Genomic DNA, 57,671 nt, shown 5'->3' on the forward strand with positions numbered 1-57,671 from the left:
CGCCGGGCAGCGCCGCCAGCCGCGCGGTCACCGTCTCGTAGCCGGGCAGGACGGATATCCCGGGCAACAGGGTGGTGGAGCGGACCAGCCCGGTCGGAACCAGGTCCGGCGCCTCCTCGACACTGACCCGGTCCGGCTTCCAGAGCGCGCTCAGGATGCCGGGTATCCGGGCCGTCCACACGGCCTGCGGGGCCCGCTTCCCCCGGGGGCCGGGCGACGAGCACGCTGCCGCCGATGCCCGGGAGGAACACCAGAAGGTGCCGACGTGCCACGGTGCCTCACAGTGTCGGTGACGGGTGGGTGCGGCAGGGGCAGGGGCAGGGGTACGGGCCGGGCCGGGCCGGCGCGGTGCTGCTGTGATCACGACGTCGGCACCGGCCTCCCCCGACCCGGCGGGGCTGGTCCCCAGTCAGTCCTCCACCTCCGCCTGCGGCTCCGACGGGTCCGCCGACATGACCAGCTGGGTGATGGTGAAGCCGTCCGGGGTGCGGACGTCGATGCGGTACAGGCCCGGGGCCGGTGTGGTCGCCGTGGCCGTGGCGGTGCCGTCCTCCCAGGCCGGGGTGAGGGGGGTCGGGCGGGACGGGTGCTCGAGGTCCGTGAGGTGGCAGGTCAGGCCCGCGAGGGCGGCCACGTCCGTGAGGCGGAGCTTCCAGGGGCGGCCCGCCTCCACCAGGTCCGGGGCGGACAGGCCGCAGCCCGCTTCGCCCTGGGGCGGGCCGGGGTTGACGTCGTCGCGGACGATCTCGGTGACGGCTTCCAGGGCGGTCCTCGCCCTCGCCACGTCCCCGTGTTGCAGGGGCAGGTGGGTGACGATGTCGGTGAGGACCGCCGACTCCTTGTAGACGGTGCCGTCCCCGTGGACCTGGAAGTACCGGACGCGGTCCTGCCGGTCGCGGACGAAGGTGCCGTCGGAGTTCTGGCGGGCGCCGTCGAGGTGCGGCTCGACCTGGCCGCCGCTGATGGTCAGGTTCTGCCAGGTGGGCTGGTTGACGCCGACGACCGAGCGGTGCCCTGGCAGGGCGATGGTCTTCTGCCGGTGGTGGAAACGGGCCGCGTCGCGGGCCAGTTCGGCGCTGCCGCCGATGCCGGCGACGTCGCTCGGCGTGAGGTGGCGTACGTCGTCCCCCGCGCGCACGCCGCGATACTGCGGCAGCAGGTCGTGCAGGCCCGGCATGGTGGCGCACATGGCACGGAGCTTGCGGTGCGGGAGCCGTACGGGCGTACCGCGGCCGGTGGCGAGGATGACGGCGGCCTTCACCGAGCCCTGGAAGGGCGTGCCGAGGGTGATGACGCCGCGGGTGTCGCCCTGGAGGTCGCCGTCGTGGCCGGGGTCGAGGGCCGCGCGGGTGACGAGCCCGCCCATGGAGTGCGCGACGAAGACCAGCCGCCCCTCCCGCTGGTCGACGCGGTGCCGGCGCGCCTCGGCGTGGGCGGGGTGGCGGCGCCACTCGGTCAGGTGGATGCGCGCCGCGTCGGCCAGGAGACGGCCGTTGACGGCGATCGGGAGCCGCCAGTCGTAGGCGAACTCCAGGATCGCGGCGTCGTCGGCGACGCTGGTGCGGATCGTGTCGACCAGGTCCGTGTACGGCTCGCTCCCGGCGAGGTACGGGGTCCAGGCGGAGTGCCTGAGGAGGCCGGTCGCCTTGATGCGGCCGGTCTTGCCCGCCAGTTCGTCCTCGGTCATGGTCAGGGACTTCAGGCCCGAGGGCAGGGTCCATGCCTTGAGCAGCCAGGAGATGCCGCCGATGCCCCAGACGTCCTTGCCCGTCGTCGTGTCGTGCAGGGTGCTGCCCATGATGCCGGGTACGACGACCACCGCGTCCTGGGTGACGTGGTCGGGTAAACCGTCGTCCGGGCCGCCGTACCTGTGCCGGTGCTGCTGCTGGTGCCGGTGCTGCTGCTGGTGCTGCCGCTCGTCCATGGCAGTGAAGAATAGGGACCGTGGACGGGCAGCGGGGCGAGATCGGCTTGGCCGATGCCGTGGAGGAGGCGGTGGGGGCGGCGGAGGCGGCGGAAGGGCCGTCCGCCGGGACCCTGTACGTGCTGCCCATGGAGGACGGGACCGAGGCGCTGCGGCAGGCCATCGGGGCGCAGCTGGAGGCGGTGTCCCTGTGGTGGGAGCGGCGGCCGCCGGAGGGGCCCGGCTTCCTGCGGGTGGCGCCCGGCGGGCCGGTGACGAGCCGTCATGACGTGGAGCGCTTCCTGGAGGCGACCGGCATCCGGGAGGTGGAGCCGGACGTCCCCGTGGTGCTGTACGTGACGGGCCACGGCCTGACCGGCGGCGCGGGCAGGCACTTCGCGGTCCTGAGCGGCACCGACCCCGGCCGGCTCCTGGCCACGGGGCTGCGTACGACGGAGATCGTGACCGCCGCGCTCGACTCGCACGCCCGGGACGTCCTGGTCATCGTGAACATGTGCGAGTCCGCCGCCATCGCCGGGGAACTGCTGGAGCTCGTGGAGAGCCTGCACAGCGAGCGCACCGCGCACGCCACGCTGAACGTCCTGACCACCGCGGCGCCCAAGGCGCGGGTGATGGGAGGGGAGTTCGCGCTCGTCCTGCGGCGGGCCCACGAGTGGCTGCGCACGGCCGGCGGGATCACCCGCCCGTACCTGACGATGGACGAGTTCAGCCGCGCCCTGTACCAGGCGGCGCGGGCGATCGGCAGGGAACGGGGCCGGAGGCTGTCCCTGGACTGCCGCACGCTCATGGGCGGCAAGCTGCACGTCCCCACGGCCGCCCTGCCGAACCCGGGCCACCGGCCGGAGGAGGCCGCGGTGGAGGAGAGCCGGCAGGAGGTGGCGGCGAGCCTGGAGGACCTGGGCTACTGGCTGGAGAAGGCCAGCGGCCGCACCGGCGCCGACGACCCCGGCTGGTACTTCTCCGGCCGCAGGGAGCTGAACACCGCGGTGGTGTCCTTCCTGACGGGCGCGCCCGGGGTCCTCGTCGTCACCGGCATCACCGCGAGCGGGAAGTCCGCCATCCTCGGCCGTGCGGTGACCTTGAGCGACGCGCGGTTCAGGGCCTCGGGCATGTACGCGGCGGCGGCCGGGCACTGCCCGCCGTACACCGTTCCGGACGAAGGTGCGGTGACCATCGCGGTCACCGCGCACAACCGGGAGCCGCTGGGGCTGTTGAAGGTCATCGCGCAGCGGCTGGGCGCCGCCCCGGACCCCTCGGGCAGGGACCACCTGAGCCGCTGGCAGCAGGGGCTGCGGGGGTTCCTCGACGCGCCCGGCCCGATGGTGACGGTCGTCGTCGACGCCCTGGACGAGGCGACCGACCCGGAGGCGCTGGTCCACCAGGTGCTGGTGCCGCTGGCCGGGCACCTCTCGCACCCGGCCCCCGCCGGACCGGCGCTGCCCGTGCGGCGTGGGGTGCGGCTGGTCGTCGCCGTACGCAGCAGCGACGGTGGCGGGGAGGGCGGCGGTGAGGGCGAGGGTGAGGACCAGGACCTGCTGGGGCGGCTGCGGGAGGCCTTCCCCGAGGCGGCCGTGCTGCGTACCGACGGCGAGGACATGGGCGCGGACGTCGCGGGGTACGTACGGGCCCTCCTGGACGGGGAGGGCGGCTGGGCGGGGCACGACCTGGCCGAGGTGTCGCGGACGGTGGCCGGGGCGGCCGGGCGGTCCTTCCTCGACGCGCGCGTGGCGGCGCACCAGCTGCGCGCCGAGGGGCCGCGGCTGCTGGCGGACGCCGACTGGCTGGAGCGGCTGGGCGAGGGCACGGCGGGGCTGCTGAAGGACGATCTGCTGCGGGCGGCGGAGGACGGACTGGGGGCGGACGAGGCGCTGGCACTGCTGCGCGCGACGGCCTTCGCACAGGGGCGGGGCCTCGCCTGGGGCGAGGTGTGGCCGGCCGTGGCGTCCGCCGTCGCGGGCCGTGCCGTCGAGGACGCCGACGCGAAGATCCGGGTGCTGCTGGAAGGGCGTCTGGCTGGGTATCTCACCCGTGACGTCGAAGAGGACCAGCGGGTGTACCGGCCGGCGCACGACCGGCTGGCCGCGGTCCTGCGCGCCTGGCCGGTGGGAGGCCGGGCGCCTGTGGGGGGGATGGGAATGACGGACGCTCAGGACGAACCTGCCGATAAGACCGGTGAGGCCGGTGAGGCTGAACGGGCTGGCGTGGCTGAACGGGCTGGCGTGGCTACGGGGACCGGGGCGGCGGCGGGGGGCGCGTGCGCCGACGGCGATGCCGTCGTGCACGCCCGCATCGCGGAGGCGCTCGCCGATCTGGCCGCGCCGCACACCACCGCCGCCGGCGCCGACGACGCCGGTACCGCCGCCACCGCCCCGCACCCGTACGTACGGCGCCACCTCGCGCGCCACGCCCGCCTCGGCGGGGTCCTGGACGACGCGCACGTGCCGGCCGAGGTGCTGCCCTGGCTGACCGGCAGCCCGATCCGCGGGCTGCTGGGGCCGGGCCGGGGGCGGGAGGGCCGGCTGTGGCTGGAGGCGTGGGCGGCGGTGGAGCCGTACCTGCACCGGGCGGACCGCCCCTCGCGGCTGGCCAGCCTGCACCTGGCGTACACGGCGCTGCGCCACCCCGGGCTCCCGCGCCCGCGTACGCCGGGGGACGCGGCACCGCTGGCGGTGCTGTGGTCCCGGTGGGCGCCGCCGGTGAACGTCCTGGCCGCCCTCCCCACCACCGTGCGCTCCCTGGCGGCGGTGCCGGCACCCGACGGGCGCCCCGCCCTCGCGGCCGGCGACGACGAGGGCCGCATCGAACTGATCGACGCCGTCGAGGGCACGGCCGTCCGCGAGCCGATCGGCGCGCACGAGGGATCCGTACGCCACCTGCTCCTCGCCCCGCGCCCGGCGCAGTCCCCGCTGCTGGTGTCCGGCAGTACGGACGGCACCCTGCGCCTGTGGGACCCGGCGACCGGCCGCCGCCTGGACCGGGTCCACGAGCCCGGCGGGATCTGGATCGCCGACGTGTGCGCGTACCGCGACGGCGGGCACGAGCTCGCGGTGGTCTGCGTCAACGGGAACGGGGAGGTGGTCTGGTGGAACGAGCGGATGGGCGCGCTGGACCTGTTCGCCCTGCCCGGGGACACACCGCGTACGACGACCACCGCGCTGGCGGCGGTGGAGGACCCGCCCGGGCGGCCGCTGCTGGCGATCGCCGACGACGCACACCTCGTGTTCCGGGATCCGGCGGCCGGGACGGAGGTGGCCCGGTTCGAGTTCCCGGCCGACGTACGGGTACTCGCCCGGACCACGCGGCCCGGGACGGTCGCGGCCGGCCACGCGGACGGGAGCGTCACCGTCTGGGGCACCGGCGGGCCGCTCGCCACCCTCACCGGCGCCGGCGGGCCGGTGACCGGCCTGGCCGCGCTCACCCTGGGGGGCCGGGGTCACCTCGGGGACCAGGGGGAACGCCATCTCCTCGTGGCCGGGACCGGCAACCGCATCGCCGTCTGGGACATATCGCGGTGGGACACCGCGGCGAAGGAGCCGCCGGGGCTGCTGAGCGGCCACACCGCCGACGTGACGGCCCTCGCCCCGGTCGCGGTCCCGGACGGGGACACGGTCCCGGACTCGGGCTCGGACTCGGACGGGGACGGGGACGCGGAGCTGCTCGCCTCCGCCTCCGCCGACGGCACGCTCCGCCTGTGGACCCGGGAGGTCCTGGAGCGCGCGCTCACCACCGCCCGGACACCGTCCGGGCCGGCACCGACGGGCGGGGCGCTGCTCCTGCCGGAGGGGCCGGGGGACCTGCGCGGCCCGTCGTGGTTCGCGCTCAGCGGCGGCCACCCGTACATCGACGTCCGGGACATCGGCACGGGGGACGCGGTCGCGCGGATCGACACCGGCCGGCCGGCGTCCGCGCTGGCCTGGGCCCTGCGGCGGGAGGGGCGCGTCCTGGTGTCGGCCGGGGACGGAGACCACGGCATCCGGCTCTGGGACGCGGGGACCCGGCAGGCCCTGCCGGACGTCCTCGAAGGGCACTTCCTCCCCGTCCGCGCCCTCGCCGCCTGCACCACCACGGGCGGCCGGCACCTGCTGCTGAGCGGCGGGGACGACGAGACGGTGCGGCTGTGGGACCTGGACGACCCGGGCCCGCTCGGCGAGTGGACCGGGCACGGCCTGCGGGTCCGGGCCGTGGCGGCCGCTTCGAGCGGGGAGAGCGGGGACTGGTTCGCCTCGGCCGGCTCCGACGGCACCGTACGGCTGTGGGACGCGGAACACGGCCCGCTGGGCGCGCCGCTGCGCTGCGACCAGGGCCTGCTGCACTCCGTCGCCGTCAACCCCTGCCCGGACGGCGGGCTTCCGCCGCTGCTGGCCAGCGGTGGCGACACGGGCACGGTCCGGCTGTGGGACCTGCGCGAGCACCGCCCGCTGGGCGAGCCGCTGACCGGCCATACCGCTGCCGTCCTCACCCTGGCCGTGTGGAACGCGGGCGGCGGCCTCGGCAGCTTCGTCGCCTCGGGCTCGGCCGACGGGACCGTCCGCGTCTGGGACGCCGCAACGGGGCGGTGCCGGCTGCTGCTGGCCGTGGGGAGCCCCGTACGCGGTATCTCCGCGCACCCGGCGGCGGGCGGCGGGCGCGTGGTGCTCTCCTTCACGGGGGACGCCGGGGCCGTCGTGGTGGAGGTCGATCTCGCCCGGTGCCGGGCGGGTGGGGCCTGATCACCCACGCATGCGCCCCCCGTGTTCCTTCGTGCGCCCCCGTCGGCCACCACAACCCGGTCGCTTCGGTCGTACCCGCGCATCAAAATGATCGTTCGGCACGTGTCACGGACCAGTGCGCCGCACGGCGGACACGATCCGCACATGACCGGCTCATCACATGAGCACACCCGCGCGTGAGGAAAACCCGCTCCCGAGCACCCCTCACGAGCACCACCCCGTCAAGAGACCGGCTCCCGGCGGCCGGCAAGCCCCGCGTCCCGCGGGCCCGGCCGCCGGAGAACCATGAGCATCACCGGCCCGCGACCCATGGAGGGCGGCCGGAGCAAGGAGAGCGGCCGTATGAGCCCGGACACCGCACAGCTGGACGTCGCCCTCGTCCCCGCACCGGAGCACGGCATCTGGCGCCTGGGAAAGCACAAGGAGCCGGTCAAGTTCGAAACAATCAGCCAGGAGGACCACGCACAGACGGGCGGAAACCGCTGGAGCCTGGTCAGTTACGGCACCCTCTACTGCGCCTCCGAGCACGACGGCTGCTTCGCCGAGGCCTTAGCCCCCTTCCGCGTGCACCCCGCCATGCGGGAGGTCATCGCGGACGACTGGCAGGAGCCGGCCTTCATGACCCCCGGGAAGATCCCCCGGGACTGGACCACCAGCCACATCCTGGTCCGCCTGAGGCCTCCGCGGGAGGCCCGTTTCCTCGACGTGGACGACGAGCGGACCCTTGCGACGCTCTCGCGCGAACTCAGGGCCAAGCTGGCGGAACAGGGGGTGGACAAGCTCACCGCGGAGCACGTCCAGGGCTTCAACCGCCGGATCACCCGTCAGATCTCGGCATGGGCCATCACCCAGCGCACCGGGCCCGGGGAGCAGGAGCGCCTCATCCACGGCATCGCCTACCGCTCCCGCTTCGGCATGCGCCAGTGCTGGGCCGTGTTCAACGACGTGGAGCTGACGCAGGAGGAGTCCACCTTCATCTTCCCCCAGTCGGACGCCCTGCTGCGGGTGGCCGACGAGTACGGGCTGACGATGCTGTAACGCCCCGCACCGGCCCACAGGCCGGACCCACCGGGCGGACCCACCGCACCCCCGCCGAAACCCCACCGCTAAACCAACCTTGAAACCACCCTGAAAACAACCACATCCGCATCGTCCGAAAGGACGAAATCAACCCGGTCATCCCCTCCCCCGCCCACCGCCCCTCCCCCGGGGCGGTGGGCATCACCACAGGTCAGGGGTGAAGTCCGCACCGAAACCCCCAAGTTGACCGCCCGTCGGCAACACGGCGGATTCTGCCTAAGAGGTGGAGTTGGGAGGTGATAATGGGTAACCTAACCAGTACATCGACCAACTTGGAACATGTGGGGGATCTCATGGATGACACCGGTAGCGCCGTCAAGACGCCCTTACGCATCGGGCTCACGCCGCCAAACGCGGCACCACCGCCCGACACGAGCGTCACGCTTCCGGGCCGCCTCCCCAGCTCCAGTCACCCATGTGCCGGATCCCCGTGGACCGGAATACATCGATGGTGAATGCCGACCGCTAGCCGGCCGGCCCACTCCGCCCGCCCTGGTAGACGCTTCCCGGCGGGTCGGGAACACAGCAAGAAGCGTTCGCAGCTCGCCGAGACCGAGCGTCCCCTCCGTCTGCCCTCACGGCAGCACGCGACAGCCAGGTCCAGCGGGCGCACACACCGACACCCGTCGCCTGAGCACGCGACCCGCAGCCGAACGGGCGCGCAGTCAGGGCAACGAGGGAGACCCGATCATGCCTTCTGACACCACCACGTCCCCTGTCGCCGTCGCCGTCGCGAAGAGCGTCGCCAGCGCCGAGCGGGCCCACGCGGCCTCCGTACGCATGGGCATCAGCGAGATCGCCCGCTTCCTGCAGGAGAACCTCGGGCAGCGCCTGACCGCGCGGATCGCCAACATCAACGACCCCAAGCAGGTCGGCAAGTGGGCCTCGGGCGCCACCGTCCCCCGCCCCGAAGCCGAGGAGCGCCTGCGTGCCGCGCTGCAGGTCTTCCAGCTCATCCAGGACGCCGAGAGCCTCCACACGGCTCGCGCGTGGATGATCGGAATGAACCCGCAGCTGGAGGACGAGGCACCGGCCCAGTGCATCGCCGACGGCCGCCGACGCGATGTGATGGTGGCGGCCCGCGCATACGTCGACTGCGGCTGACCGCGCGAGAGCGGTGGCGGGCGGATGTACGCCACGGCGCGGCCGGCGACGTCCCCGGCAGGCTTCGGGCGGAGACGGCGCGGCACGGTCTCACCAGGGAACCGGCCCGTCACCGGCCTCAGCCCCAGCGCGGTCATCGCCGCCTGGCTGGAGACCTCGCGATCCGCAGCCGTCGCCGGCTTCGTCCGAGCCGCCCACGACGTCGCCGCCCACCACCCCGGCCACATGACCGCACCGGCCCACTGACCGGGGGCGCTCCCCCTCGCCGTGACGATCACCGCGGGACCATCGACGCGCAAGCCTCCGCCCACGCCCAGATGCTGTGCACCCAGGCATACCGGACCGCGGGAGCCGGCTCATCCGGACCGGCGCAGAACCGCGCCACGCCTGCCGCCCGTCAGGCGGACCAGGCCCGGGAGACGTCCCACGCGCCGGCGGAGTCAGGCCCGGCTTCCCAGGGTGTCCGAGCTCGGGCCTCAGCCGCATCCAGGCACGGGACGTGTAGATCTCCTCGTCGACCTGGTCCATGAACCAGCACATCACCTCGTACGGGACCTCCGCGTGCCCTCCACGAGGGTTCAAGCGCACGGTCGGCTCCCGTGCGGGATCTTCGTCAGGGACGATCGCGGTCGCCAGGTGCTGTTCCCCGGCGACGCGCTCCAGTTCCAGGTACCAGGCGTCATCGGGCACGGAGTACATCGCAGTGATCGCACAGTCACCGTCGGGGTGCAGGGGCGGCACGGCCGCATGCCGTCACGTTGGCCGAACGGAATCAGGATGTCCGGTTTCGAGTGCCCGCTGGCTGGTTGATGCCTGGTACACGCACATCCCTTGTGCAAATGTTCATGATCCGTACGGACGTGCCACCGCCGGCCGTCCGCTTCGCTCCCCCTGCACAGGGATGGAATGACGTTGAAGCTACTGCTCGCGAACGCTCCCAACCCCACCGACAACCGGAACGCCTCGAACTACGCCTGCTACCCCCACATAGGCATCGTCCAGCTCGCCACGGCGACACGAGAAGCGCTGGGCGACCGCGTCGACATCCGGGTCGTCGACGGCGGCATCAGCAACACCGAGACCGTCCAGCGCGCCGTTCGGGATTTCGCGCCCGATGTCGTCGGCATCAGCGCGTTGACACCGACCTACTCCGAGGCCCTGAAGATCGCCGAAACGGCCAAGGCGTGCGGGGCCCGGGTCGTCCTCGGAGACGACCACGCGATCTTCTTCCCCGAGATGATCCTCCGCAACCGGCCGCAGATCGACTACGTCATAGCCAATGACGGCGGCGAGATCCCCTTCGTGGAGCTGATCCGCACGTTACTCGACGGCGACGGCGACGGCTCGTTATCCGAGGTCTCCTCGCTCGCCTACCGGCGCGACGGCAGGACCCACGTCAATCCGGCCCCGAAGTACGCGCTCTCACTGCGCAACACGATTCCGGACCTGGCCTTCATCGACGACGTACTCGACGTCTACGCCCAGAACTACCGGACACAGTTCGGCCATCTCCACGGCCACGAGGTGCGGCCGGTGACGGTGAACAACGCACGCGGCTGCGAGAACGGCCACAAGCGCTGCACCTACTGCTCCATCGCGGACCTGACCGTCAACACGGGCGATCCCCGCGGTTTCTGGAAGACCATCGACCAGTACAACCGCGAGCACGGCATCAACCTCTTCTTCGAGGTCTACGACAGCTTCACCGCCAGTCCCCGCTACGTGGACGCCCTCATCGACTCCACCCCGCCGCACCTGAAGCGCCGCATCGACGACGGCGAGCTGCAGGTCATGGTCTACGCGCGAGCCCTCGGACTGACCAAGCGCAACAACGTCGACAAGCTGCGGCGGCTCGGCGTCACCCGTGCCAACATCGGGCTGGACGCCGCCGATCCCGAGATGCTCGAAGCCCAGCGGAAGAACAAGACGACCGGCGAGACCAACCTCGAAGCCATCCGCATGCTGAACAAGGCCGGCATCTCGGTCCACGCCTCGTACATCGCCGGTGCTCCGGGAGAGCGGCCCGAGACGCTGGACCGCACCATCGCCGGGATCCGGCAGATGCTGGGCGAGGTCGAACTCTCCTCGGTGGAGTTCTCCCGCTTCATTCCGCTGCCCAACAGTCCGGCATGGGATCTGCTGGTCGACTACGAACGGCCGAACTTCTTCAAGAGCAGCGAAGAGATCGACCACTACCTGACCGCCCTGGGAATCACCGTGACCCGGGAGGACCGGGAGGAGATGTCCGCCAGGTTCGGCGATCAGGACTTGCTCGACATCGACGAGCTGGGCGCTTTCTGGGCGGACAACTTCACGCACATCAGTGAGAAGTACGCCCTCGAGCGGATCAGTGAGGTCGACGAGATGGTGAGCGCGCACAACGTACGCACGGGGAACAACGTCGGATAGCCGCTCCCCCTGGAGCGCGGTCGCCCGCCGGAGGCCGGACGGGCGGGAAGAAGGAGGGTGCCGAAATGCTGGGAGTGCAGAATCTGCTGACCTATGCCGTGGGGGCGCTGCTGATCATTCTGCTGCCTGGGCCGAGTTCTCTGTTCACGTTGTCGATCGCGGCACGGCTGGGCGTCCGGGCCGGGTACCGCGCCGCGGGCGGGATGTTCCTGGGCGAGACCCTGCTGATGGTGGCGACGGCCGCCGGGCTGGCTTCACTGCTCCAGGCCAACGAGCTGGTGTTCGCCGTGGTGAAGTACGCGGGCGCCGGCTACCTGACCTGGATCGCGGTGGGCATGATCCGGGCGGCGTGGGCGATGTGGCGACGCCGTGACGAGAAGACCGCGGAGGATGCCTCGGCGGCGGCCGCCGCCGGACCCGCCGCCGACCCGTCGGCGGGCGGCAGGCTGTTCCGGCGGTCGCTGGTGATCACGGTCCTGAATCCGAAGGCGATCTTGTTCTTCCTGTCGTTCTTCGTCCAGTTCGTCGATCCCGGGTACGCGTACCCGGGGCTGTCCTTCGCGCTGCTGGCCGTCGTCTACCAGGCCATCAGCATCGCGTACGTCACCGTGCTGATCTTCAGCGGTACGTACCTCGCCTCGCAGTTCCGCCGCCGCCGGAAGCTGTCGGCGGGCCTGACGACCGGGGCGGGAGCGGTGTTCCTCGGTTTCGCGGCGAAGCTGGCCACGACGAGCAACTGAGCGTCGTGCGTCCGAGCCGCGCCGGACCCGGGTCCGCCGACCCGGGTCCGGCGCGGCTCGGCATGCGTCCGTTTAGTGAACGTTGATGTCCGCTTTGCATGCTCTACCCGTCCTTGCCGCCCACGCCGCACCCGCGGCGAAACGTGGCGGACGAGGGGGGGACAAGGAGTTGCATCACATGCAGACGATTGCAAGAGGCCGCCGGCAGGGGCTGCCGGCCGTGGCCTCGGCGATGGTGGCGTTCCTGCTCGCCTTCGGGGCCGTACTGGCTCCCACGCCCGCCCAGGCCGCTCCGCCGGACGGCTGGAACAACCGCCATCTCGACGAGATCACTCTGCTGGGCAGCCACAACGGATTCTCCAACAGCGCCGACGGCGTCAACTTCGCGCAGAACCAGAGCTACTCCCTGTATGACCAGCTGAACAGCCTGAACGTACGGGCGACGGAGCTCGACATCTGGGGCACGGGCAACGGGGTGTGGGTCGAGCACGGAGGCCCCGACTTATCCGGGGGCAAGCGGCTGTTCCTGCACATGAAGACCATCGTGGACTTCCTCCGCAACAATCCGCACGAGATCTTCGTCCTCACCTTCGAGGACAACACCGACACCGGTCAGCTCCAGCGGGAGTTCGATCTGGTGCCGGGCCTGCAGGACCTGGCGTTCAACCCCAACACGTGGGACGTCTCTCACAAGGGCTGGCCCAGGGTCGAGGACATGGTGAACACGAACAAGCGCCTGCTGATGCTGTCGGGGAGGTACGACAAGCAGGATCTGAACGTCTTCCCCATGAAGGAGTGGACCGTACAGAACCACTACAACGACGGCGTCGGTGCCTGCACCGACCGCAGGGGCGACGGGATCTCCACCCAGCTGGGAAAGGCGACCTGGGCCAATGGTGACGCCCCCAACAGCCATGCCAACACCAACGCCCGCGCGTTCCAGAAGCTGTTCTTCAACAACAACTTCTCCGCGCGTTCGTACGACGACTTCTACCGCTCGGTGAAGGCGTGCGAGCCGAAGACGCTCGGCCGGATGCCGAACATGATCTCGACGGACTGGATCGGCTACAGCAACCGCGATGCCGAGCGGTTCGTCAACGACACCAACCGGGCGGTCGGCTGGAACGTCGCGAGCACCAACCTGTGCCTCGACGTCGAGGGCGGACGTACCGAGGACCGCACCCCCGTCCAGCTGTACGGGTGCAACTGGTCCAACTCGCAGGCGTGGCGGCGCGTGCCCATCGACGACGCCCTGGACGGGTTCGAGCTCCGCGCCCTGGGCCAGTGCCTCGACGTGGCGGGCGGCATCGCGGCCAAGGGCACCAAGATCCAGACCTACGGCTGCAACGGCACGGTCGCGCAGCGCTGGACCCACGAGGGCACCGGCAACAGGCTGCGCAACATCGGGACGAACATGTGCCTGGACGTCACCGACGGGATCATCGCGTCCGGGACGAAGCTGCAGCTCTGGGACTGCAACGGCAGCCCCTCCCAGTACTTCGACTGGCGCATGGTCTGACCTCGTCGGACCGCCAGTCGGTGCCGCTTGACTCCCGGTTCGCCGCCACCAGCGGGCGGGCCGGGAATTCCCGCGCTTCAGCTCCCGGTCAGAGCCGTTCGATGCCCGAGGACGAAGCGCTCCACGTCGTCCGAGACCGGGATCAGGGCTGCTGGCTACTGGCTACTGGCTACCGGCTACTCAAGGGCCAGGTAGCCAGGTGAGGGATGTGCCAGCTCGGGGTGTTCCACCGTGTACCGGCCGCCGTGGATCGCCAGCATCGCCCAGTGCCAGGACTCGTCGTGGAAGACCAGCCCGCGGTACGGGTCCTCGGCCGGCTCGTACTCGTACCACTCCAAGGCCGCCGCCTCGGCCTGCTCGGGCGTCAGCCCTCCGTGGTGCTGCATCACCCATGCGTAGCCGCGCCGTTCGGCCCGCAGGCAGTCCAGATACTCGGCTTCGTTCCATGTCATGGCTCAACGGTGCCATCCTCTCCGGCCGAGCGGCCACGCGCCGGTGCGGTGGGAGGCACCCCGTGATCACCACGAAAGAGCCGCCCCGGAACGGGAAGTGCGGTCCAGCATGCCGGTCCATCAGTGCCGGATCGTGCGAAGCCTGCCCGGCTCCCCCGCGGGGCACGGTACGTCCCGCACCGCGTTCACCCGGGAGGCCGCCCATAGGATCGGCGGATGAGCCGACGGTCCCCCTCCCCCTCCGTGTGCGTCGACGTACCCGACGGGCACGGCGTCATCGAAGTGACCGGCGACCAGGGTGGCAGCCTGCTCCTGCTCGCGGGCGATCCGGTGTTCCTGGAAGCCAACGACGGCTGCGGCAGCGTGGGGTGGCTGGCGGCCCGGGCGGGCGTGGACGGGCCTGGGCTCGCCGAGGTCAAGTACCTCACGGAGTGGCTGAGCGCCCCCGGCCTCGTCCCCGATCCGCGTACCGGGCGGGCCGAGCCGCCGGATCCGGAGTGCCTGCGGCCGCTGCTGACGCTGCTCGCCCCCGGGCGGTACGTGATGAGGGCTGAGGTCGCTCCGCACCACCTGCGGGTGGTCCACCCCCGCGCCCTCCAGCTCCAGCACTGGTACGCCGACGAGGACCTCGCGCTGGTGACCACCGACGCGTGGCCGCCGCGGGACCACCGGGCGGTGCGCGGTTACCGCGACCGTATCCGCGCCGGGGGCGACCTGCCGGCGCTGGTCGCGCTGTTCCCGACCACCGACAGCTGGGTGGGCTACCTCCTCGACGGGCACCACAAGCTTGCCGCGTACCAGCAGGCGGGTGTCGCTCCGCTGGTCATCAGGCTGACCCCCCAAGTGCCGTGCCCCGTACGCCGTGAGGACCTCGACCGCGCCCGGGCGGCGTTCTCCGACGGGGCGACTCCCCATCAGGGCGAGGCGCTGGGCAGGGTTTTCGCCTACATGCGGACGGAAGCCGTCTGACGCCACCGGCACCCGACTGCCGCCCCGACTTTTGTCCGCGGACAAAAGTCCGCGCCCCACGGCGTACCTCGGCACCCCGGACAAGAGCCCGTCGACTTTTGTCCGCGGACAAAAGTGGGGGGTACTCCCCCGCCCTGTCCCCGATCAGTGGTGTGGCCGGCCGAGGCGGTTCTGGTGCCCCAGCGCCCGGCGTCGGGAGAGGACGAGCCGGCGGTGTTGCCGGTCCACTTCTGTGACGGCGACCCTGACCTCCTCCCCTACCTGGACGACCTCCTCCGGCGTCTCGACCGGCGTCCAGGCGAGCTCCAGCAGGTGCACCAGTCCCTCGATGCCTTCGGCGACCTCCACGACGGCGCCGAAGGGGACCAGTTTGGTGACCCGTCCCGACAGCGTCTGCCCGACCCCGGTGTCGTCGGCGAAGGTCTGGAACGGGTCGGGCTGCGTGGCCCGCAGGGACAGCCGGGCTTCTCCGTTCCAGGTGTCGAACTGGAGGAACTCGCACGTGACGCGCTGCCCCACCTGGACGATCTCCGTGGCCGCGTCGAAGCGTCGCCAGGCCAGTTCGGCGAACGAGATGAACCCGACGCCGGGGTAGACCGGGTGGGCGGGGCCGTCGTCCAGGGCCACGAACACACCGAACGGTTCTATGGAGGCGACGCTGCCCGAGAGTCGTTCGCCAAGTACGAGGGAGCTGAGGAACTCCCAGAGCCCCGGTGTCTCTGCGATGTCCATGGCCCGCCACCCTATGGCCCGTGTGGAGAACCTTCACCGGCGGGGCACTCGCCAGGGCTCGAGCCGGACCGATCCGACTTTTGTCCGCGGACAAAAGTCGGGGGTACGGGGTTCGGTACGAAGAGGCTCAGCCGGTACGTGGTCGGCTGGATCAGGCGCCCGCAGAAGGTGTCCACGCGTACGGCGGTCCAGTCGATCTCCGGGTCCGATGCTCGGAGTCGCCGGACGTGTGCGCGGAACTCCGACTCGTCCTGGGTCTCGAAGAGCACGTCCCATCGGCCCTCGTGGGGCGCGAAGCAGGCGGCGTTCCGCTCCGCCTCCTTCTGCTGCTGTCGCTTCCTCTTCCGCTGTCCTGGCATCGCCCCAGCATCGTCGGCTCCATGCCGACTGAGCAAGATCGCGCGTAGAAGTCGTGGCCGGCAACCACCCGACTTTTGTCCGCGGACAAAAGTCGCCCGCTGACGGTCTGCCGCAGCCGGTGTCGGAGGCCCCGGATACGGTTGCCGGGTGAACGAATCGAATGCACCAGCCGGCGTACCCGCCCACCCCGGCGCGTTGCTGCCTCTCCTGGGTACCGACGAGGAGGTCGTCGCCTTCTTTGCCGGGGTTGCGGACCTCGACGCGACGGACCCGGCCGACCACCTGCTGGAGGACGGGGTCCGGCTCGCCTCCGGGGCTCGGCTGGAGCAGTTCGCGCGGGCGGGCTCAGGGGACGCGTTCTGCTTCGTCGGCGAGGGCGGCGAGGAACGCCCAGTGGTGTACATCAGCCTCGATGGTGAGGCCGGACCTCTCGCTCTCGGACTGCCGGAGTTGGTGCGGCTGTGTCTGGTGGCACCGTGGTGGCGGGATGCTCCCGGACGGACGGTCTCCGAACTCCAGGCAGTCGCCGACGAGTACCGGGAAGACATGCCCGACCTCGACCGGCGACGCGACCGTGCGGCCCGGGCGCTCGGTCTCGATCCGACCGGACTGCCGTCCGAGGCGGTGGCCCTGGCCCGGCTCGTAGAACTCTCCCGGGGACCGGTCGCTGCGACCTGCCTCGTCGTCGGGTACGAGGGCGATCCGCTCGATCCCCTGTTCGGCGCCGCCCCCGGCCGACCCTGACTGCCCGCCATCCGGGCCTGGACCGGCGTCGGGTCGGCCAGTCGTCCGCGGCCCGACCGCAGCCAGCTGGCCAGTGGCGAGCGGTCAAAGTTCATTGAGACGGGTCACCCCGGCAGAAGCCGCCCGCCAGCGCCCGGCCCCTTGAACTCGGCTACGAGGAGGAGGTGGCACTCCGGGCCGGCCGCGAGGAGTGGTTCTGCTCTGGCAGCCGGACGACTCACCGGCGCACCGGTCTCAGGCGGCGCCGGACCTGGCCGAGCTGCCGGCCCGGCAGAACCGGGGCGACGAGGCGATCGAGTTGCTGCGCACCCTCGCGGACTCCCCCGGCGGCGCGGACGACTGGGTCGTCGACAGACTGTGCACCCTGTACGCCGACCAGGGCCGCCCCGCCGACGGCCTGGCCCACCTCGACACCCTGACGGCACGCCGGGTGCCGGGGAGGAGGACGGGGCGTCGTTCAGGGTGCGGCTGCAACTGCGGCTCATGGCCGCCTGCGGGGACGGCTCGACGAAGCGATCGGGCTGGCGCGTGCACGAACCGAGGACGAAGGGCGGTACGCGGCGGCCTGGACCATCTCCGACCTGCTGGGCATCGGCTTCGCCTTCGATCCGGATCTGGGCACGACCTCGTGATGGTCGTGTCCAGATCCGGGCACGGACTCTTCGACGCAGCCAGGGAACGACGACGGCCCGACTTTTGTCCGCGGACAAAAGTCGGGCCGTCGTCGTGAGGGTCAGCGGTTGCCCGTCGTCCTGCCGTTGCTGTCGATCAGGAGCATGGTCAGCTCCGCTCGCTGCCTGGGCGGCATGTTCTGGCGGATCGCCTCGAAGACCGCCTGGGGGTCGCCCCATGCGAACGGGGCGGGCTCAGTCCCCGCCTCCGTCCCCGTCCCCGTCTCCGTCTCCGTGCTCTTCGCCTGGAGCGGGATCGCCATCTCCGGCTCGGGCTCCGGCTCGGGCGTACCGTGCGCCTCCCGCGGCGGGGGAGTGGCGCTCACCGCGAGCGGAGCCGGAGCTTCCACCACGGCTGCCGGCTCCGGATCCGGCTCCGGATCCGGGCCCAGCTCCGGGTCCCGACTTTTGTCCGCGGACAAAAGTCGGGGCTGGGGTTCGGTGTGCTCCGGGGCGGTGACGACCGCGGGGCTCGGCTCGGCGGGCACCGCCGGGACGGGGGGCTGCACCGGCCCCGGCACCGGCACCGGGGCGGACTCACGGGCCTCGCGCAGTAGCTCCCGCTGGGCCGCCTTCGCCTGGGCCTCCTGCGACTTGTTCTCCTGGAGCAGGTCCAGCAGCGCGGCCGCGTCCACGCCCGGCCGGTCCTTCGCCGCCCGCGCCAGGAGGCGTCCGTCCCGCTCGGGCATGTCGCCGGAGCTCAGCATGGCCTGGATCTCCTCGGGGAGTTCCAGCAGCACCAGCTGGTTGGTGATCCACGACGGCGACTTCCCCAGCCGCTCCGCCGCCCGCGACTTCGCCCCGTGCTCCCGGCCCTGCTCCGCGCAGGTGTCGACGAGCTGCTGCACACCTCGGGCGCGCTCGATGACGTCGAAGTCCTCGCGTTCGAGGTTCTCCGCGAGGAGGTGGTCGATGAAGTCGGCGCGGGAGACCGCCAGGTCGTCGCGTACGACGAAGTCCAGCGATTCCAGCCCCACGTGCACGGCACTGCGGAAACGGCGCTCGCCGTTGATGAGGACGTACGCGGCCGCCCCGATCCGGGACGCGTGGTCCGGCCACAGGCCGAGGTAGGCCTCACGGCCGACGACGACACAGGCCGAGAGCTGCGCCTGCCGCAGCTCCTCACCGAAGCGGGTCTTGTCCTCGTCCGTGCCGAAGTTGCGGCGCGGGTTGAGGGGGGTGGGGGAGACCTGGTCGAGGGGGACGCGGATCAGCTCGTACGTCGGTACGTCGCCCTGCGCGATGGCCTTGGCCCGCCCGCGCTCGCTCCGGCCGCCGGCGCGGCGGGCGTTGCTGAAGGCCGCGCCGGTGCCCAGGAGGTCGCTCTTGCTCATACCGCGATCCTCCGGGCGATCTCACGCATGGCCTCGGACTGCTCGCACTCGGGCGCGTAGTGCAGCAGGGGCAGCTTGACGCGGACGGCCTCGCGCTGCTCCTTCAGGTCCGAGATGACGGTGATGACCGGCGGGTCCCCGAACTCCTTCCAGCTGTTGAGGGAGGAGGTGACGACGTAGCCCTTGCGGCTGTCGTAGAGGTTGACGACGAAACCGAGCTGGGCGATGTCGATGTCGAGGTCGTCGATGAGGTCTTCGAGCTGCTCGCTGAGCATGTCGTACGCGTCGGCGGAGGTGTCCTCGGCCTGGACGGGGACGACGATGCCGGAGGTCTTCGGGGCCTCGCCCTCGCGGGTGCGGGCGTAGTAGAGGGCGGTGTCCATGGTGTAGCCGAGGCTGGGAGGGCAGTCGACGACGATGTAGTCGAACTCCTTCTCCAGCTCTTCGAGGGCCTTCTCCAGCGCCGTCTCCTTGGTGCGCACGTGGCGGGTGGTGGCCAGCCTCGCGTCCAGGAGGAAGGCGTCCTTGCAGGACGGCAGGAGGAAGAGGCGGCCGGCGAAGACGCCGTGCTCGATGGGTACGAGGAGGTCGCGGACGCGGCCCTCGATCTCCCCCAGCATGTGCTTGGCGAGGCTGGGCTCCTTGATGCCGAGCATCTCGGCACCGAGGTGGCGGGTGAGGTGTCCCTGGGGGTCGAAGTCGATGACGCAGACCCGCGCGCCCGTCTCGGCGAGGGCCTGGGAGAGGCCGTTGCTGATGGCGCTCTTGCCGACGCCACCCTTCTGGTTGCAGACCACGACCCGGCGGGCGCCCTCGTTGGCCGGCCGGCGGCGGCCCATGGGGGAGGGGTGGGTGTCGAGCCAGAGGCGGATCGACTGTGCGACGCCCTGGTTGTACGGGATCTCCCGCGTGCGGCAGTCGTCCTTGAACTCCCCGTACAGGCCGGTGGGGAGGTAGGTGGAGAAGGAGGAGGAGCCGGAGGTGTCCACGGGTGTGGCGGCCGAAGCGTCGGCGCGCCAGGCGTGGATGCCCTCGGTGACGGCGTCCTGGATGTCCACGCCCAACTGGGCTGCGCGGACCTTGAGTTCCTGCCTCAGGGACGCCGGCAGCTTGGCAACTACCTTTTCCCTGACTTCCGGATCGTATGGGGCGGTCATGCGGGTACCTTACTAACCTTCTGGCGGGAAGGCGAAGAGGCGCACCGAAATATGTTGCCCTGCTATGGGGCGGATTGCAGCCAAAGATCACCGGTTACCTTGGCCTGGGAGCCCGTTGCCGACGGGCCCGGGATGGGGGAGGAAGGGGTCCAGCCGTCATGCGACCAGGCGCAGCCAGGCCGCCGCGAGTACGGCGTGGCCGGCCGGCGCCGGGTGTACGCCGTCGGCGGCCCAGTACTCCGGCCCGGTCGTCGTACCGAGCTCGGCGAACATGCCGTCGGCGGCGACCAGATGCGCGCCGTACGTGCGGGCGAGGCTGCGCACGGCCTGGATCTTCGGGTCCAGGCCGGTGCGCCACTGCTTCCGCTCCTCCTCTCCGATGCGCACGGCACCGGCCTCGACGATGCCGCGGACCGGCAGGGGGATCAGCTCGATAAGGATCAGCTCGGTGCCCGCCTCGGCGAGGGGGGCGAGCAGGCGGTCGTAACCCGCTTCGAACTCCTCCACGGGAATGGCGTACCCCTCGGGGTCAATCGTGTGCCAGCCCATGTCGTTGACGCCGACGAGGATCCACACCAGGTCGGGACGCGCGTCGAGTACGTCAGTCCGCCAACGGGCCTCGAGGTCCATCACCTTGTGGCCGCCGATCCCGGTGTGCCGCCAGGTGACGGACCACCGACACCGGAGTGACAGCCCGTGGCATGTCGCTGCGCCACGGTTCACCCTGCTCGGCCTCGACTGCTCCGTCGAGGTGATGCCCAAGGCCCCTGAGGGCCGTCACCCTTCACCAAAAAGGCCTGTACGCCCCGCTGAGGGCCCGCGAGCGCCGGGAAGGTCGCGTGACACCGGGGGAGTCGGGTTCGGCCCTCAGAGGGGCCGTTCTGTCGGTCGTTTTTTGTCCGTTGCGCCGGAAAACGGGCCGTGTCGCGGCATTGGTGGTCGTGCTCATCCGATCGAGGCGCCCGCCCGTCAGACGACCTCCGGGCGCTCCGGCGCCTTCCGCGTCTTCATCCCGCCGAGGACGAGCGCCAGCCCCACGACGACGACGCCGAGGTAGGCGGTGGACGGAAGGTCGACGAGCTTGTGCATCCAGCCCCACTCCGTCCCGAAGAAGGTCTGCGAGGCGAAGCTGACGAGCCCCTGGGCTCCTATGACGTAGCCGATGCTTTCGAGCGTGTATCCGATGGTTGTTCGCACGGATCAACCCTCTCGCGGCGATGCCGCACGAGCGTCCTCCGCAGGGTCGAAAACGCGGTAGGCCAAAGGATGCAGTCGCCCGCGGAGCGCGCCGGCGAGAGCGCTGGTCGAACGGCGGCCCCGAGGAAGGCCGATCAGTCGCGGTCCTCCCAGTCCGGCGCGAAGAAGCGGGCCCCGCTCACGACGGTGTCCCCGGCCCTGGTGGCCCGTACGTACATGTTGAGCTCCTCCGGACCCGGACCGCCGTCGCAGAAGACCATCCAGCCCAGACCGCGTTCGTCGATGTGGCCGACCACCTCCGCGTCGACCTCCGAGACCGGCCGGCCGATCAGCCGGATGCCGTCCCAGTCGACCTGGGGCCCGGTGCGGCCGTCCACCGTCACGGCCGCCAGGGTGGGATGGCCTTCCGGGGCCCAGTAGTGAGCGGTCACCCCGGCCGCGTCGAACTGCTCCTCCCTCAAGAACCACTGCCCGGCTCCGCGTCCCGCCCACAGGTTCCATCCCCGGCGGATGGCCGGCTCTTCGCCGCCCAGTGCAGCGGACACCTCGTTCACCGTCATCCCGAACCGGAGTGGACCGACCCCTTCCAGCGGCGTCCAGGCCCACCGGGACCGCTCCTGCGGAGCCACCGGCGACGTCCCGGGGTTCGGCTTCGCCTCGCGGACGTCGTACCAGTCGATCACGGGCGCGGTCGCGTACGGGTCCTCGGCCAGCTCGGGGCCGACCAGCAGGGCATCCGTGATCACCCTGTCCTTCCGCACCCACTGCTCGGACGGCGACCCCCAGTCCTGCGCGGCCCCCATGGACAACCCCCAGGCCGCCACCTCTGGATCTCCGCTCCAGTTCGACCTCACCGGGACCCCCGCACGCCGGGCGATACCTCGGATGTCCGCGTGGACCTCGGAGGGAACCCGGGCGATCAGCTCGACGTCCCCCAGCCGCACCAGCGGCCCGCACCACGGATCGACCGCCACCGCGACCAGGCACGGCCCAGGCCCGTACTCGTACCCGTGCCCGTAGATCGCGGTCACGCCCACGTCGCGGTACCGCTGCCAGGACAGCCTGCCGCCGCACGTCTGCGACGGCGATACGTCCGCCCCGTCCAGCGCCGCCCGAACCTGGCCGGGGTCCATGCCGAAGCGCAACGGTCCGACCCCCACCAGGGGTTCGAGCACCCACCCGGCCCGTTCTTCCCGCGGCTTCCTGGTCCACCAACTCACCGGCGCATCTCCCGATCACTCCGAACAGCCCCGACCCCCGCCCTCCGGTGATCTGCCCGGCCACCCTACGCGGCACCATCATCCGGGTTCTTGCCCGTCGTCGGCCGCAGGCCGTCGATCCCAGGGGCCAGCCCCTGGACCCCGCCAGCGCCTGGCCGCGCTGGACCGGCCGCAGCATGGGGGGCTGCTCGCCCCCCAGACCCCCTCGCCAGGCGCTCCGGCGCCCTGGACCCGCTCCCCCCTCGCGCCCTGCCCCGGCTCCCTGACGGTCGCCGGTGCACCCCTCGGGCGCTGGGCGCCCTCACTGGGCACGAGGGCCGGGGCCGACCGGGGCTGATGCCGGACGTGGCCGGGGCGGGGGAGGCCTAGGCCGGTATGCCGACTGAGGGCACGAGGTGGTGAGGGTGCGTCGGCCGGGGCATCAGGGGCGGGGGAGCAGGGGAGCGGGAGAGTCAGGGAAGGGGCTCAGTGCGCAGTACCCGGGGACCAGGGACCTGCCGCCCGGGGCGGCAGAGGCTGCCGGTGGGCGCGGGACGCCGTTCGGCGGGCTGCTCTTTTAGTAAGAGGCGGCGGCGTTTGCAGGGCTCTGACCTGGGGTTTTGGTCGAGGCTATGTGTCCCCCAGGACACGTTCGGGGTCGCCGAGTGTGTACCTGGCGAGCACGTTCAGCGGAAAAATCAAGCACCGGTTGATTTTTGACGGGCACTCACCGGCCTGGCGGAGCCGCAGGTCAGGGCGTTGGGCCAAGGAGCCCGGACCGCCCGCAGACATCCGTGGCACCTGCACGTACGTGCCGTCATCTCGGCAACCTAAATCAAGCAGACGTGTACTTCCGGCGCCCGAAGGCCCGGAAACTCCAGCTGCCGTGTACTTTCGGCGCCGCGTTCGAACGGGGCGGGGTCCACGGGTCCCCTCCGGCGCGTCGCCGCGTCAAAAGACAAGCACACGTTGATTTTCTGGATACTCTCGGACCGCCTGAGTAACGAGGAGGTCACGTGACATCTGATCCGCCCGCCCGTCGCCGGCGCGGGCCCCGGGCAGTACCCGCACCCACCTCCGCGGGGAACGAAGCCGAGTACGGAGACATCCTGGCCGTCCTGGGCCAGCAGCTCGGGGAGAAGGTCGCCGAGGCCGCCGCGACCGCCGACCCCGGAGGCCGCCGCCGGCTCAAGGGCGTGCACTTCGAGTACGCGGCCGATCCGAAGGCCGTCCACGACATGGCAGGGGGCTCCGGATACAGCCTGGCCAGCAACTGGTTCACCCAGCTGCTCGCACAGCTGGCCGTCGCGAACAGCATCACCAAGTCCCAGCTCTGCGTCTTCCTCTTCGTGGCCGGCGGGCAGGTGCCGGGGACCGGCGTCACCCCGTACACGCAGCAGGAGATCACCAACGGGCTGAACAAGGTCGCCGCTCAGAAGGGCGGCAAGATGATCACGCGTTCCACGGTCAACCGCGCCGTGCAGGCGCTGTGCGGCTACAACTGGGTGGAGAAGGCGGGCAGGGGCCGGATCCAGCTCAACGTACGCCTGTGGTTCCACGGCAACAGCACCGCACAGCACGACGTACTCGCCGAGATCGCCCACCGGCACGAGCACGACGTCGAGGCCTTCCCCTACGCTGTGGGCCCGCAAGGTGCCCATCAGGAGGAACTCGACCTCGACTTCGGGGCAGCAGCCGACTACCGCGGAAGGAAACGTACCGGGTGATAGTGCTGCCAGGCCCGTCCTCCACCGGGGACCACCGCCACCGCTCACGAGGAAGGCTCTCCCATGGCTAACGTCATGTCTCCGATCGTCGCGGAGCGCATCTGGGCCCTGCCGCTGTCAGGCTCCGCCGTCAAGTTCCTCCAGTACCTGGTCTCCCGCAGCGACTTCGGGGGAGCCCTGGCGGTCCGGCAGAAGGACATGGCGGCCGAGTACGGGGTCACGCCGCAGGCCGTCAGCGGGCTCATGGCGCCGCTGTGCGAGCTGAACATCGTCCTCAGGCCCCGCAGCGAGGAGCGCAACGGCAACTCCTACCGGCTCCACCCGCTGGCGGCGAAGTACGAGAGCCCCGAGAGCATGGAGGCGGCGTTCCGCGCGGCCCTCGTCCGCATCCAGACCGGCGACCTGCCGAACCTGAAGCTGCCGGCGTACCACCAGGCACCGCCCACCCCGACGACGGGCCGCCCGAAGCTTCAGGTGGCCTGAGCCGCCATCTGAGCCGCCATCCGAGCCCCCCTGGGCCGTCTCCGGCCGGGGCAAGACGAGGGGCCCTCCACACCGTGGAGGGCCCCTCGCGCCTGAGTAACTCGTGCCCCCACTATATCCGCCGCGCCCCGGCTGGGGAGCTGGCCGGCCTGAGTCCCTTCGGTCCCTCGTCCCTTGCCGAGGGACCGAAGCCCCGGTCGCCTCGAACCGGCCCCTGGGGGAGGGTCCTTGGAACCTCACCGGGCCCTGCTTTCAGTCCCTGAGTCCCTTGGTCCCTCAGTCCCTCCACGTTTCCGCAGGTCAGAGCCTATCCACCGACAAGGACAGGGACTGAAGGGACTCAAAGTTCACTCTTCCAGCCTTTACGTGCGTGTGTGTATGCGCGGGCGTAAGCAGTACTGGTTCATATTCTCGTTATAACTAGAAAATTGAGTCCCTCTGGTCCCTGTTCAGTCCCTCCAGCACCTGAGGGAAACCGGTTGACCTGCAGGTTTGTCAGTGACCGAAGCGACAGGGACCGAACAGGGTCTGACGACCGTTCCGCCCCTGTTCCGGGGGAGCGGGGATGAGGGGGGAGGGGGCCTCAGGACTGCCGTGGGGCTTCGGTCCCTGGCTCCAGATTCGGCCATAACCGGCAATCCCCACGAATCCGCCGCGCAGGCCTGCGGTCGGTCCTCCGGCCGGCCACCCCGTCCGGAGGGACTCAAGGGACTGAAAAATCAAAACAGTCGCAGCTGCCTGCGGCGCTTCGGCGTGTCGCTGCGCTAGGCTCCGGCATTGTGAAAGTTTGGTCCCTTCAGTCCCTGCCGGGGGAGGGGCCAACGCCCCGACCAGCCCACACAGTCGAACCAAGCCCAGCCGCACCGCCGAGGAAGACACACGTGCCAGCCCACAGCGCAACGCCGCCACCAGCGGCAGCCGTCGGCACGGGGCACGGCCTTGATGTGGCGCTGTGGCTGGCGGCCAGGGGCATGCCCGTCCACCCCCTCGCCCCAGGGACCAAAACACCCGCGGGGAACTGCTCCGGCTGCCGGGAGCAGCAGCACGCCCCCTCGGACTGCCCCTGCACGGCGCGCGGACGCTGGTGCCACGGCTTCCACGCCGCCACCACCGACGCGGCCGTCATCAGGGACTGGTGGCGCCAGGAGCCGCGGTTCGGCGTCGCCGTCTCCTGCGGCCCGGCCGGCCTCGTCGTCATCGACGTCGACACCCACCCGGCCGAGCTGCCGGACCGCCGGCGCCTGCTGCCCGGCATCCCGATCGACGACCGCGTCGACCTGACCGGCCTCAGCTCCGGCTACGACACCCTCGCCCTCCTGGCCGCCGTCCGCCGTCGGCCCGACCCCGCCCAGGACAGCGGCACCCTGCGCGTACGCACCCCCAGCGGCGGGCTGCACATCTGGTACCGCGCCCCTCTGGGCAGCCCGGCCATCCGCTCCTCCACCGGCACCAGCACCCGTACGGCCCTCGCCTGGCAGGTCGACGTCCGGGCCACCGGCGGCTACATCGTCGCGCCCGGTACGCGTACGGCCCACGGCACCTACGAAGCCCTGCCCGGCTCCCGTACCCCCGCGCCCCTGCCGCTGTGGCTCCACGCCGAACTCGCCCGCACCGGCCACCACCCCGCCCTACCGGAGCCGGAGCGGGTCCGGGCCGCTGGGTCCCGGACCACACCCGCGCCGCACGCGCGGCCCGCGACACCGGCGACCGGGGCCGACGACGCCCACCGGATCCTCGGCCCCCTCCTCGCCGAAGTCCGGGACTGCGCCCGCGCACCCTCGGGCACCGCCTTCAGCGAGAAGCTCAACCGGGCGGCCTTCACCGCCGGCGGCCTCGCGGCGGCGGGCCACATCACGCTGCCCGAATGCGCCGGCCTCCTCGCCGAAGCCGCGGACGCGGCCCGCCCGGACCGGCCGCGCCGCAACCAACTCGTCATCGACTCCGCGCTCCGCGCCGGCAGCCACCGCCCCATCCACCCCAAGGGACGTTCATGAGCAGCGCAGGAAGCACCGGCTTCGACGCGCACGCCGCCGCGGAGCAGCTCGCGGTCTTCGCGGCCGAGACGGCCGGGCAGACGGCTGGGCAGACCGTTGGGCAACCGGCCGGGACCACCGACAGTGCCGCGACCGCCGCCCAGCTGCCCGCCCAGCAGGTCTCCACGCCCGCGGCCGTGCCGGCCCGCCCCGACGACTTCGTACAGGCCGGCCTGCTCGTCAACCTCACCGACCGCGGCAACGCCAAGCTCTTCGCCCACCTCCACAACCACCGCTTCCGCCACGTCGAGGGCCTCGGCTGGTACGTGTGGGACGAGTACCGCTGGAAGCGCACCGGCGGCGAGAAGGCGGCGATCTGGGCCGCCGGCGACATGGCCGAGGAGATGCCGCTCCACGACCCGCGCGGGCACTTCACGGACCGCGAGCTGGCCCAGCACCGCAAGCGCGCCATGTCGACCTCCGGGGTCAAGGCCATGCTGTCCCAGGCCAAGGCCTCCCCTGAGCTGGCCCTGGACCCCGACACCCTCGACGGCGACAAGTACGCCCTGTGCACCCCCGCCGGCGTCGTCGACCTGCGCACCGGCGACCTGCGCAAGCCCGATCCGCTCAGGGACCTGCACTCGCGCGCGACCTACCTCGCGCCCGAGGCCAGCCCCACGCCCCGCTTCGCCCGCTTCCTGACGGAGACCTTCGGAGACGACGACAAGGGCAAGGAGATGATCACCTTCGTCCATCTCCTGCTCGGCTACTCCATCACCGGCGACGTCGGCGGCCAGGTCCTGCCGTTCCTCTACGGCATCGGCGCCAACGGCAAGTCCGCCCTCATGGACATCGTCATCAAGATCCTCGGCGACTACGCGGACGTCGCTCCGCCCGGCTTCCTGATGGAACGCGGCAAGTTCAACGAGCACTCCACCGAGCTCACCGAACTCCACGGCCGTCGCCTGTTCGTGTGCAGCGAGCTCAAGCCCCACGACAAGTTCGACGAGGCCCGCGTCAAGCTCCTCACCGGCGGCGACCGCCTCAAGGCCCGCCGCATGCGCCAGGACTACTTCAGCTTCGAACCCACCCACAAGCTCTGGCTGCTCGGCAACCACCGCCCCGAGGTCGGCACCGGCGGCCACGCCTTCTGGCGCCGCATCCGCCTCATCCCGTTCGACAAGGTGGTCCCCGACCACCGCAAGATCGACAACCTCGCGGAGGAACTCGTCAACCACGAGGGTCCCGGCATCCTCCACTGGATGATCCAGGGCGCCATGGCCTACCTGAAGACCAAGCCGTCCCTCACCGGCCCCACCGTCGTACGCACCGCCACCCAGGCCTACGCCACCACCGAGGACCACATCGGCCGCTTCCTCGCCGAATGCTGCACCACCGGGGACAGCGCCGACGAGCCGCGCGACTTCAAGGTCGAACAGGGCGCCCTGTACCGCGCGTACAGCACCTGGTGCCAGGAGGGCGAAGGCCTGCGCCCCGCCACCACCCGCGCCTTCGCCACCCGCATCCGCGCCGAGGTCGGCATCTCCTCGCCCGGCGAGATGCTCCGCTCCAACGGACAGAAGTTCTACCCCGGCCTCGCCCTGCTCGCCGACGAGGCCGGATGAACCGGTACGGGGCGGACGCGAGCGCCCGGCGAACGGGGCAGCCCAAGGGTGAACCGCCCGGGCCTACTGTCCGCCACCGCATCCAGCCACCTACCATGGACACGCAACGAATGAGCCGGCCACAGGGCGCCGCCCCGCACACCGCGATAGCCAGTGCCCGGCGCCCGGTAGCGTGGTCAGTCCGGACCGCGCAACAGGTACGTCGTCAGACCGAGAAGGGACCAAGGCCATGAGCTCGCTACTTCAAGCAAGCGATCTCACCCACGAGGACAAGGTGGTGTGGCTGGAAGACCCCGCGCAGCTCGACTACGTACGCCAGGCCCTCGACAAGACCCCGCGCAGGCGCGGCAAGCCCCGCTACTACCGCGACGGCCGCATGGTCGGCTTCGCCGAGCTCTGCGACAGCGCGGAGGCCGACCCCGACAGCGGGCTCCAGAAGCGCCGGGTGTTCTACCTGCTGCCGCACGACCGCGACGCGGAACCGGACGGCCTGTACCGGGCCGGAGCCCCCGGCGAGGCGGTGGACCCCCGCACGGTCGAACCGCGGCACGTCGGCATGAAGACGGAGCGCTCCCAGCGCGGAGCCGCGGGCGCCGCCACGCGCACCGTCGCCTGACGCGGTTCCGCCCGACCGTACGCACGTAAATCGAAAACTCGGTCCCTTCAGTCCCTGGGCCGCCCCGGCCGGTGCTCTGACCTGCACGAACCGGTAGGGACTGAAGGGTCTCGGCGGGGGTTCCCGTTCAGACCTCGTCGCCCTGGAGGCGGCGGTCGAGATCGGTGGCCCAGTCCAGCGCCCACGCGCGGAGGGCGGCCGTCTCGGGTGCGGTGAGGCCGTAGGCGGTGAACTCGTCGTCGTCGGTCCATTCCGCGCCGACGAGCCGGTCGCGGAGGTCGGCGAGGCGGAACTCGTCGCGGCCGTGGCGTTCGCCGAGCCGTTCGAGTTCGCCGCGGGTGCGGTGCCGGGAGGCCGCGTGGACGTCGATGAGATCGCGTGCGGTGCCGCGGTCGGCCAAGGCCCGGACCTTCGTGCCGATGACCGAGTCGAGGGCGAGGACGGGCCCGTACTCGGTCCGGGCCGGCGGGGTCCAGAAGTGCTCCTTGAGGACGTCGACCTCGCAGCGCTCGCCGGTGGCGGGATCGGTGACCACAAGGCGGGCCGAGAGCGGGTCCACCCCGATGGTCTCCACGCGCCAGCCGCGTGCGGCCAGGCCGCGCTCCAGGCCGGCGGCGATGTCGGCCATGGGGGCGGGGTTCTCGGTGGCGACGTCGAGGTCCTGGCTGACGCGTTCGACCAGGCCGTGGGCCTGGACGGCGTACCCGCCGGCGAGGACGAGGGGGTACGGGGAGCCGATGTCGATCACGGCGTCCAGGAGCCGGCGGTGCAGACCGCTGAGCTTCACGCCGCCGCGGACCCGGCCGCCGGCGCCGGCGCCAGCTCGGGGAAGGTTTCCTCCCAGACCTGCCGGACGTGCCGGCTGACCAGCGTGCGCAGGACCGGCCACTGGGCGGCGAGCAGGTCCCGGTTGAGGAGCTTGACCAGGTCCTCGTGCTGCCCCTCGGCCAGGACGGTGCGGTACAGGCCCATCCGCAGGCGCGGCCGGTCCAGGTCGTAGGTGCGCAGCCCGGACCAGGCGACGTGCAGTGGCAGCTCGACCACGCCGTGCTCGGGCCCGCAGAGCTCATCGAGGGCGGCGGGCAGCCTGCCCGCGTACCGGGCGCGCAGCACCTCGGCCGCCGACGGGCCGGGGGTGGGGGAGTACGGCGTGACCATGCCCCGATTATCCCGCGTCCCGCCCGCCCCCGGTACCGCAGACGCGTCATCCCGCTCACTGGTGGGGCCCCGACCTCCAGCGGGCACGTGACGCGACCGCTGCAACCGGCTGCTCGCCACCCCACGGCTCACGGACATGACCGCCGCCCGTACCGCCGCCCAGTACGGCCGCCCCGCACCGACCGGGACCGTCCGCAGCCGCCTACGAGAGGGGCGTGGGCTTCCGGGGCGGCGGTACGGCACGCAGGAGTTCCCACAAGGGGCGGGACCCGCCGGCCCACTGGGCGAGCAGGTGGCGGTCGACGAGGTGGAGCTTCTGGGACTTGGCGAAGTCGTGGGCGGGGCCGGAGAACCGGCCGTTGGTGAGCATCACCAGGACGTCCCCGCCGTGGACCTGCCGGCCGGTGCCGTTGAGGACCTGGAGGTCAGGGGTGCCGACCGCGGATCCGGACCAGCCGGCCTTGCGGTGCTTGCACTGGATCACCCAGCGGCGTCCATAGGGATCGGTGGCCTTCACGTCCGCGCCGTTGTCGCCCCGCCCTCCGACCTTCTCCGCGTCGGAGCAACCGTCGCGGTGCATGAGGTCCCGCACGGCGAACTCGAAGTCGTCGTAGTGGAGGCCGTCGAGGTGCTCGACGGCGTAGCGCAGCCCTTGGGCCCGGACCCGGTTCCATCGGGCGGCTTCCTGCCGCCGCCGCAGCCACAGCCAGCCGGCGCCGAGCGCGGCCACCGAGATCAGGACCAGCACCCAGGGATGGGCGGCCAGCCATGACAGGAGCGCCGCGATCAGGCTGAAGGCCACCGCGGCCGCCAGACCGACCGTCCACAGCACCTCCGAGCCGGTGCCCTGGCGACGCCGTGCGCTGCCACCGCGCCTGCGGCGCCTCGCGGGCGGGCGCCGGGTCACCGGCCGCTCACCGGGCTGGGGAAGACGATCGGATACGAGACCGTGGGCTCCGGCCGGGGTGCCGGCTGGTTCTCCCAGGCGGGCCACTTGATCGGATAGATCGAGGTCGAGGTCGAGGTCGAGGTCGCGGCCGGCTGGGGCTGGGGTAACCCCTGCCCCGCGCCCGTTGTGGGGCTGTTGCCGAAGACGATGACCCCGGCCACGATCAGGCCCAGTACGGCGGTCTCCCGCCGGGCCCCCGGAGGGAGCCGGAGATGGCCGCTGACCTTGGTGCCGTCCGACTTCACGTACGTGTTGATCCAGGGCACAGCCACATCCCCCTCGGCGGTCGCGTCGCGCTCCCCGCGCAACTGACCCATGAAAGCAGACGGCACTGACGACGCGTCACCATCCGGTCACCCACTTGTGATCATCGTCTGATCGGGCTGCCGCGAGGCGTCTCCCCCGTGCGGGGTACGGGTTGTTCGTCCTGGGGGCTGGCGCTTGCCCGGCCGCCTGGAAGAGGCTGCGCGGGGACGCGGCCCAGGACGTCGTGTCCGGGTGATGCGTGCGGGCCGGCCGCCTTGCCCGGACCGCGCCGGGAGTCCGACGGCGCCGGCGTTGTCGGTCCCCGGTGTTAGCGTCGCCACCATGGCAAACCGTTCATATCTCTACTCCGCAGACTCGATGCCGAGCGAGGCAGAGATCCCCGAGCAGATCCGATGCATATCCGAGCACAACGGGGACATCCCGCTCGCGCACAAGCTCATGGCGGGGCGCGGAACGACGATCGTCCCGTCCATGATCTGGAACCCGCCGATCGGCATCGCCGCGGACTACGCCGGCGGGGCGGCCCTGCTCCTCGACCTCCTGCGCGCGGTCGGCAAGGGCCTGGAGGACGACGCCGAGTTCGCCGGATGTGTTGCCAGGACCACGGCCCACCTGGAGAAGCAGCAGGCGAAGTACTTCGTCCTGGAGACCGGGGAGATCGTCTCCATGTCGGGCGACGATCCGGCGGCGAGCGTGCGGCGTCTGGTGTCCGCGGACATCCCCGACGCCGTCGCCAAGGCCGAGGCGGCGATCGCCGGCCAGGACGACGACTGGCTGGCCTCGGTCCGAGCCGACTGGCAACGGCACTTCGCGTCCTTCTACAGCGAGGCGCTCTACTTCTCCTTCCCCGGCTGACGGGGCCTGCGGCGCGGTGCCGGACGTCGCCAGGTCCAGCTCCGCGCCGCCGTGTGGCCGGGCGGCAGCAACAGGGGCCGTTCGGGGCCTGATGGCATGATCGGCACGTGATCAGTGAACCCCGCCCGTCCGGCGGCATGAGGTACGTCCTGTTTGATGTCGATGGCACGTTGATCGATGCCCTGGACAATCAGCGCCTGGTCTGGCGAACGTGGGCGGAGCGATACGGGCTGGACCCTGATGAGGTCTATCGAGTGGCGCTGCGGACCCGGCCGATGGAGACCTTCGCGCAGATCGCTCCGGACCGGGATCCTCAGAAGTGCCTTGCCGCATTGCACGAGTTGGAGGACGAGGACGTCCGCACCGGGGTCTACGCGGCTTTCGACGGTGCCCCGGAACTGCTCAGCGCTTTGCAGCCCGGGACCTGGGCGCTGGTCACGTCCAACTATGAGCACCGAGTGCGCGGCCGTTTCGCACGGACGGACTTGCCGGTCCCGGAGGTCGTGGTGGACGCGGCCGCCGTGGAGGAAGGCAAGCCGTCGCCGGTGCCGTATCTGCAGGCCGCCGCACGGCTCGGGGCCCGGCCGCAGGACTGCCTGGTCATCGAGGACGCCCCCTCCGGGGTGCAGGCCGGGCTGCGTGCCGGGATGACGGTGTGGGGCGTCAACACCCCGGCGGCGGTGGACGGCGTGCACCGCCATTTCGGCACCTTGCGCGAAGCGGTCGGCGACATCCTCGCCTTCGCTTCGGGGTCCCTCCCCCACCGGCTGGAGGGGGCGGCCGCAGTGGAATGATCCCGCTGTGGCTGGTGTGATCACGGCGTCGGAGCAGCCACCACCGCCGCCGTGTTGGCGAGGAACTCCCCGACTGGAAGCAGGAACCATGGCTGTGGACGCTCACGTACGGACTCGCGTTTCGGTGTACGCCATCGCGGTGGAGAACGATCGGCTGCTCTTGGCCCGCCTGTCGGACGAGTCACCGGTCTTCACCCCAGGACTGTGGCACCTGCCGGGCGGCGGAATCGATCCGGGCGAGCAGCCCGTGGAGACCCTGGCCCGTGAGCTCCGGGAGGAGACGGGACTCGGACTCGCTGCCGCGCGACTGCTCGACGCACGGACATACGCGGTCCAGCGGCGAGGCGTGAGCTGGAACCTCACCGCGCTGTTCTACGCCGTCGAACTCAAGGCGGGGGTGGCGGTGGCCGAGGCCGACGGTTCGACTGACGCGGTGAGCTGGATCCCCCTGGCGGACCTGCGGGACTCCATGATGTCGCCTGCGGCGGCCGACGCCCTGCGCATGCTCGGGTTTCAGGCGGGATCGGGTGAAGGCCCGGTCGTCGCCCTTGGCTGAGGGCTCCTGCGAGCAGTGTCTCGTCGTCGCGGACCCGGTCCGCGGACCCGGTCCTCCGGTGTGGGACCGGTTGTCGGTGCCTGCCCAGCGGCGCCCCGCTTCGCAGCCCCGCTTCGCGGGCACGCGCGTACGGAGCCGTGACGGTGGCGATCGCGGCCACCGGCGGCGGCCCGGCGCTGCCGCGCGCCGAACGGCCGGCACGCGGAGGCACGGCCTCCTCAGATGGCGGTGGAGAGGGCCGTGTGGCGCCACTGGTCGAGTTCACGTCGTACCAGGTCCAGCTTCGCCTCGACGCGTTCGACCGCGTCCGCGCCCAGCTGGAGGCGCAGCGGCGGCTCGGCGGCCTCGGTGACGTCGACGATGGCCTTGGCTCCCTTCGCCGGGTCGCCCGGCTGGAGGCCGTCGTTCGCGGCCAGCGCCTCGCGCACCGGTCCGGCGCCGACGGCGTAGTCGGGGATGGCCGCCGGCTCGACGCGGATGCTGGAGCCGCTGAGGAAGTCGGTGCGGAAGCCGCCCGGCTCGATGATCGTGACGTGGATGCCGAGCGGTGCGAGCTCGCCGTGCAGTGCCTCGGAGATGCCTTCGAGGGCGAACTTCGACGCGCCGTACAGGCCGACCGCCGGTGCGGTGGCGAAGCCGCCCACGGAGCCGATGTTCACGACGTGTCCCGACCGCTGGGCGCGCAAGGTCGGCAGGGTCGCCCGCAGCGTGTTGAGCACGCCGAACACGTTGACGTCGAAGAGGTCCCGGGCGGCCTCGTCGGAGGTCTCCTCGATCGCGCCCACGAGACCGTACCCGGCGTTGTTGACGACGACGTCGATCCGGCCGAACCGCGCCAGACCGGCCTCCACCGCGGCCGCCAGCTGCTCCGGCCGGGTCACGTCCGCGTTCACCGCCAGCAACCCGTCCGGCTTCTCCGGGAACGCCTTGAGCAGCGCCGAAGCGTCCCTCGCCGTGGCGATGACGCTGTGCCCCCGGCCCAGTGCCTCACGAGTGATCTCCGCGCCGAGCCCGCGCGATGCCCCGGTGACGAACCAAACGCCCATGTTCTCCCACAATCCGATCGTCCGACTGGCTGATGGTCCGAGGCTAGGAGCTAGAGTCGGGTCTAGATCAACAGCTATGTGACGGGGGTCACTCGTGGACTTGAGCATCGGTGAAGTGGCGCGGCGCAGCGGGCTGAGCGTGCACGCGCTGCGGTTCTACGAGCGGGAGGGCCTGTTCGCCAACCCGGTGCGCCGCCTGTCCAACGGCCGTCGCGTCTACCACGAGGAGGACGTGCAGTGGCTGGCGGTCTGCACCAGGCTCCGCTCCTCCGGCATGCCGCTGCAGATGATCCGGCAGTACGTCGAACTGGCCCGTCAGGGCCCCGGCAACGAACACGAGCGGCTGGAACTGCTGCGCCGGCACGAGAGCTACGTGGAGGCGCAGATCCAGGAGTTGCGGGAGACCCTGGACGTGATGCGGTACAAGGTGCGGATCTACGAGGAGCACATCGCCCGCGGCGAGGCCGACCGGCTCTGGAACCCGTCCCGCCCGGAGCCCGCCGGGGCAGGCGCCGGTGAGGAGGGCCCTCGGTGAACGTTGAGCGGCCGCAAAACATTGGCCATTGCACGTATGGTGTCTACATTTAACTCGGCAGGCCGAACGTCATTCCCGGGACGCGCCCGTGGAGTTACCGTCCGAGACTTCTCGGCGCCCCGACGCGCTGGTCGCTGACGGCAGCTCGCGCGCGGTCAGCCGTACCGGTCCGCCGTAAGGGTCCGCCGGGCCGGTAGGCGGCCCTACAGAAAGCACCACATGTCACACACAGCCAGCTCCGGTCGGCCCACTGCCCTCGTGATCGGCGCCGGCGCCGCCGGGCTCTTCGCCGCCTCCGTCCTCGCCGAGTCCGCCGACGTCACGATCATCGAGCGCGACACGCTGCCCGCCGGCCCCGAGGACCGGAGAGGGGTGCCACAGGCCCGCCACGCACACCTCGTCTGGAGCGGCGGCGTCCGGGCCTTCGAGGAACTCCTCCCCGGCTTCGTCGACAGCGTCGTCGCCCAGGGCGGCCGGCTGGTCCACATCATGGGTGACATGGTTTCCCGGGCCCCGAACGAGGTCTGGTTCCGCCGCTTCGACAGCACCCACCACCGCAACCTCGTGTGCTCGCGCAACCTCCTCGACCACGTCCTGCGCGAGCGCGTCCTGCGCGACGGCCGCATCACCGTCCACGAGAACTCCGCCGTCGAAGGTCTCGAAGGTCTCGAAGGCTTCAACGGCGGAGCGGGCCGCGTCACGGGGGTCAGCGCGCGGATCGGCACCGGGACGCGGATCCTCTCCGCCGACCTGGTCGTCGACGCCTCCGGACGCGGATCGCGCGCCCCGGCCTGGCTCGAGGTCCTCGGCCTGCCCCTCGTCACCGAGCGTCAGGTCGACGCGGGCGTCGCCTACGCCACCCGGGCCTTCCGGTCCCCCGGGACGGCCGGGGAGGGCTTCCCGCTGGTCAACGTACAGGCCAACCCTGCGAAGGCCCCCGGTCAGGGCGGCATCATCCTCCCCGTCGAGGACGGCCGGTGGATCGTCACCCTCTCCGGCTCCCGCGGCGGCGAACCCACGAAGGACCCCGACGCCTTCGCCGGCTTCGCCCTGGGCCTGGGCGACCCCGTCATCGGCGAGCTCATCAAGGACGCCGAGCCCCTGGGCGACGTCGTGACCACGCGCAGCACCGCCAACCAGCGCCGCTACTACGAGAAGATGAAGGACTGGCCCGACGGATTCGTCGTGCTGGGTGACGCCGTCGCCGGCTACAACCCCGTCTACGGGCACGGCCTCACCGTGGCCGCACAGTGCGCCCTGGCCCTGAGGGACGTACTGGCTTCCACCGGCCTCACCGCCCCCGGCACGGCCCGCCGCGTGCAACGCGCCGCGGCCCGGCCCGTCTCCGGCGCGTGGGACCTGGCCGTGGGCCAGGACGCCAACTACCCCGGTGCCAGCGCCACACCGCCCAGGGCCGTCGAGCGGTTCCTCACCCGGTTCGTCGACCGCGCCGTCGAGACGGCCGCCCGCAGCCCCCGGGCGCTCGGCGCCCTGCTGGACGTCATGAGCCTGGAGAAGCCCGCGACGCGGCTGTTCTCCCGCGACGTGCTGGTTCCCATGCTCTTCGGCGCGAAGGAGCCGCACTTGCAGGGGCCCCCGCTGAGCGATGCCGAACGGAAGGCCGCCGCCCTGCCCGGCCAGGACCCCTCCCGCCGCATCGCGTGAGAGCCGCGCCACCGGACGGCAGACCCGCAGACCGGTAGACCGGTAGACCGGCAGATGAGCAGACCGGCAGACCCGCAGACCGGCAGCTACCTGCCACTACTGTGGCAGTCCGGCCGGAGACCTATGAGTACCTGCCACTGTTGTGGCAGCATCGGATGGCAGTTGCGGTCGCCGCTGCTCCAGTGGCACTGCCTCCCCGGAATTCCGGGGTGATCCGTCCTGCGCGACTTCGGGAGACAAGCCGGTGACAGCAGCCTTCTCCGTATCCGCGGCGGCCGCCTCGCAGTTGGCCGAGGCCGTGGAGCGCGTCGTCGACCTGGCGGCCAAGCTCGGCCGGAGCCGTGACGACGTGCTGGATCCGGAGGAACTGCACTTCGCCTCCGGGGTTCCCCACGACGTCGTACGGGCGCTCCTCCAGGGGCGTTCGGCCGGCGAGCCGGACATCCACGAGAGGTTCCGGCAGCGGCTGGACCTCCTCCACGAGACGTACCTCAAGGAGAACGGCCGGAAGTTCTCGCACGGCGAGATCGCCCGGCAGAGCGGTATCTCCCGGCAGCAGGTGCAGGCACTGCTCGGCGGAGACCGCCGGCCGACGATGGACCACTGCGCGAGGCTGGAGCGGTTCTTCGGGCGGCCGGCGGGCTTCCTCCAGTCGGAGGACACCGAGGCACTGAGCTGCGCGCTGGCCGTCGTGGAGAAGTCGCTGCTCCAGGAGTACCAGGAGCACAGCGAGCGCGGCCTGACGAAGGCCCTGGCCGGCGCCCGCCGGCCGAGTCTGTACGAGCGGCACGGTGTCGACGGCATCGCCCTGCGCGCTGCCCTGCTGCCCGATCAGGGGCGCACCAGGCTGCTGGAGTGGCTCGACAACTACATGGACGAGCGTGCGGCCGAGGGGGAGCAGGGGCCGGCCGGCGGCGCGCGCTGAGGCGTCGAAGCGTCGAAGTGTCGTGGCGTCGAGGCGCCGTGGCGCGGAGGGTATGTGAAGCGGCCGGCCGCGTGCGGGGGCGCCGGGCAGGCCGGTCGTGTGGAATCCGCCGGGGCGCGAACGCCCGCCTCGCGCGGACAGGGGCATTGGGGAGAAGCGTGTTCAAGCAGCCGGATGTTCGGCAGTCGGTCGGCGCCCTCGTGGGACAGCGGAACGTGGCCGGACACCAGATCGTCATCACCGGGCACGACCCGCGCGACCCGGAGCTCGGGCACGGCCGCCGGCACGCGGGGGAGTGGCCCGCGGCCACGCGTCTCCCCGGCCGTGCAGCCGGCTTACAACACGTGGTCGCGTCGGGTCCAGGGCTGCCGTACGGCGCACCCGTCGTGAAGGGGGCGAGATGAGCAACCTCTACTACTACCTTCCCGCCGCCCTCCTGCTCGTGTCCTTCGCGCTGAGGGTGCCGGAACTCGTACGCCACTGGCGCGACCCCCTGGTCCGCTCGGTGGGCGTCGTGATCCCCGTGGGCGCCGTGGTCTTCTTCTTCGCCGCACCGGCGACGGTGTCCTGGGTCAACCGGCTCACCGGCATCGCCAACTTCTCCGCTCCCTTGGTCTTCGCGCTGGTCACGGCCGGGAGCGCCAGCGTCATCATCCTGATGCTGACGTGGCGGGGCGGACCGGACGAACAGCGCCGCACGGCCACCCGCTGGTGTGCCGGCGTCTACGGGGCGGTCATCGTGGCGCTGCTCGGGCTGTTCGCCCTGGGAGACGCGCCCGACGAACGCCTGCGGGACTTCGACACGTACTACGCCACCGCGCCGTTCATCCGGGAGATGATCGTCCTCTACGTTCTGGCACACGCGGTGGCGACCGTCGTGCTGTCGGTCCTGTGCCGCCGCTGGGCCCGTGAGGTGGCCGGCCTGCTGCGTGCCGGGCTCGTCCTCATCGTCGCCGGAGGAGTCCTGAACCTGGGCTACGCCGTGCTCAAGCTCCTCGCCGTAGGCGCCCGGTGGGCGGGCCGCGACTGGGACGCCGTCAGCACGACCGTGGCCCCCTCCCTGGCCGCCCTGGCCTCTCTGCTGCAATGCGTCGGGTTCGCCCTGCCCGCCGTCGGTCAGGGTCTGGTGGGGTGGTGGCGTCGGCGCTCGCGCTACAGGCGGCTCGGTCCGCTGTGGGAGATCATGCGCGAGGTGATCCCGTACGAACTGGTGCGCATCCCCTGGTGGTCGTCGCTGAGCAGGCGCCACCTGCGGCGGACCTGCGACATCCGGGACGGCCTGCGGCTCCTGGCCCCGTACCTCGAACTCGGCGCGGGGCCGGACGAGCGGGCGCCCGAAACAGGTCCCGGCGCGCTGACGCCCGAGGTGGCGGCTCGCGCGGCGCTGGTCATCGCAGCGTTCGATTCCCTGCGCACCCAGCCCGGTGCGGGTGACGGTGACGGCAGCCTCAAGTCCCTGACCGAGAGCGACGACGGGCTCGTACGGTTCTCCGACGCGGTACGGGCCATGTCGCTGCTCGAAGGCGTCGTGCGGCAGCCGGTGTCCCCGGTCCCGTCTGGAATCCCCGCCTCCAGGGACGTTCCGCCGGCCCGCTCCGGCCGGGCCGAGTGATCCGCCGCCCCGGCCCGCCGGGGGACGGTGCCGTCCGTCGGCGGCGGGCAGAGACCGTAGAGACCGCTGAGACCGTAGAGAGCAGTCACGTGCCCGAGCCGACGACCACCCAGGTCCGCGCCGACGTCCGCACGGTGCGACGGCGCGCCGTCGTCATCGGCGGCGGCCTGGCCGGGATGCTCGCCGCCGCCGCACTGCGCGGTGCGGTCGACGAAGTGCTCGTCATCGAGAACGACCAGCTGCCGGACGGGCCGCTTCCGCGCAGGGGACTGCCCCAGGCGCGTCACGCGCACATGCTCTGGAGCGGGGGAGCCCGCGCCGCCGAAGCCCTCCTGCCCGGGGTCACCGACCGCTGGCTGGCCGCCGGAGCGAACCGCATTCCGGTCCCCACGGGCATGGTGGCCCTCAGCGGTCAGGGCTGGTTCAGGCGTTGGGACCGCGAGACCCACTTCGTGATCGGGTGCAGCCGCGATCTCCTGGACTCCGTCGTGCGCGACCTCGTCCTGACAGGAGGGGGAGTGACCGTCCTCCAGCGCTCCCGGGCCGAGGGCCTGTCCGGCAGTGCCTCCCGGGTCACCGGGGTACGGGTCCGCGGCGCGGACGGCCACCCCCGCACATTGGAGGCCGACTTCGTCGTCGACGCGAGCGGGCGGGGCTCGCGCACCCCCCGGCACCTGGCGGCCCTGGGCGTGCGCCCCGTACCCGAACGCTCCGTGGACCTCGGCCTCGTGTACGCGACGCGTGTCTTCCGCGCCCCGGCGGGAAGCGCCGGATTCCCCATCGTCAGCGTCCACGCGGACCCCCGCGGAGGGTGCCCGGGTCAGAGCGCAAGCATCCTGCCGGTCGAGGACGGCCAGTGGATCGTCACGGAGACGGGTACCAGGGCGGGCGAGCCGGCCGGTGACGCCGAGGACTTCGAGGCCTTCGCCCGCAGGCTCCGCCATCCCGTCGTCGGGCAGATCATCTCCCGCCTCGAACCCCTGACCGACGTGACGGTCAGCAGGAGTACGCACAACACGCGCCGGTACTACGAGCAGGTGCGGGACTGGCCCGAGCGCTTCGTCGTCCTGGGCGACGCCCTTGCCGCCTTCAACCCGGTGTACGGACACGGCATGTCCGTCGCCGCGCAGTCGGCCGCCATCCTCCGGGAGAAGGTCCGCGCCCTCGGCGTGGACGCCCCCCATCTGGCACGGCAGGTCCAGCGGGCCATGGCGAAGCGGGTCGACGCGGCCTGGGACCTGGCCACGGGGCAGGACATTTTTTACCCCGGAGTGCGGGGCGGCAGCCCGACCCGCAGGGACAGGATCCTGGCCCGCTACGTGGACCGCCTGGTGACGACGAGCTGCGGCAGCTTCGCCATGGTGAAAGACCTCACCGACGTCACCTCCCTCCAGACGCCGCTCGCCACGCTGGCCAGGCCGCGCGTCCTGCTGGGAGCCGTACGAGGCCCCCGCCGCCCGCCCCTGACCGGCCCGCCCCTCACGGGCCGCGAGCTCGCCCTCGTCCACGCCCCGGCCCGTACGTGAAGCTCACCGCGGTCTCCAGCGGCGCACGTCCAGCGCGGCCTGCTCCCGCTTCCCGGGGGTCTGGTGGAAGTGCGTTGCTCCGGCGCGGTGTTGGCGAGCGTGTTGCGGGTCGGGGAGGGAGGGTGTTGGCTTTGGATCATGGTCGGCGACCGTGCCGGCCGTGTTGACCAGGGGGGACCCACCCACATGCGTACTCACCGAGTCCGTGGGACCACGGCTGCCGTCGCCGTGTCCTGCGTAGTCGCCGGCATCGCACTCGCGACCGGCATGGCCCAGGCCGACTCCACGACGCCGGATCCGATACCGAGCCCCACGTGCACCCCGCCGACCCCGACCCGCGCCCCCGTGCCGACCTCGACTCCGACGCCCGTCCCGACCTCGGCGCCGACGTACACGCCGGCGCCGACGTACGTGCCGAGTCCGACGGCGGTGCCGACGTACGTGCCGAGTCCGACGTCCGTGCCGACGTACACGCCGGCGCCGACGTACGTGCCGAGTCCGACGTCCGTGCCGACGTACACGCCGGCGCCGACGTACGTGCCGAGTCCGACGGCGGTCCCGACGTACGTGCCGAGCCCGACGGCGGTGCCGACCTACACGCCGGCTCCCACCGCGAGCCCCACATGCACGCCGGTCCCGACCTCTACGCCGGCTCCGACGGCGAGCCCCACGTACAGCCGCACGTACAGCCCGGCGCCGACCCCCACGGCCACGGGCGCACCGCCGACTTCCGCGCACCCGCTGGTGAAGTAGAGCGGGCCGAGGAAGACCCCGGCCGAACGGTGCCGGGGTCTTCCTCGGGCGGCGGGCCGCGCAAGCCCCTGATCGGGTGTGGGGCGGTGGCGACCACTCGAACGTGTGGGTTCAAGAGCGGGCAGGCAGGCGGCTACTGCCCCGCACGCCGAGTCCGTATTCGCGTTCGAGGGATTCGTCCTTCCGGGGCCGTTACGGGCGTAGAACCGGGGCGTTCTTGGAGCACCAGTGCCAACCGGCCGCCCAGATGGAGGACGCCGTGCATCCCGAACCCGTTCCCGCCCCCTGCCGCCTCGGATTCGAACAGCGGCGGCGGACTTCCCCCGCCGCCCGCCCCGCGGAACCGCAACGGTCCGGCATCCGCGCGCACCGCGCCGTACGACCGGATACGCGGTGGGCGGCATGAGCGAGCCCACCGAAGCGGCGGCGGCCCGCACCGTGCCGGGCCCGCGGTCCGCCCCGCCGCCCGCGCCCCTGCCCCTGCCCCTGCCTCCGGCGGCGGTGCCCGCCGGGCCGGAGGACGGGGACATGACCGACGGGCTGGAAGAGGCGTACTGGTCCGTCCACGACGGCGCCGCCGCGAGCGCCACCGTACGCCAGGTGCTCGTCCGCCTCCCCCGGATCACCGCCCTCATCGGCCGGCTCGCCTGGCAGGCGGACCGCAGGGCCACCCTCGTCGCCGTCGCCTGCCAGCTGGCCTCCGCGGCCATGGCGGCCTTCGGCCTGATCGCCTCCGTCAGGGTCCTCCAGCACCTGTTCGCGGAGGGCCCGACCCCCGACCGGGTCCGCGCCGCCGTCCCCGAGATCGTCCTCGTCGCCGGCTTCCTCTCCGCCCGGGCCCTGCTCGAGGCGGCCGTGGCGGTCGCCCAGGCACGCGTCACACCCAAGATCCGCACCGCGCTGGAATGCGAGTTCCTCCACCTCACCGCGCACGTGCGCCTCGAAGCGGTCGAAGACGCCGACTGGCACGACGAGGTCCACCGCGCCAACGACCGGGGGCTCTTCTACGCCCGCATGATCGTCGGGCAGGTCGTCTCCCTCGCCGCCGCAGCACTCGGACTGGTCGGCACCGCCGGCGTGCTCGGCGTCCTCCACCCGGTCCTCCTCCCGCTGCTGTTGCTGTCCGTCCTGCCGGTGGGCGTGGCCGCCGTGAGCAGCGCGCGGGCCCGGTTCCGCTCGTTCAAGCGGTGGAACGCGCTGCAACGCCGCGTACGCGTCTTCTCCTGGCTGCTGCTCGACGTGGACGCGGCCGCCGAGCTGCGCTCCGACACCGCCCAGGGCGCCCTGCTCGACGAGCACCGCCGCCTGACCACCAAGATCGCCGAGGAGGACACCCGCCTCGGAGTGAGCTCCGCCCTGCTCAACCTCGCCGGGCGGGCGGTGGGCGGGACCGGCTCCGGCATCACCTACGCGGCCCTGGCGGCCATGCTGATCGCCGGCTGGCTGCCGCTGGCCGCGGGCGCCGGCGCCGTCCTGGCCATCCAGGCGGGGCAGTCCTCCCTCACCCGGCTCGTCGAGGTCGCCCACCTCGTCTACGAGCACGCCCTCTGGGTCGACGACCTCCTCGCCGTCCAGGAACGCAGCCGCCGCCTCCTGCCCCGCACCTCCGACGTGCGGGCGCCGGACCGGGTGGAGGAAATCACCGTCCGCGACGTCCACTTCACCTACCCCGGCAAGGACGAACCCGCCCTGAACGGCGTCTCCTTCACCCTCCGCGCGGGGGAGACGGTGGCGTTCGTCGGCCTCAACGGGTCGGGGAAGTCGACGTGCGCCAAGCTCCTGGCCGGCCTGTACGAGGCGCAGCGGGGCAGCGTGAGCTGGGACGGCGTCGACGTACGCGAGATGGACGCCCAGTCCGTGCACCAGCGGGTCGCCTGTGTGCTGCAGGACCCCGTCCGGTTCCCCTTCAGCGCCCAGTCGAACATCACCGCCGGCGCCGGCACGCTCACCGAGGCCGACCCGCGTCGCGCCCTGGCCGCCGCACGGGCAGCCGGTGCCGACGCGGTCATCGCCGCGCTCCCCGGCCAGTGGAAGGCGCTGCTGTCGAAGCGGTTCAAGGGCGGGCAGCAGCTCTCCGGCGGGCAGTGGGCGAAGATCGCCGTGGGGCGGGGGCTGTACCAGGAGGCGGTGCTGCTGCTCCTGGACGAGCCGACCGCGAGCATGGACCCGCCGTCCGAGCACGCCGTGTACGAGGCGGTGCTGCGCGGCCGGCTGCGCCAGGACCAGATCACGGTGCTGATCTCACACCGGCTCGCCAGCGTCGTCGACTGCGACCGGATCCTCGTCTTCGACGGCGGCCGCATCGTCGAGTCCGGGTCCCACGAGGAGCTCATGGCGCTCGGCGGTGACTACGCCGCCATGTTCACCCTGCAGGCCAGCGGCTACCGGAGCACGGAAACGGGGTCGTGACGAGCGAAGCCGCGCGGGCCCACCGCCGCCGAATCCGACTCCGACTCCGCCGACTCCGCTGAGGCCGACGTCGGCCGGCCGCTCGCCCGTGCCCGCGCCACCGGCGAGCGGCCGGCCGGCCGACCGGCGTGACCGTACGGGACGTCCCGCTGTCGACAGCGGCTGGATACCCTGGCCAGGGCCCTACCGGGAGGACACCGTGATCACACGAGACTGGCCGCAGATGAGCCGCGAGGCCTTCGAGGCCATCGCGGAAGCCGCCGCACAGCACGACGTCAAGCTCGAACTCATCAACGGAGAACTGGGAGTCAAGCCCGTGCCCGACGGCGACCACGGCGAGATCATCATGTGGCTGCTGGAGCACTGCATGCGGCAGCGCCCCGACCTGCGCCTGTACCCGGAACAGGGCCTGCGCGTGGAGACGTACGGCAACGGCAACGCCCGCCCCGACGGTGTCCTCGCCCCCAAGGGCTACTTCGCGGGCCAGGGGGAGTGGGCGGGCGCGGACGGCGTCGTCATGGTCCTCGAAGTCACCTCGTACGACGCGAAGACCGACCAGCGGGACCGCCAGGACAAGCCGCGGGCGTACGCGGAGCAGGAGATCCCGGTCTACCTGCTCATCGACCGCGACAACGGCTCGCTGGTCCTGCACGCCGACCCGGTCAACGGCAGGTACCACACCCAGACGTTCTTCTTCGGCGACACCGTACGGATCCCCGCGCCGGTGGACATCACCCTGGACGACACCGACATCCTCAAGAACCACGTCCGCTGAAGCCGGCGCCCCGGTGCGTGGTGGTCAGGACGCGTCCTCGCTGCCTTCCGCGGGATCGTCCGTCCTGGAGAGTGTCGTACCTGATGCGGCAGGGGAACACGTGCCTTCAGGCCTCCTCGAACCCGGCCCGTCGGCCGTTCCGCGCGGGCCGAGGAGCCGAGTCGCGGCGGCTTCGAGTTCAGCGCGAACCACCCGCCGGCATTCCAGCGGTGCGCACACCTCGAAGGGGAGACCGTGGATCTCGCCGGACAGGAGCACCTGGAGGTACTCGGGGCCGTCGGCCTCCTCACGGCCCAACAGGATTTCGACGGTGAGCCGGGTCCCGTCCGCGAGCCGCCGCGATCCGCTCTGCGGTTCACCGTCGATCAGCACGAACTCCTCCTCGTACCGGCCTTCGGGCGCGGGCGCCAGCAGCCACCGGGCGAACGCCGCGGCCCGCGGTGCGCCACCGGGCAGGGGCGCGCGTCCGATGAAGTACGCGTCGAAGCCCCAGGTACCGTCCGGATCCCTGCCGACCGCCAACCACAGGTCCTCGACGGGCATGCCGGGGTAGTGGCTGCCGCGCCAGCCGAACCGAAAGCCCGCCTCGCCGTCCCCACCGGACACCATGGCCCCCACTCTCCCACCATCTCGAACATGGACTTCGCGGAGTTCGCCGACGCCGCTGATGGATCGGGGACCTTCCGCGGCTTCGACGAGGTCTGACCCCTCGCCGTCGGGGTGTCCGGGGGGCTCGACCGGGCCTCAGGGCCTCAGGGCCCCTGGGCCTCAGGTCCCCAGGGCCTCAGCCGCGTACGGCGCCGGTCAGCGGGGCGAGTACGCGCCATCCCATCGTCTCGTACAGGGCCCGGCCCTCCGGCGTCGCGACCAGCACGCCCTCCGTCGTGCCCCGGGCGGCGGCGACGCCGGCGAGCGCGTGCATCACCAGGCGGCCCAGACCGCGGCGTTGATGACCGGGGTCGGTCTCCACCTGGTCGACGGCGAAGGCGGGGCCGGCGATGCCGGCCTGGCCGCGCGCGGCGAAGGCTCCCTCGGAGGTGCGGACCAGGGCGCGGACGACGCCGCCCCGGGTCCAGGTGTCCAGCCGGTAGCCGTCGGCGACCGCCGGCGGGGCCCCGGCGCGGGCGGCGCGCGGCGGGGCGGCCATCAGGAAGCCGGGCCCGCCGGCCAGCGACCAGCCGGGCCCGAGCCAGGACGCGAACACCTCCGGCGGCGCGGGTGCCTTCAGCCATACGCCGGGTGCGGCCGGGTTCTCGGTGATCTTGCGGACGGCCGCCTCGTCGGCGGCCGGCAGTACGTGGCGCAGGACGTGCCCGGGGAGACCGACGTCGATGGTGAAGCCCCAGGGCGTGGGGACGGGGTCGGCCGCGCCGCGCGACACGGTCCAGCCGTGGACCCACGCGTGTACGGCCCCGGCCGTGTCGTCGTGGTCGCGGGGGAGGTCGGGAAGCGCATGGGTGCCCATCAGGCACGTCCCCTTTCCGGGTGGGTGATCGTCCTTGCACGGCACAGCCTGCCCTTATTGCGAGTTGCTCGCAATAAGGAAGGGGGGTGGGCATGGAGTGGGACGGGGCTGCGCGGGCGGCAGGGGTGGCGGCGCCGGTGTGTCAGGCCACCTCCACGCCGTCCAGTTCGGCGAAGTACTCGCCCTTGGACAGGCGGACCGTGTTCCATCCCTCCCGCAGGGAGACGGCGGTCCCCGTCGTCTCCCACCTGTCCCAGCCGGTGTGCCGGTAGCGGACCGTGCCCGCGGCCGTGCCGTTGACCGTGAGGCCGTGCGTGGCCTCCACCGGGGCTCCCGCCCCGTCGCGGGAGCCGTTGCCGAACCACACGGACAGCAGGTGCTCGCCCGAGGACGCGGCGAAGACCGTGAACTCCACGTGGCTGTCGGCATGGTCGATGCCGCCGACCGCCCTGCCGTCGGAGGCGGCCTCGGCGTCGCGGACGGCCGCGTGGTGCACGAGGGCGTTCTCCGCCTGGTAGAGGACCTTGCTGCCGCGCACGACGGGGTAGCCGTTCGCGAAGCCCAGGTCGGCCACGTACATCACCCGCCGGCGCGGGTCGTCACGCCAGCCGTGGAAGAGGATGCGGTCACGGCCGTCGGGGCCGGTCACCACGTCCTGCCCGCCGGGGCCGCGCGCCGCGCCGGAGAGGGTCTCCGTCGTCATCAGCGGCCTGGCCGCCTTGGTGTACGGGCCGGTCAGGGTCTGTGCCACCGCGTAGCCGGTCCGGTAGCGGTCGCCGCCGTAGTCGTCGGCCGAGTAGAACAGCACGTACTGCCCCGCGCGCTTGACGAGGGTGGGGGCTTCCACCACCGCGCCTTCCCGGAGGGGGTCCTGCCTGATCAGCCTGACCGGGTCCCCGGTGGTACGCGTGCCGTCCCACGAGACGGGCTGCAGGTGCAGCCAGGTGTCCGTGCCGCAGCAGTTGCCGTCGTTCTTCCACAGCAGGTAGCGCTGCCCGCCCTCGGTGTAGCCGGAGGCGTCGATCGCGCCGCCCTGCTCGGCCGGGCACACCAGCGGCCCGTCCCCGACCGGCCGGAACGGTCCGTCCGCCGACGGCGACCGCGCGACGCCGATGCACTGCTTGTCGCTCGCCCGGTCATGCGCCGTGTAGTGCATGGTGAAGCCGTCGCCGTTGTCGTACACCTCCGGCGCCCACACCAGGTCACGCCGGGGTGCCGCCCATTCGCCGAGCACGGGCAGGACGTCACCGCTGTCGGCCTTCCACCGCTTCAGGTCGCGGGAGGTGGCGTGCTGGACGTGCTTGCCGTCGCCGTTGGTGGCGTACGCGTGGTACGTACGGCCGACCTTCACGACGTCCGGGTCGGGGAAGTCCCGGTCGAGCACCGGAGCGGCCACGGCCACGGCCCCGGCCGCAGGGGCGGCGGTGTCCGCACCGGCCGGGGCCACGGGCCCGCCCAGCGCCACGGCGGCGGCGACCGCGACGAGCGCGAGGCAGCGCCCGACCCGGCGCTTGAGGGGATGAGGCGGCATGGGGCTCCGATCCCGCGCGGCCCGGCCACCGTCGTACGGGCCGGTGCCACCGGCCCACGGCCGGCCGGCCGGTCGGCCGCGCGTCTTCGACGTCAGGGCAGTCAGAACTGACCAACGCCCCACCGCCCCGCGGGTTGCGGACGGATCACCGGCCGGGGTGGTCGGTGCGAGGCGGGCGCCACCGTAACCCGCTGTGACACCGAGGCGATCTCGGACCCGTGCACGCTTCGAAGTCGTGGTGGAGGCGTCCGTCCCCGGCCGGGGACGGACGCCACGGACGCCACGGACGCCACGGACGCCACGGACGCCACGGACGCCACGGACGCCACGGACGCCGCTGTCGTGCCGTCAGGAGACGGTGATGAACCGGGCGGTGCTCGGCACCCCTTGGGCGTCCAGGGCGAAGAGCATGTAGGTGCCCGGCAGGACCACGCCCCTGTCGGACGGGATGGACACCGTGTACGTGCCGGAACCCGCGGGCGTGGACACCAGCGGCACCCGCCGCTGGTCGTTGTCCGTGGAGTGCGTCGCGGCCGCGGCCCGCATCAGGACGAAGGAAGCCACCTGCCCCTCGGCGGCGACGGTGAGCGAGGTGCCCGCCGGGGCCCGGGGCGGCACGCCGCCGGTGATGACGGGGCGCGGCTTGGGCGAGCCGTCCGCGTTGAGCAGGTACGGCGGTGTGAACACGGCCCCGTCGGCGTGGTTGGTGGCGCAGTCGCCGCACAGGCCGCCACCGCCGGAGAAGATCCGCCCGTCGGGCAGCAGGTTCGCCACGCTGTGGTAGTTGCGCGGGATGGCCATGGTGGCGAGCGGGGCGAAGCTGCCGGTCGCCGGGTCCCACAGCTCGGGGGTCAGCACGGACGTGGCGTCGCTGAACGGCACGGGGTACGCCTGCCCGCCGAACACGGCGACCTTGCCGTCGGGCAGGACGACGCTGTTGCCGAAGGCCCGGGCGTGACCCATGTCGCCCGTGCGGGCGGCCCGGACCTGGTCGCCCTCGATGCCCACGGTGTACGCGCGCCGGGTGGCGGGCGTCTTCTCGTACGCGGGCGAGCCGCCCAGGGTGAGCAGCTTGCCGATGTCGTACGCGACGGCGTTGCCGGTCATGGCGTCCTGGCTGTCGGCCCGGGGGCCGGCGGAGGTGATGCTCCCGTTCCCGCCGGTCGATATCCAGTTCATCTGCTTGCTCGGGCCCAGCTGGAGCACCTTGCCGCCCGAGGTGGCGTGCAGCCACATGTGGTTGTCGGCGCGGTAGGCGCCGGCCGGGTCGGCCGTCAGCGCCGGGGCGGCGGGGACGCCGGGGAGCCTGCGCCAGGTGCGGGTGTCCGGGGACCAGACCTCGCCGGCCTTGTCGCCGGTGGCCCCGCTCCAGGATCCGCCGAGGACGAAGGCCTCGCCGGTGGAGAGCAGGGTCATGGCCTGGTAGCCGCGGGCGATGTTCATGGAGGTGGTCGTGGACCAGGCATCGGTGGCCGGGTCGTAGATGCTCGCCTTCTCCGCGTTGCTGCCGCCGGTGACCAGCACCCGGCCGTCGGCGAGCATCGCTATGCCCGGGCAGAACATGTCGTGGCCGGTGTTGTCGATGCGGCGCTGGGTGACCTTGCCCGTCTTCAGGTCCAGGACCGCGGTCTGGGTGTAGCCGTTGCTGCCGCCGAAGCGGTCGACCGCGTACGCCGACCAGGCCAGGAGTTTGTCACCCGGCAGGACGGCGGTGGCCACCGGCACCAGGGGGAAGCCGGTGATCCGGTCCCAGGAGCCGTGCGCGGCCGGGTCGGCCGGTCCGCTCAGGCGTATCTCGGCGGCGGAGGTCCAGGGACCGCGGTTGCCGGCCTCGCCGGTCACGGTCAGGCGTACGTAGCGGGCGTTCTCGGTGCGGGTGAAGGTGGCGGTCTTGACGGTGTCGTCGTCGCGCCAGGTGCCGGCGGAGACCGGTGTGCCGAAGGTGGTGCCGTCGGTGCTGGTGCTGATGGTGTACGCGCCCGCGCGCCCGTTGGGGCCGTCGTTGCGGGGCTGGTAGACCAGGGCGGAGACGGCCGTCGCGCGGTGCATGTCGACGGTGATGCTGTGCGGCAGCGGGGCCGGGGTCCCGGACCACTTGCTGTGCCAGATGGTGGCGGCGTCGCCGTCGAGGACGTTGGCCGCGCGGCCGTTCTCCCCGGTGGCCTCCTCGTCGCTCGCCGTGGCCGTCCATCCGGTCCGGGGCAGGTCGACGGTGGCGGCCGGGGTTCCGGGGTCGCCGAGCAGGTTGAGTTCAGCGGCGGAGGTCCACGGGCCGCGGTTGCCGGCCTCGGTGAGGGCGGTGAGCCGGACGAACCGGGCGCCCTGCGGGGCGAATCCGAGGGTCTTGGCGCCCGCGTCGTCCGCGAGGGTGCCGGTGGCGACCGGGCTGCCCCAGTTCTGGCCGTCGGCGCTCACGCTGACGCTGTACTCGCCGACGCGCCCGTTGGCCCCGTTGGTGCGGGGCTGGTAGAGGAGCGCCGAGACCACCGCCGTGCGGTGCATGTCGACGGTGATGGTGTGCGGCAGCGGGGCGGGGGTGCCCGTCCACTTGCTGTGCCAGATGGTGGCCGTGTCGCCGTCGAGGACGTTGGCCGCGCGGCCGTTCTCGCCGGCGGTCTCCTCGTCGCTCGCCGTGGCGGTCCACCCGGTCCGGTCGAGGACGGGTGCCGTCGGCTCCATGGCGTTCGCCGGGGCCACGCCGTGGTGCGGCGACTGCTTCGCCGTCTGCTGGTCGAAGGCCCCCGGCCCGCGGCCGCCGGGCCCCGTGCTCGCCACCCCCAGCCACGGGGTGAGCCCGACGAGCAGCGAGCCGAGGGCGAAGGCGATGAGGAGAGGGGAGCGGCGTAACGCTCGGGGAAGGGCGCTGACGCGACTGGGCTGCAATCGGACCTCCTGGGCGACTGGTGAGCCGTGAACCGTGGAACCGCTGAGAGCTCCTCGAACATAGGTCAGCGCAGATCAACTCGACCGTCGAACAGGGGAGTTGGCGCGAACTCGCACGACTGCACGCGGAGTCGTCTCCTCCGCCGGTCCCGGCGGCGGCGCGGCCCGCCACCTTCGAGTGGTGTCGCCCACACCCGGCATGCGCGGATTCCAAGGCGCGGCCGGTGGGTGCGCTTCGATCCCCAGGACGAAACGGGATGCCCGCTTGAGGCCTCAAGGAGGAACGTCTCAGCACGGCTCGCCCGGCACGGAATTCAGGGAGCCGTTGTCGGAGGCGGGTGGCACCATCTGGGCCGGTGGTCCATCAGCTACAGGGGGTAGGCATGGAGAGCACGACCACGTACGCATGGCCGCGCTGGGCGGAGGCCGCGGACGGCGAGGCGCTGGAGCGCTGGCTGGCCGGACACGGCTGGGAGGTCGACCCGATGGTGTTCATGGCCGGCGGACTGGGCCCGGCGGTCCAGGTCCGGCGGATCGGGTCCGGGCCGGACGCCGAGGCGGGACCGGACGCTGAGGCCGGGCCGGACGGCGAGGCCGCGCCGGACGCTGACGCCGGGCTGGACGGCGAGGCCGGGCCGGACGGCGAGGCCGGGCTGCTGATCCTGCCGGGCGAGACGGTGGAGTTCGCCGGGTCCCGGATGCGGATCGCCCGCGGCACCCCGGCGGCCACCTCGGCAGCCGGGGCCTGCGTCTAGGGGAGTGCCGCGAAGCCCCGCCCGCCCGGCGGCGTCCGTCCGGGCGGGCGGGGCCGGCTTCCGTCAGCCCGCCACGCGGGCCATCCACGCCTCGACCTCGTCCGCCGAGCGCGGCAGACCCGCCGAGAGGTTCTCGCTGCCGTCGGCGGTCACCAGCAGGTCGTCCTCGATCCGGACCCCGATGCCGCGCCACTCCTCGGGCACCGTGAGGTCGTCCGGCTGGAAGTACAGGCCCGGCTCCACCGTGAGCACCATCCCCGGCTCCAGCACGCCGTCCACGTACTCCTCGTTGCGGGCCTCGGCGCAGTCGTGGACGTCCAGTCCGAGCATGTGGCCGGTGCCGGCCATGGTGAAGCGGCGCTGCAGGCCGAGCTCGAGGGCGCGGTCCGCCGGGCCCTCGATGAAGCCCCACTCGACGAGCTTCTCCGCCAGGTACCGCTGTGCCGCCACGTGGAAGTCGCGGTACGCGGCCCCCGGCTTCACGGCGGCGATGCCCGCCTCCTGGGCCTCGTACACGGCGTCGTACACCTTGCGCTGCACGGGCGTGAACGTGCCGCTGACCGGCAGGGTGCGGGTGACGTCGGCGGTGTAGAGGGTGTGCGTCTCCACACCGGCGTCGAGCAGGAGCAGGTCGCCGGGGCGTACCGGACCGTCGTTGTCGGTCCAGTGCATGATCGTGGCGTGCTCGCCCGCGGCGCAGATCGAGCCGTAGCCCACGGAGTTGCCCTCAAGCCGTGCCCGGCGGAAGAAGGTGCCCTCGATCCACCGCTCCGAGGACGCGACCGCCCGCGAGAGCTCGCCGACGCAGTCGGTGAAACCGCGCACGGTGGAGTCCACCGCCTTGCGCATCTCGCCGATCTCCCAGGCGTCCTTCACCAGCCGGAGCCCGCTCAGCGCCTCCTCCAGTTCGGCGTCCCGTCCGGCGTCGGTGGTGACCGCGGCCTCCAGCGCCGGATCGACGCCGCGGACGATGCGGGTGGGCACGTCAGGAGCGGCGGCCAGGTCCTCCGCCACGGTGCGGACGTCGCGGCAGGACACCCCGAGCACGCCCTCCGACTCGGCGAGGGAGCGGCGACGGCCCATCCACAGCTCGGCGGTGTAGCCCAGCCAGAACTCGTCGGTGTCCCGGCCGTCGCGCGGCAGCACGTAGCAGTACGCGTCGTGGCCGCCGTCCGGGCGGGGTTCGAGGACGAGCGCGCCGTCGCGGGCCTGGTCCCCGGTCATGTGGACGTAGCCGGAGTACGGGCGGAACGGGTAGGTGTCGTCGTTCGAGCGGGCCTTGAGATTGCCCGACGGGACCACCAGGCGCTCGCCGGGGAAGCACGCGGAGAGCGCGGCACGGCGGCGGGCCGCGTACGGAGCCTGCTCGTCGAGCGGCAGGTCGTGCTGTTCGGTGTCCGCCCAGCCCGTCCTCATCAGCGCGGACAGTTCCTCGGAGACTCCCGAGTAGAGGCCGTTCTTGCGACCCTTCGACACGTCGTTCTCCTTCTTCTCTTCTTCCGGATGGGTTCGCCGCCCGAGGGGCCCCGGCGGTTCCCGGACGGTACTGCGGGGCGGCACGCTCAGGAGGGCCGGTCGTGCCAGTGGCACTGATCGGCCACGCCCGCCCCGCGGTCGTCGATAATGCGGTGCATGGCGAACGCGAAACTGGGCGAGGCCCTGCGGATGCTGGGGATCGGCCCCGCGGCGGGCCGCGTGTACCTGGCACTTCTCGAACTGGCCCCCGCTCCGCTCGCCGAGATCGGGGAGGCGGCCGGACTGGACGGCGCCGAGTTCCCCGCGGCGTACGCCGAGCTGGTCGACGCCGGACTGGCCAGCGCCGCCGCGGAGGGCGCGGACGTGGTGGCCCCGGTGCCTCCCGCCGCGGGCCTGGAGATCCTCGCCAGGCACCGGGCGGCCGAGCTCGAAGGGTCGCGCATCACCGTGGGCGGGGCGTTCGAGTCGTTCCGCCGCCAGCGGCTCGCGGCGTACAACGACAACCTCGTCGAGGTGGTGACCGGCGACGCCATCGGCCCGAGGATGCGCCAGGCCTGGACCAGCGCCCGCACGCAGATCCGTCAGCTCGACTCGCCGCCCTACTTCCCGCTGGCGGGCGCCCTCGATGACGCGCTGGCGACACTCGCCCGCGGCGTGACCCAGCGGGTCGTCTACTCGAAGGCGTCACTAGAGATGCCCGGACAGCTGGAGAAGGCCATCGAGCCGTGCATCGAGGCCGGCGAGCAGGCCAGGGTGGCGCCGACGGTCCCGGTCAAGCTGGTGATCATCGACGAGTCGTACGCGCTGGTGTCCCTGTCGATCAGGGAGGCGGACGTACACAACACGATGCTGGTGGTGCAGCCGTGCGGTCTGCTCTCCGCACTCCTCGCCCTGTTCGAGCAGACCTGGCAGCAGGCCCTCCCCTTCCACGGCCGCGCCACCCGCCCGGCCGGCCTGCCGCCGGCCGACCGCCGCCTGCTCCGCCTCCTCGCCGGCGGCGCGAGCGACGAGGTCATCGCCCGCGAACTGGGCATCAGCCGCCGCACCTTCTTCCGCCGGCTCCAGATACTGATGGCCCGCCTGGGCGCCGAGAACCGCTTCCAGATGGCCCTCCAGGCACAGCGCAGCGGCTGGCTGTGAGGGCGTTCGCAGTAAGAGGGCGCGTGGTTCAGGCGTCCGGGCGCGCGGCACGGAAGGTGCGGCGCCATGCGCGGGCGTACGACGCAGGAGCGGGCGACGCCGTGGGCGACGCCGCTGCCGTGGTCGCGGCGCACGATGCCCCGGCGCGGCCGGCGCGGCCGTCCAGGCTGCACCGAGCAGCCTGGCCCGCGGGCGCCAGGCCGCAGGGCTCGTCCCCGTCAGGTGCCGGAAGCGCCGGGTGAACATGCGCTCGCTCATGGCCGCGGCGTGCGTCCATTCGGCGTTGCCCACCGCCACGTCGGGGTGGGCCGGGTAGGCGCGGCACAACGTGGAGAACGGCTGCTCGTGGGGGACGTCTCGCCTGGGGCGGCGCCCCAGGCCGGACCGGCGCCCCAGGCCGGTGGTGTCCCGCGGCGCCGCAGCCGAGTGCCGAACAGGCCCTAGGGGCGGCCCGAGTGGAGGGCCGCCAGGCCGCGGGCGTGGTCGAATGCCGCCGCGGCATCCTGCTCGTCGGCCCAGGGCGCCGCTCCGCACCACCCGCCGATGAGCCGGAACTGCGCCAGGGCCTCCGCGTACCGCCCCGTCTTCACGAGTGCGGCGGCGTACAGGTGCCGTATCGAGGGAAGCCGGCGGTCCTCCGGGGCGGCCTGCGCCAGGTCGGCCTGAACGCGGGCGAGCGCGGACTTGGTGGCCCAGGTGCGGTAGGCGGCCTCGCCGTCCTGGAGCGTGGCTTCGTACACGGCGTGCAGGTAGATGCCCGAGATCAGGCTCCCGGCCGGAGCGGACGCCGCCGCCTGCTTGGCGAATTTGAACATCAGCTGGTGGGAGCCGTACCACTTCGCGCACCAGTACTGGAGGGCGTGCCAGTGCGCGTCGTAGTGCTGCGGCGCGCGGCTCGTGACCTCGCTCCACAGGCGGCGGAACTCGTCGTGGGGGAGCCCCAGTCCACGCGCGGCGGCGACCATCGTGACCCACGGGGACGGATCGCTCGGCGCCAGCCTGGCCGCTTCCTGGGCGGCGTACATGGCGGTCGGCAGCAGCTCGCCGAACAGCGCCATCTGCTCGTGGGAGGTCTGATTGACGTACTTCTCGCCGCGCGCCGCCCAGGCGCGGAGCAGCAGGGCGTGGGCGTGTACGACGACGGCGTCCGCGTCGTGCGGCCGCCTGGCGCGCCAGATCCGCAGCCAGCGCTCGTCCTCCACGGCCAGATCCGCGAACGCCTCGACGAGCCGCCAGCGCTCCGCCCAGTCCTGGCGTTCCGCGGTGTCCGCGAGAAGCCTGGCCGCGGGTTCCCACTCGCCGTTCAGGGCGGCCTCGACGGCGAGGCGCAGCGCGGGCTCGTCCCGGGGCGGGCCGGAGCGCCGGCTGTCGAGCTGCTCGCGGGGGACGAGGCCGTAGGCGGAGGCGTCGAAGTGCCGGGCCTTGCGGTTGCGGATGGCGAGGCGGGTGGTGTGGACGAGCGCCCAGAGGAGGACGGCCAGACCGACGGCGGTGATGATGTTGGTGAGCACGAAGCGTAATCATCCCTGGTCGGGGTCACGACAAGCGAACGCTACGGCTAAGTGCCGGACTCGATTTCGGCCTCGGGTCCGTCCGTCCTCTCCGGCGTCCGCGGTCATGGGGAGCAGGGGCGTGGCACGGTGACGGCAAGGGCCGCGCCACGCCTGATGAAGTCTCGATTGCTGTCCTGATCCTGGGTGGCTGCCGTAGGCGCCAGCCTCGCCCAGCCCCGACGGGACCACCGAGTACACCGGCTCCACCGGGGTCGTCGGAACCGATGTGACGCACTGGACCGCGCCGGGGTAGGGCCTGCCCCACCCGGTCCCGGGGGGCTCATCGGAGTGCCCCGGCCCGTCGCCGCGTGATCGGCTGTCCGTACGTGATTCACGCGACGGAAGGCGGACGGGTGAGAGACCGGATCGGGTACTCGGCCTGGATTGTGGGCGTGGTGCAGTTCTTCGTGGTCCACGGGATCGTCGAGTCCGCCTGGGCGAGACCGTACAGCTGGGCGCGGAACAACATCAGCGATCTGGGCAACGCGCATTGCGCGCTCCAGCCGGATCCCGAACCTCGGTACATCTGCTCCCCCGAGCACGGCCTGATGAACACCTCGTTCACCACCCTGGGAGTGCTCCTCCTGGTGGGCGCCGCCCTGACCGGCGGTGCCCTGTGGCGCAGGGGTCCGGCCGCCGTCATGGCCCGGCTCCTGCTGGCCGTTGGGGGCGGGGGGTTCGTGCTGGCGGGGCTGGCCCCCGCGGACGTCGACGAGAACCAGCACGTCCTGGGCGCCCTTCTCATCATGGCGGTGGGCAACACCGGTCTCGTCCTGGCCGGGTTCGCCCTGGCGGAGCGGGTTCCGGCCGTACTGCGGTGGGGCACCGGCCTGCTGGGAACCACGGCGCTCACGGCCCTCGCCCTGTTCCTCGCACACCACTACGCAGGCCTCGGCATGGGCGGTACGGAGCGCGTCGCCGCGTTCCCCCTCCTGCTCTGGGCCCTGGCAGCAGGAGTCGGCGGCCTCCTCCGCAGTCCGGCTCGTACGGACGAGCCGACGCCCACGGGTCGGCTCAGCCGCGTCGGCTGAGGCTCTGCCCCGGCGGGAGCAGCCGCATGGCAGAGTGGCCCCGTGCAGATCCGGATCGAGGGATTCGACCTGCCGGGCCGCACCTGTGCGCCCGGTCCCGGCTTCCCCGGCTACGGCGACATCCACGTCGCCGTCCAGCCGCGTGCGCGGGACGCGCAGCCGCCGGCCCCCCGTCCCGGCGATGCCGGCTCGGCGGTCTGGACGCTGGACTGCACCGCGCGCCGGGGCGCCGCGGGCGTCGACGTCACGGGCCCCTGGATCCAGGGCCGTCCCGGACAGCGGTTCGTCTACCTCTCCTGGAGCGGGATCGACGGCGCCGGTGTCCGCACGGTGTTCCGCCGGGCCAAGCTCATGCTCGACGCCGTCGACCCCTCGGTGGCCGAAGCCGCCGCGGACGGCGGGCTGCTGGTCGCCCGCCTCGGCCTGACCGACGCCCACGGCAGGCCCCTGTGCGCCGCCGTCCGCCCGCCGGCCGTCACCTGGTCCGCCGCGGCGGACTGACGGCCCCGGGCCCCGGCCCGGTGGCCGGCCCGCTGGACGGTTCGAGGTGCCGGAACCTTTGAGGCCCGTCGAAGAGGTGGCGTACGGTGCTCATGTGTTGATCACAGGGGAGACGACCGAACCCGGGACCGCGCTGCTCCTCGCAGCAGCCCCGGTCGGCAAGGGCCGCCTCATCGCCGCCAGCAGCGTGCTGTCCACTCTCGCGGCCTGTCCGCCCAGCGCGCTGACCCGGACCGCGGCCGGGACGATCGTCGAGCTGGCCGATCCGACCGATCAGCAGACCGTCCTCACCCGCATCCGCGCCGCCGCCACCGCGCCGGGCCCGCTCACGCTCCTCCTGGCGGGGCAACTCCACCTCGACACCAGGCAGCACGGGATCCATCTGGCCCTGGCCCGCACGACACCCGCCACCCTGCGCTACACCGGGCTGCCCTGGGCCTGGCTGGCGAGCGAGCTGAAGCCGCGCCGCCCCGGGACCACGACCGTCCTCGTCGATCTGGTCGCCACCCCGGACGTGTGGCAGAAGATCTCCATGGACGGCCTGACGCTCGGCCACGGGACGTCGCTCTACGGCAGCGTCTCCCCGGCCCCCGCCCGCCACCGCGTCGCGGACCCCGCCTACCTGAAGGGCGTGGCCGGCATCTGGCGCAGCGGACTGACCCCGCCGCTCGCCGAACTCCACGCGATGGCGGCCTCCCGGGCCGGCGACGACACGGCCCTGCTCCTCGCGGCGGACGCCACCCCGGTGCCGGTGCCGGTGCCGACCCGCGCCGCACCGGCTCCGGCG

Annotated in this window: 50 protein-coding genes and 1 pseudogene (2 of these 51 only partly in view); 29 read left to right on the plus strand and 22 right to left on the minus strand. The window is 72.3% G+C overall.

Annotated elements, in window-relative coordinates:
- Positions 1-181 carry the beginning of an esterase/lipase family protein gene (locus tag ACZ518_RS28465; protein WP_469115861.1) on the minus strand. Its footprint begins 662 nt before the window's first position, so the window shows 181 of its 843 coding nt (coding positions 1-181); it begins with the start codon at positions 179-181; its stop codon lies beyond the left edge, outside the window.
- Between the two features lie 228 nt (positions 182-409).
- Positions 410-1,924, minus strand: a complete 1,515-nt coding sequence (locus tag ACZ518_RS28470) for a lipase/acyltransferase domain-containing protein (RefSeq protein ID WP_469115862.1) — start codon at positions 1,922-1,924, stop codon at positions 410-412.
- Between the two features lie 20 nt (positions 1,925-1,944).
- Here ACZ518_RS28470 and ACZ518_RS28475 point away from each other — a divergent pair, with 20 nt between their 5' ends.
- The 4 genes from ACZ518_RS28475 to ACZ518_RS28490 all read left to right on the plus strand — a co-directional run bounded on the left by ACZ518_RS28475 (position 1,945) and on the right by ACZ518_RS28490 (position 9,063).
- Positions 1,945-6,633 (plus strand): hypothetical protein, encoded by a 4,689-nt coding sequence (locus tag ACZ518_RS28475; RefSeq protein ID WP_469115863.1) that lies wholly within the window; start codon positions 1,945-1,947, stop codon positions 6,631-6,633.
- Positions 6,634-6,975: 342 nt separating this feature from the next.
- Positions 6,976-7,671, plus strand: a complete 696-nt coding sequence (locus ACZ518_RS28480; protein ID WP_469115864.1) for an RES family NAD+ phosphorylase — start codon at positions 6,976-6,978, stop codon at positions 7,669-7,671.
- A 732-nt stretch (positions 7,672-8,403) separates the two neighbouring features.
- The gene (locus ACZ518_RS28485; protein WP_469115865.1) at positions 8,404-8,817 is read left to right on the plus strand and encodes an XRE family transcriptional regulator; all 414 of its coding nucleotides are present in this window, start codon (positions 8,404-8,406) and stop codon (positions 8,815-8,817) included.
- Between the two features lie 24 nt (positions 8,818-8,841).
- A complete protein-coding gene (locus tag ACZ518_RS28490) occupies positions 8,842-9,063 on the plus strand; it encodes a hypothetical protein (protein ID WP_469116010.1) in 222 nt (73 codons plus the stop codon).
- 219 nt (positions 9,064-9,282) lie between these two features.
- Here ACZ518_RS28490 and ACZ518_RS28495 read toward each other — a convergent pair.
- Positions 9,283-9,516: pseudogene (locus ACZ518_RS28495) on the minus strand (hypothetical protein); the annotation flags it as partial.
- A gap of 207 nt (positions 9,517-9,723) precedes the next feature.
- Between ACZ518_RS28495 and ACZ518_RS28500 the strand changes: the two are divergent.
- From ACZ518_RS28500 to ACZ518_RS28510, 3 genes are all read left to right on the plus strand, one after another.
- Positions 9,724-11,226: a B12-binding domain-containing radical SAM protein gene (locus tag ACZ518_RS28500; RefSeq protein WP_469115866.1), complete on the plus strand. Its 1,503-nt coding sequence runs from the start codon at positions 9,724-9,726 to the stop codon at positions 11,224-11,226.
- Between the two features lie 65 nt (positions 11,227-11,291).
- Entirely contained in the window at positions 11,292-11,966 is a 675-nt protein-coding gene (gene leuE / locus ACZ518_RS28505) for a leucine efflux protein LeuE (RefSeq protein ID WP_469115867.1), read from the plus strand.
- Between the two features lie 178 nt (positions 11,967-12,144).
- Positions 12,145-13,485 (plus strand): ricin-type beta-trefoil lectin domain protein, encoded by a 1,341-nt coding sequence (locus ACZ518_RS28510; protein WP_469115868.1) that lies wholly within the window; start codon positions 12,145-12,147, stop codon positions 13,483-13,485.
- A gap of 176 nt (positions 13,486-13,661) precedes the next feature.
- Here ACZ518_RS28510 and ACZ518_RS28515 read toward each other — a convergent pair whose 3' ends face one another.
- Positions 13,662-13,937 (minus strand): hypothetical protein, encoded by a 276-nt coding sequence (locus ACZ518_RS28515; RefSeq protein ID WP_469115869.1) that lies wholly within the window; start codon positions 13,935-13,937, stop codon positions 13,662-13,664.
- 216 nt (positions 13,938-14,153) lie between these two features.
- On the opposite strand from ACZ518_RS28515, the gene ACZ518_RS28520 reads away from it, so the two are divergent.
- Positions 14,154-14,906: a hypothetical protein gene (locus ACZ518_RS28520; RefSeq protein ID WP_469115870.1), complete on the plus strand. Its 753-nt coding sequence runs from the start codon at positions 14,154-14,156 to the stop codon at positions 14,904-14,906.
- Between the two features lie 144 nt (positions 14,907-15,050).
- On the opposite strand, the gene ACZ518_RS28525 is transcribed toward ACZ518_RS28520, so the two are convergent.
- Complete coding sequence (locus ACZ518_RS28525) at positions 15,051-15,638, minus strand: S1 RNA-binding domain-containing protein (protein ID WP_469115871.1); 588 nt, start codon at positions 15,636-15,638, stop codon at positions 15,051-15,053.
- Between the two features lie 507 nt (positions 15,639-16,145).
- On the opposite strand from ACZ518_RS28525, the gene ACZ518_RS28530 reads away from it, so the two are divergent.
- On the plus strand, positions 16,146-16,742 hold the full coding sequence (locus tag ACZ518_RS28530; protein ID WP_469115872.1) for a hypothetical protein: 597 nt from the start codon (positions 16,146-16,148) through the stop codon (positions 16,740-16,742).
- Between the two features lie 733 nt (positions 16,743-17,475).
- On the opposite strand, the gene ACZ518_RS28535 is transcribed toward ACZ518_RS28530, so the two are convergent.
- From ACZ518_RS28535 to ACZ518_RS28555, 5 genes are all read right to left on the minus strand, one after another.
- Positions 17,476-18,747, minus strand: a complete 1,272-nt coding sequence (locus tag ACZ518_RS28535) for a ParB/RepB/Spo0J family partition protein (protein ID WP_469115873.1) — start codon at positions 18,745-18,747, stop codon at positions 17,476-17,478.
- A complete protein-coding gene (locus ACZ518_RS28540) occupies positions 18,744-19,904 on the minus strand; it encodes a ParA family protein (protein WP_469115874.1) in 1,161 nt (386 codons plus the stop codon). Before ACZ518_RS28540 ends, ACZ518_RS28535 begins: the two co-directional genes overlap by 4 nt.
- A gap of 156 nt (positions 19,905-20,060) precedes the next feature.
- Positions 20,061-20,627 (minus strand): GDSL-type esterase/lipase family protein, encoded by a 567-nt coding sequence (locus ACZ518_RS28545; protein WP_469115875.1) that lies wholly within the window; start codon positions 20,625-20,627, stop codon positions 20,061-20,063.
- Between the two features lie 246 nt (positions 20,628-20,873).
- Entirely contained in the window at positions 20,874-21,101 is a 228-nt protein-coding gene (locus tag ACZ518_RS28550) for a hypothetical protein (protein WP_469115876.1), read from the minus strand.
- Positions 21,102-21,235: 134 nt separating this feature from the next.
- Positions 21,236-22,276: a hypothetical protein gene (locus ACZ518_RS28555; RefSeq protein WP_469115877.1), complete on the minus strand. Its 1,041-nt coding sequence runs from the start codon at positions 22,274-22,276 to the stop codon at positions 21,236-21,238.
- A 1,040-nt stretch (positions 22,277-23,316) separates the two neighbouring features.
- Between ACZ518_RS28555 and ACZ518_RS28560 the strand changes: the two genes are divergently transcribed.
- From ACZ518_RS28560 to ACZ518_RS28580, 5 genes are all read left to right on the plus strand, one after another.
- The gene (locus ACZ518_RS28560; protein WP_469115878.1) at positions 23,317-24,027 is read left to right on the plus strand and encodes a hypothetical protein; all 711 of its coding nucleotides are present in this window, start codon (positions 23,317-23,319) and stop codon (positions 24,025-24,027) included.
- 63 nt (positions 24,028-24,090) lie between these two features.
- Complete coding sequence (locus tag ACZ518_RS28565; protein WP_469115879.1) at positions 24,091-24,510, plus strand: hypothetical protein; 420 nt, start codon at positions 24,091-24,093, stop codon at positions 24,508-24,510.
- 944 nt (positions 24,511-25,454) lie between these two features.
- The gene (locus tag ACZ518_RS28570) at positions 25,455-26,504 is read left to right on the plus strand and encodes a bifunctional DNA primase/polymerase (RefSeq protein WP_469116006.1); all 1,050 of its coding nucleotides are present in this window, start codon (positions 25,455-25,457) and stop codon (positions 26,502-26,504) included.
- The gene (locus ACZ518_RS28575) at positions 26,501-28,108 is read left to right on the plus strand and encodes a DNA primase family protein (protein ID WP_469115880.1); all 1,608 of its coding nucleotides are present in this window, start codon (positions 26,501-26,503) and stop codon (positions 28,106-28,108) included. The genes ACZ518_RS28570 and ACZ518_RS28575 overlap by 4 nt, the downstream gene beginning before the upstream one ends.
- A 229-nt stretch (positions 28,109-28,337) precedes the next feature.
- Entirely contained in the window at positions 28,338-28,724 is a 387-nt protein-coding gene (locus ACZ518_RS28580) for a DUF6009 family protein (RefSeq protein ID WP_042804613.1), read from the plus strand.
- A 127-nt stretch (positions 28,725-28,851) separates the two neighbouring features.
- On the opposite strand, the gene ACZ518_RS28585 is transcribed toward ACZ518_RS28580, so the two are convergent.
- The 4 genes from ACZ518_RS28585 to ACZ518_RS28600 form a co-directional block, all read right to left on the minus strand.
- On the minus strand, positions 28,852-29,511 hold the full coding sequence (locus tag ACZ518_RS28585; RefSeq protein ID WP_469115881.1) for a nucleotidyl transferase AbiEii/AbiGii toxin family protein: 660 nt from the start codon (positions 29,509-29,511) through the stop codon (positions 28,852-28,854).
- Positions 29,508-29,882, minus strand: coding sequence for a hypothetical protein (locus tag ACZ518_RS28590; RefSeq protein ID WP_469115882.1), 375 nt, complete (start codon positions 29,880-29,882; stop codon positions 29,508-29,510). The genes ACZ518_RS28585 and ACZ518_RS28590 overlap by 4 nt, the downstream gene beginning before the upstream one ends.
- A 202-nt stretch (positions 29,883-30,084) precedes the next feature.
- A complete protein-coding gene (locus ACZ518_RS28595) occupies positions 30,085-30,789 on the minus strand; it encodes a restriction endonuclease (protein ID WP_469115883.1) in 705 nt (234 codons plus the stop codon).
- Positions 30,786-31,097 (minus strand): hypothetical protein, encoded by a 312-nt coding sequence (locus tag ACZ518_RS28600; protein ID WP_469115884.1) that lies wholly within the window; start codon positions 31,095-31,097, stop codon positions 30,786-30,788. Before ACZ518_RS28600 ends, ACZ518_RS28595 begins: the two co-directional genes overlap by 4 nt.
- A 322-nt stretch (positions 31,098-31,419) precedes the next feature.
- Here ACZ518_RS28600 and ACZ518_RS28605 point away from each other — a divergent pair, with 322 nt between their 5' ends.
- The 3 genes from ACZ518_RS28605 (at position 31,420) to ACZ518_RS28615 (ending at position 33,303) form a co-directional block, all read left to right on the plus strand.
- Entirely contained in the window at positions 31,420-31,953 is a 534-nt protein-coding gene (locus tag ACZ518_RS28605) for a DUF7822 domain-containing protein (RefSeq protein WP_469115885.1), read from the plus strand.
- A 107-nt stretch (positions 31,954-32,060) separates the two neighbouring features.
- Positions 32,061-32,747 (plus strand): HAD family hydrolase, encoded by a 687-nt coding sequence (locus ACZ518_RS28610; RefSeq protein ID WP_469115886.1) that lies wholly within the window; start codon positions 32,061-32,063, stop codon positions 32,745-32,747.
- Positions 32,748-32,871: 124 nt separating this feature from the next.
- Entirely contained in the window at positions 32,872-33,303 is a 432-nt protein-coding gene (locus ACZ518_RS28615; RefSeq protein ID WP_469115887.1) for an NUDIX hydrolase, read from the plus strand.
- Between the two features lie 218 nt (positions 33,304-33,521).
- Here ACZ518_RS28615 and ACZ518_RS28620 read toward each other — a convergent pair whose 3' ends face one another.
- Positions 33,522-34,349 (minus strand): oxidoreductase, encoded by an 828-nt coding sequence (locus ACZ518_RS28620; protein ID WP_469115888.1) that lies wholly within the window; start codon positions 34,347-34,349, stop codon positions 33,522-33,524.
- A 94-nt stretch (positions 34,350-34,443) separates the two neighbouring features.
- Between ACZ518_RS28620 and ACZ518_RS28625 the strand changes: the two genes are divergently transcribed.
- The 5 genes from ACZ518_RS28625 (at position 34,444) to ACZ518_RS28645 (ending at position 40,612) form a co-directional block, all read left to right on the plus strand.
- Complete coding sequence (locus tag ACZ518_RS28625) at positions 34,444-34,884, plus strand: MerR family transcriptional regulator (RefSeq protein WP_469115889.1); 441 nt, start codon at positions 34,444-34,446, stop codon at positions 34,882-34,884.
- A gap of 219 nt (positions 34,885-35,103) precedes the next feature.
- Positions 35,104-36,549, plus strand: coding sequence for an FAD-dependent oxidoreductase (locus ACZ518_RS28630; protein WP_469115890.1), 1,446 nt, complete (start codon positions 35,104-35,106; stop codon positions 36,547-36,549).
- 244 nt (positions 36,550-36,793) lie between these two features.
- Positions 36,794-37,474 carry a helix-turn-helix transcriptional regulator gene (locus ACZ518_RS28635; protein WP_469115891.1) on the plus strand — a complete coding sequence of 227 codons (681 nt, stop codon included), beginning with the start codon at positions 36,794-36,796 and terminating at the stop codon, positions 37,472-37,474.
- A 400-nt stretch (positions 37,475-37,874) separates the two neighbouring features.
- Positions 37,875-39,086 carry an MAB_1171c family putative transporter gene (locus ACZ518_RS28640; RefSeq protein WP_469115892.1) on the plus strand — a complete coding sequence of 404 codons (1,212 nt, stop codon included), beginning with the start codon at positions 37,875-37,877 and terminating at the stop codon, positions 39,084-39,086.
- Positions 39,087-39,262: 176 nt separating this feature from the next.
- Positions 39,263-40,612, plus strand: a complete 1,350-nt coding sequence (locus tag ACZ518_RS28645) for an FAD-dependent oxidoreductase (protein ID WP_469116007.1) — start codon at positions 39,263-39,265, stop codon at positions 40,610-40,612.
- A 194-nt stretch (positions 40,613-40,806) separates the two neighbouring features.
- Here the strand turns inward: ACZ518_RS28645 and ACZ518_RS28650 are convergent, their stop codons facing one another.
- On the minus strand, positions 40,807-41,133 hold the full coding sequence (locus ACZ518_RS28650; protein WP_469115893.1) for a hypothetical protein: 327 nt from the start codon (positions 41,131-41,133) through the stop codon (positions 40,807-40,809).
- A gap of 634 nt (positions 41,134-41,767) precedes the next feature.
- Here ACZ518_RS28650 and ACZ518_RS28655 point away from each other — a divergent pair.
- On the plus strand, positions 41,768-43,774 hold the full coding sequence (locus ACZ518_RS28655; RefSeq protein WP_469115894.1) for an ATP-binding cassette domain-containing protein: 2,007 nt from the start codon (positions 41,768-41,770) through the stop codon (positions 43,772-43,774).
- A 199-nt stretch (positions 43,775-43,973) separates the two neighbouring features.
- Positions 43,974-44,549: a Uma2 family endonuclease gene (locus tag ACZ518_RS28660; RefSeq protein WP_469115895.1), complete on the plus strand. Its 576-nt coding sequence runs from the start codon at positions 43,974-43,976 to the stop codon at positions 44,547-44,549.
- 24 nt (positions 44,550-44,573) lie between these two features.
- Here ACZ518_RS28660 and ACZ518_RS28665 read toward each other — a convergent pair whose 3' ends face one another.
- From ACZ518_RS28665 to ACZ518_RS28680, 4 genes are all read right to left on the minus strand, one after another.
- A complete protein-coding gene (locus ACZ518_RS28665; protein ID WP_469115896.1) occupies positions 44,574-45,158 on the minus strand; it encodes a hypothetical protein in 585 nt (194 codons plus the stop codon).
- Positions 45,159-45,333: 175 nt separating this feature from the next.
- The gene (locus ACZ518_RS28670; RefSeq protein ID WP_469115897.1) at positions 45,334-46,014 is read right to left on the minus strand and encodes a GNAT family N-acetyltransferase; all 681 of its coding nucleotides are present in this window, start codon (positions 46,012-46,014) and stop codon (positions 45,334-45,336) included.
- A 142-nt stretch (positions 46,015-46,156) separates the two neighbouring features.
- Positions 46,157-47,545 carry a family 43 glycosylhydrolase gene (locus ACZ518_RS28675; RefSeq protein WP_469115898.1) on the minus strand — a complete coding sequence of 463 codons (1,389 nt, stop codon included), beginning with the start codon at positions 47,543-47,545 and terminating at the stop codon, positions 46,157-46,159.
- A gap of 348 nt (positions 47,546-47,893) precedes the next feature.
- Entirely contained in the window at positions 47,894-50,428 is a 2,535-nt protein-coding gene (locus ACZ518_RS28680; protein WP_469115899.1) for a discoidin domain-containing protein, read from the minus strand.
- Between the two features lie 383 nt (positions 50,429-50,811).
- On the opposite strand from ACZ518_RS28680, the gene ACZ518_RS28685 reads away from it, so the two are divergent.
- A complete protein-coding gene (locus ACZ518_RS28685) occupies positions 50,812-51,183 on the plus strand; it encodes a hypothetical protein (RefSeq protein ID WP_469115900.1) in 372 nt (123 codons plus the stop codon).
- Between the two features lie 63 nt (positions 51,184-51,246).
- Here the strand turns inward: ACZ518_RS28685 and ACZ518_RS28690 are convergent, their stop codons facing one another.
- Positions 51,247-52,659, minus strand: coding sequence for an aminopeptidase P family protein (locus tag ACZ518_RS28690; protein WP_469115901.1), 1,413 nt, complete (start codon positions 52,657-52,659; stop codon positions 51,247-51,249).
- Between the two features lie 156 nt (positions 52,660-52,815).
- Between ACZ518_RS28690 and ACZ518_RS28695 the strand changes: the two genes are divergently transcribed.
- Positions 52,816-53,799, plus strand: a complete 984-nt coding sequence (locus ACZ518_RS28695; protein WP_469115902.1) for a LuxR family transcriptional regulator — start codon at positions 52,816-52,818, stop codon at positions 53,797-53,799.
- Between the two features lie 440 nt (positions 53,800-54,239).
- On the opposite strand, the gene ACZ518_RS28700 is transcribed toward ACZ518_RS28695, so the two are convergent.
- Entirely contained in the window at positions 54,240-55,310 is a 1,071-nt protein-coding gene (locus tag ACZ518_RS28700) for a hypothetical protein (RefSeq protein ID WP_469115903.1), read from the minus strand.
- 395 nt (positions 55,311-55,705) lie between these two features.
- On the opposite strand from ACZ518_RS28700, the gene ACZ518_RS28705 reads away from it, so the two are divergent.
- The 3 genes from ACZ518_RS28705 to ACZ518_RS28715 all read left to right on the plus strand — a co-directional run.
- A complete protein-coding gene (locus ACZ518_RS28705; protein ID WP_469115904.1) occupies positions 55,706-56,383 on the plus strand; it encodes a DUF998 domain-containing protein in 678 nt (225 codons plus the stop codon).
- Between the two features lie 42 nt (positions 56,384-56,425).
- The gene (locus tag ACZ518_RS28710) at positions 56,426-56,884 is read left to right on the plus strand and encodes a DUF5990 family protein (protein WP_469115905.1); all 459 of its coding nucleotides are present in this window, start codon (positions 56,426-56,428) and stop codon (positions 56,882-56,884) included.
- 94 nt (positions 56,885-56,978) lie between these two features.
- Positions 56,979-57,671: the 5' portion of a hypothetical protein gene (locus tag ACZ518_RS28715; RefSeq protein ID WP_469115906.1), read on the plus strand. It continues 453 nt past the right edge of the window; the window shows 693 of its 1,146 coding nt (coding positions 1-693); the start codon lies at positions 56,979-56,981; its stop codon lies beyond the right edge, outside the window.

This window comes from Streptomyces sp. NPDC033966 (genome assembly GCF_055575955.1).

What these genes read in the sequence shown, in the direction of transcription:
- ACZ518_RS28470 (WP_469115862.1), bottom strand. Translation starts at nt 1,924, where the DNA reads ATGGACGAGCGGCAGCACCAGCAGCAGCACCGGCACCAGCAGCAGCAC.
- ACZ518_RS28695 (WP_469115902.1), top strand. Translation starts at nt 52,816, where the DNA reads ATGGCGAACGCGAAACTGGGCGAGGCCCTGCGGATGCTGGGGATCGGC.
- ACZ518_RS28670 (WP_469115897.1), bottom strand. Translation starts at nt 46,014, where the DNA reads ATGGGCACCCATGCGCTTCCCGACCTCCCCCGCGACCACGACGACACG.
- ACZ518_RS28565 (WP_469115879.1), top strand. Translation starts at nt 24,091, where the DNA reads ATGGCTAACGTCATGTCTCCGATCGTCGCGGAGCGCATCTGGGCCCTG.
- ACZ518_RS28645 (WP_469116007.1), top strand. Translation starts at nt 39,263, where the DNA reads ATGCTCGCCGCCGCCGCACTGCGCGGTGCGGTCGACGAAGTGCTCGTC.
- leuE (WP_469115867.1), top strand. Translation starts at nt 11,292, where the DNA reads ATGCTGGGAGTGCAGAATCTGCTGACCTATGCCGTGGGGGCGCTGCTG.
- ACZ518_RS28510 (WP_469115868.1), top strand. Translation starts at nt 12,145, where the DNA reads ATGCAGACGATTGCAAGAGGCCGCCGGCAGGGGCTGCCGGCCGTGGCC.
- ACZ518_RS28665 (WP_469115896.1), bottom strand. Translation starts at nt 45,158, where the DNA reads ATGGTGTCCGGTGGGGACGGCGAGGCGGGCTTTCGGTTCGGCTGGCGC.
- ACZ518_RS28520 (WP_469115870.1), top strand. Translation starts at nt 14,154, where the DNA reads ATGAGCCGACGGTCCCCCTCCCCCTCCGTGTGCGTCGACGTACCCGAC.
- ACZ518_RS28655 (WP_469115894.1), top strand. Translation starts at nt 41,768, where the DNA reads ATGAGCGAGCCCACCGAAGCGGCGGCGGCCCGCACCGTGCCGGGCCCG.
- ACZ518_RS28540 (WP_469115874.1), bottom strand. Translation starts at nt 19,904, where the DNA reads ATGACCGCCCCATACGATCCGGAAGTCAGGGAAAAGGTAGTTGCCAAG.
- ACZ518_RS28580 (WP_042804613.1), top strand. Translation starts at nt 28,338, where the DNA reads ATGAGCTCGCTACTTCAAGCAAGCGATCTCACCCACGAGGACAAGGTG.
- ACZ518_RS28535 (WP_469115873.1), bottom strand. Translation starts at nt 18,747, where the DNA reads ATGAGCAAGAGCGACCTCCTGGGCACCGGCGCGGCCTTCAGCAACGCC.
- ACZ518_RS28490 (WP_469116010.1), top strand. Translation starts at nt 8,842, where the DNA reads ATGTACGCCACGGCGCGGCCGGCGACGTCCCCGGCAGGCTTCGGGCGG.
- ACZ518_RS28575 (WP_469115880.1), top strand. Translation starts at nt 26,501, where the DNA reads ATGAGCAGCGCAGGAAGCACCGGCTTCGACGCGCACGCCGCCGCGGAG.
- ACZ518_RS28590 (WP_469115882.1), bottom strand. Translation starts at nt 29,882, where the DNA reads ATGGTCACGCCGTACTCCCCCACCCCCGGCCCGTCGGCGGCCGAGGTG.
- ACZ518_RS28620 (WP_469115888.1), bottom strand. Translation starts at nt 34,349, where the DNA reads ATGGGCGTTTGGTTCGTCACCGGGGCATCGCGCGGGCTCGGCGCGGAG.
- ACZ518_RS28630 (WP_469115890.1), top strand. Translation starts at nt 35,104, where the DNA reads ATGTCACACACAGCCAGCTCCGGTCGGCCCACTGCCCTCGTGATCGGC.
- ACZ518_RS28480 (WP_469115864.1), top strand. Translation starts at nt 6,976, where the DNA reads ATGAGCCCGGACACCGCACAGCTGGACGTCGCCCTCGTCCCCGCACCG.
- ACZ518_RS28685 (WP_469115900.1), top strand. Translation starts at nt 50,812, where the DNA reads ATGGAGAGCACGACCACGTACGCATGGCCGCGCTGGGCGGAGGCCGCG.
- ACZ518_RS28525 (WP_469115871.1), bottom strand. Translation starts at nt 15,638, where the DNA reads ATGGACATCGCAGAGACACCGGGGCTCTGGGAGTTCCTCAGCTCCCTC.
- ACZ518_RS28675 (WP_469115898.1), bottom strand. Translation starts at nt 47,545, where the DNA reads ATGCCGCCTCATCCCCTCAAGCGCCGGGTCGGGCGCTGCCTCGCGCTC.
- ACZ518_RS28605 (WP_469115885.1), top strand. Translation starts at nt 31,420, where the DNA reads ATGGCAAACCGTTCATATCTCTACTCCGCAGACTCGATGCCGAGCGAG.
- ACZ518_RS28485 (WP_469115865.1), top strand. Translation starts at nt 8,404, where the DNA reads ATGCCTTCTGACACCACCACGTCCCCTGTCGCCGTCGCCGTCGCGAAG.
- ACZ518_RS28640 (WP_469115892.1), top strand. Translation starts at nt 37,875, where the DNA reads ATGAGCAACCTCTACTACTACCTTCCCGCCGCCCTCCTGCTCGTGTCC.
- ACZ518_RS28500 (WP_469115866.1), top strand. Translation starts at nt 9,724, where the DNA reads ATGACGTTGAAGCTACTGCTCGCGAACGCTCCCAACCCCACCGACAAC.
- ACZ518_RS28515 (WP_469115869.1), bottom strand. Translation starts at nt 13,937, where the DNA reads ATGACATGGAACGAAGCCGAGTATCTGGACTGCCTGCGGGCCGAACGG.